The organism is Micromonospora sp. CPCC 206061, from assembly GCF_036906915.1.
In the GTDB taxonomy this organism is placed as follows: Bacteria; Actinomycetota; Actinomycetes; order Mycobacteriales; family Micromonosporaceae; genus Phytohabitans.
Map to the genome: position 1 here is coordinate 1 of NZ_JBAKHX010000037.1, position 57,137 is coordinate 57,137.

General features: G+C 72.3%; 52 protein-coding genes (1 of these 52 running past the window's edge). 20 read left to right on the forward strand and 32 right to left on the reverse strand.

Annotated features, from left to right (window positions below; translation table 11 throughout):
- A partial coding sequence (locus tag V6V89_RS23395) for a transglutaminase family protein (protein ID WP_334621405.1) occupies positions 1-1,966 on the forward strand: 1,966 nt, incomplete at its 5' end.
- Positions 1,967-2,016: 50 nt separating this feature from the next.
- Here the strand turns inward: V6V89_RS23395 and V6V89_RS23400 are convergent.
- Positions 2,017-4,584 carry a protein kinase domain-containing protein gene (locus V6V89_RS23400; protein WP_334621406.1) on the reverse strand — a complete coding sequence of 856 codons (2,568 nt, stop codon included), beginning with the start codon at positions 4,582-4,584 and terminating at the stop codon, positions 2,017-2,019.
- 227 nt (positions 4,585-4,811) lie between these two features.
- Here V6V89_RS23400 and V6V89_RS23405 point away from each other — a divergent pair, with 227 nt between their 5' ends.
- Together V6V89_RS23405 and V6V89_RS23410 are read left to right on the forward strand one after the other, a co-directional pair.
- Positions 4,812-5,357: a pyridoxamine 5'-phosphate oxidase family protein gene (locus V6V89_RS23405; RefSeq protein WP_334621407.1), complete on the forward strand. Its 546-nt coding sequence runs from the start codon at positions 4,812-4,814 to the stop codon at positions 5,355-5,357.
- A gap of 114 nt (positions 5,358-5,471) precedes the next feature.
- Positions 5,472-5,753: a hypothetical protein gene (locus V6V89_RS23410; RefSeq protein ID WP_334621408.1), complete on the forward strand. Its 282-nt coding sequence runs from the start codon at positions 5,472-5,474 to the stop codon at positions 5,751-5,753.
- Between the two features lie 63 nt (positions 5,754-5,816).
- Here V6V89_RS23410 and V6V89_RS23415 read toward each other — a convergent pair whose 3' ends face one another.
- Positions 5,817-7,532, reverse strand: coding sequence for an IlvD/Edd family dehydratase (locus V6V89_RS23415; RefSeq protein ID WP_334621409.1), 1,716 nt, complete (start codon positions 7,530-7,532; stop codon positions 5,817-5,819).
- 26 nt (positions 7,533-7,558) lie between these two features.
- Between V6V89_RS23415 and V6V89_RS23420 the strand changes: the two genes are divergently transcribed.
- The 5 genes from V6V89_RS23420 (at position 7,559) to V6V89_RS23440 (ending at position 11,982) form a co-directional block, all read left to right on the forward strand.
- Positions 7,559-8,572, forward strand: a complete 1,014-nt coding sequence (locus tag V6V89_RS23420; protein ID WP_334621410.1) for a zinc-dependent alcohol dehydrogenase — start codon at positions 7,559-7,561, stop codon at positions 8,570-8,572.
- A gap of 281 nt (positions 8,573-8,853) precedes the next feature.
- The gene (locus V6V89_RS23425) at positions 8,854-9,276 is read left to right on the forward strand and encodes an Hsp20/alpha crystallin family protein (protein WP_334621411.1); all 423 of its coding nucleotides are present in this window, start codon (positions 8,854-8,856) and stop codon (positions 9,274-9,276) included.
- A gap of 253 nt (positions 9,277-9,529) precedes the next feature.
- Positions 9,530-10,102 (forward strand): ArsR/SmtB family transcription factor, encoded by a 573-nt coding sequence (locus V6V89_RS23430; protein WP_334621412.1) that lies wholly within the window; start codon positions 9,530-9,532, stop codon positions 10,100-10,102.
- Entirely contained in the window at positions 10,099-11,370 is a 1,272-nt protein-coding gene (locus V6V89_RS23435) for an MFS transporter (RefSeq protein WP_334621414.1), read from the forward strand. Before V6V89_RS23430 ends, V6V89_RS23435 begins: the two co-directional genes overlap by 4 nt.
- 30 nt (positions 11,371-11,400) lie before the next feature.
- Positions 11,401-11,982, forward strand: coding sequence for a TetR/AcrR family transcriptional regulator (locus V6V89_RS23440; RefSeq protein WP_334621415.1), 582 nt, complete (start codon positions 11,401-11,403; stop codon positions 11,980-11,982).
- A 349-nt stretch (positions 11,983-12,331) separates the two neighbouring features.
- Here V6V89_RS23440 and V6V89_RS23445 read toward each other — a convergent pair whose 3' ends face one another.
- Positions 12,332-13,288, reverse strand: a complete 957-nt coding sequence (locus tag V6V89_RS23445) for a helix-turn-helix transcriptional regulator (RefSeq protein ID WP_334621416.1) — start codon at positions 13,286-13,288, stop codon at positions 12,332-12,334.
- Between the two features lie 63 nt (positions 13,289-13,351).
- Between V6V89_RS23445 and V6V89_RS23450 the strand changes: the two genes are divergently transcribed.
- From V6V89_RS23450 to V6V89_RS23460, 3 genes are all read left to right on the forward strand, one after another.
- Positions 13,352-13,813 carry a hypothetical protein gene (locus V6V89_RS23450; protein ID WP_334621417.1) on the forward strand — a complete coding sequence of 154 codons (462 nt, stop codon included), beginning with the start codon at positions 13,352-13,354 and terminating at the stop codon, positions 13,811-13,813.
- Between the two features lie 161 nt (positions 13,814-13,974).
- A complete protein-coding gene (locus V6V89_RS23455; RefSeq protein WP_334621418.1) occupies positions 13,975-15,852 on the forward strand; it encodes a diguanylate cyclase domain-containing protein in 1,878 nt (625 codons plus the stop codon).
- Between the two features lie 212 nt (positions 15,853-16,064).
- On the forward strand, positions 16,065-17,486 hold the full coding sequence (locus V6V89_RS23460; protein ID WP_334621419.1) for an endo-1,4-beta-xylanase: 1,422 nt from the start codon (positions 16,065-16,067) through the stop codon (positions 17,484-17,486).
- A gap of 55 nt (positions 17,487-17,541) precedes the next feature.
- Here V6V89_RS23460 and V6V89_RS23465 read toward each other — a convergent pair whose 3' ends face one another.
- Complete coding sequence (locus V6V89_RS23465; protein ID WP_334621420.1) at positions 17,542-17,706, reverse strand: hypothetical protein; 165 nt, start codon at positions 17,704-17,706, stop codon at positions 17,542-17,544.
- Entirely contained in the window at positions 17,703-17,930 is a 228-nt protein-coding gene (locus V6V89_RS23470) for a hypothetical protein (RefSeq protein ID WP_334621421.1), read from the reverse strand. Before V6V89_RS23470 ends, V6V89_RS23465 begins: the two co-directional genes overlap by 4 nt.
- A 221-nt stretch (positions 17,931-18,151) precedes the next feature.
- On the opposite strand from V6V89_RS23470, the gene V6V89_RS23475 reads away from it, so the two are divergent.
- Complete coding sequence (locus tag V6V89_RS23475) at positions 18,152-19,198, forward strand: LacI family DNA-binding transcriptional regulator (protein ID WP_334621422.1); 1,047 nt, start codon at positions 18,152-18,154, stop codon at positions 19,196-19,198.
- Between the two features lie 129 nt (positions 19,199-19,327).
- A complete protein-coding gene (locus V6V89_RS23480) occupies positions 19,328-20,236 on the forward strand; it encodes an AbfB domain-containing protein (protein WP_334621423.1) in 909 nt (302 codons plus the stop codon).
- Between the two features lie 51 nt (positions 20,237-20,287).
- On the opposite strand, the gene V6V89_RS23485 is transcribed toward V6V89_RS23480, so the two are convergent.
- The 13 genes from V6V89_RS23485 to V6V89_RS23545 are packed head-to-tail and all read right to left on the reverse strand — an operon-like array spanning position 20,288 to position 32,828.
- A complete protein-coding gene (locus V6V89_RS23485; protein ID WP_334621425.1) occupies positions 20,288-21,091 on the reverse strand; it encodes a MaoC/PaaZ C-terminal domain-containing protein in 804 nt (267 codons plus the stop codon).
- Positions 21,088-22,266: a thiolase family protein gene (locus tag V6V89_RS23490; protein WP_334621426.1), complete on the reverse strand. Its 1,179-nt coding sequence runs from the start codon at positions 22,264-22,266 to the stop codon at positions 21,088-21,090. The genes V6V89_RS23485 and V6V89_RS23490 overlap by 4 nt, the downstream gene beginning before the upstream one ends.
- Complete coding sequence (locus V6V89_RS23495) at positions 22,263-23,093, reverse strand: SDR family NAD(P)-dependent oxidoreductase (RefSeq protein WP_334621427.1); 831 nt, start codon at positions 23,091-23,093, stop codon at positions 22,263-22,265. The genes V6V89_RS23490 and V6V89_RS23495 overlap by 4 nt, the downstream gene beginning before the upstream one ends.
- Before the next feature lie 11 nt (positions 23,094-23,104).
- Complete coding sequence (locus V6V89_RS23500; protein ID WP_334621428.1) at positions 23,105-24,751, reverse strand: long-chain-fatty-acid--CoA ligase; 1,647 nt, start codon at positions 24,749-24,751, stop codon at positions 23,105-23,107.
- Between the two features lie 3 nt (positions 24,752-24,754).
- Positions 24,755-25,198 (reverse strand): acyl-CoA thioesterase, encoded by a 444-nt coding sequence (locus V6V89_RS23505; RefSeq protein ID WP_334621430.1) that lies wholly within the window; start codon positions 25,196-25,198, stop codon positions 24,755-24,757.
- Between the two features lie 8 nt (positions 25,199-25,206).
- Positions 25,207-26,418, reverse strand: a complete 1,212-nt coding sequence (locus tag V6V89_RS23510) for an FAD-dependent oxidoreductase (RefSeq protein WP_334621431.1) — start codon at positions 26,416-26,418, stop codon at positions 25,207-25,209.
- Complete coding sequence (locus V6V89_RS23515; protein WP_334621432.1) at positions 26,415-27,284, reverse strand: fumarylacetoacetate hydrolase family protein; 870 nt, start codon at positions 27,282-27,284, stop codon at positions 26,415-26,417. Before V6V89_RS23515 ends, V6V89_RS23510 begins: the two co-directional genes overlap by 4 nt.
- Complete coding sequence (locus V6V89_RS23520; RefSeq protein WP_334621433.1) at positions 27,281-28,306, reverse strand: cupin domain-containing protein; 1,026 nt, start codon at positions 28,304-28,306, stop codon at positions 27,281-27,283. The genes V6V89_RS23515 and V6V89_RS23520 overlap by 4 nt, the downstream gene beginning before the upstream one ends.
- 14 nt (positions 28,307-28,320) lie before the next feature.
- The gene (locus V6V89_RS23525; RefSeq protein ID WP_334621434.1) at positions 28,321-29,319 is read right to left on the reverse strand and encodes a branched-chain amino acid ABC transporter permease; all 999 of its coding nucleotides are present in this window, start codon (positions 29,317-29,319) and stop codon (positions 28,321-28,323) included.
- Positions 29,316-30,191 (reverse strand): branched-chain amino acid ABC transporter permease, encoded by an 876-nt coding sequence (locus V6V89_RS23530; RefSeq protein WP_334621435.1) that lies wholly within the window; start codon positions 30,189-30,191, stop codon positions 29,316-29,318. The genes V6V89_RS23525 and V6V89_RS23530 overlap by 4 nt, the downstream gene beginning before the upstream one ends.
- Positions 30,188-30,856, reverse strand: a complete 669-nt coding sequence (locus V6V89_RS23535) for an ABC transporter ATP-binding protein (RefSeq protein WP_334621436.1) — start codon at positions 30,854-30,856, stop codon at positions 30,188-30,190. Before V6V89_RS23535 ends, V6V89_RS23530 begins: the two co-directional genes overlap by 4 nt.
- On the reverse strand, positions 30,853-31,590 hold the full coding sequence (locus V6V89_RS23540; RefSeq protein ID WP_334621437.1) for an ABC transporter ATP-binding protein: 738 nt from the start codon (positions 31,588-31,590) through the stop codon (positions 30,853-30,855). Before V6V89_RS23540 ends, V6V89_RS23535 begins: the two co-directional genes overlap by 4 nt.
- Before the next feature lie 41 nt (positions 31,591-31,631).
- A complete protein-coding gene (locus V6V89_RS23545; RefSeq protein ID WP_334621438.1) occupies positions 31,632-32,828 on the reverse strand; it encodes an ABC transporter substrate-binding protein in 1,197 nt (398 codons plus the stop codon).
- 126 nt (positions 32,829-32,954) lie between these two features.
- Between V6V89_RS23545 and V6V89_RS23550 the strand changes: the two genes are divergently transcribed.
- Positions 32,955-33,875: a PaaX family transcriptional regulator gene (locus V6V89_RS23550; RefSeq protein ID WP_334621439.1), complete on the forward strand. Its 921-nt coding sequence runs from the start codon at positions 32,955-32,957 to the stop codon at positions 33,873-33,875.
- On the opposite strand, the gene V6V89_RS23555 is transcribed toward V6V89_RS23550, so the two are convergent.
- Positions 33,876-34,994, reverse strand: coding sequence for an NAD(P)-dependent alcohol dehydrogenase (locus V6V89_RS23555; RefSeq protein WP_334621441.1), 1,119 nt, complete (start codon positions 34,992-34,994; stop codon positions 33,876-33,878).
- A 107-nt stretch (positions 34,995-35,101) separates the two neighbouring features.
- On the opposite strand from V6V89_RS23555, the gene V6V89_RS23560 reads away from it, so the two are divergent.
- On the forward strand, positions 35,102-36,547 hold the full coding sequence (locus V6V89_RS23560) for an aldehyde dehydrogenase family protein (RefSeq protein WP_334621442.1): 1,446 nt from the start codon (positions 35,102-35,104) through the stop codon (positions 36,545-36,547).
- A gap of 14 nt (positions 36,548-36,561) precedes the next feature.
- Here V6V89_RS23560 and V6V89_RS23565 read toward each other — a convergent pair whose 3' ends face one another.
- Positions 36,562-37,059: a hypothetical protein gene (locus V6V89_RS23565; RefSeq protein ID WP_334621444.1), complete on the reverse strand. Its 498-nt coding sequence runs from the start codon at positions 37,057-37,059 to the stop codon at positions 36,562-36,564.
- A gap of 124 nt (positions 37,060-37,183) precedes the next feature.
- Between V6V89_RS23565 and V6V89_RS23570 the strand changes: the two genes are divergently transcribed.
- The gene (locus V6V89_RS23570) at positions 37,184-37,726 is read left to right on the forward strand and encodes a SigE family RNA polymerase sigma factor (RefSeq protein ID WP_334621446.1); all 543 of its coding nucleotides are present in this window, start codon (positions 37,184-37,186) and stop codon (positions 37,724-37,726) included.
- Positions 37,723-39,180 (forward strand): WD40 repeat domain-containing protein, encoded by a 1,458-nt coding sequence (locus V6V89_RS23575; protein ID WP_334621447.1) that lies wholly within the window; start codon positions 37,723-37,725, stop codon positions 39,178-39,180. Before V6V89_RS23570 ends, V6V89_RS23575 begins: the two co-directional genes overlap by 4 nt.
- Before the next feature lie 10 nt (positions 39,181-39,190).
- Here the strand turns inward: V6V89_RS23575 and V6V89_RS23580 are convergent, their stop codons facing one another.
- Entirely contained in the window at positions 39,191-40,660 is a 1,470-nt protein-coding gene (locus V6V89_RS23580) for a DEAD/DEAH box helicase (protein ID WP_334621449.1), read from the reverse strand.
- Positions 40,661-40,869: 209 nt separating this feature from the next.
- Here V6V89_RS23580 and V6V89_RS23585 point away from each other — a divergent pair, with 209 nt between their 5' ends.
- On the forward strand, positions 40,870-42,939 hold the full coding sequence (locus V6V89_RS23585; RefSeq protein WP_334621450.1) for a hypothetical protein: 2,070 nt from the start codon (positions 40,870-40,872) through the stop codon (positions 42,937-42,939).
- Between the two features lie 38 nt (positions 42,940-42,977).
- On the opposite strand, the gene V6V89_RS23590 is transcribed toward V6V89_RS23585, so the two are convergent.
- Together V6V89_RS23590 and V6V89_RS23595 are read right to left on the reverse strand one after the other, a co-directional pair.
- On the reverse strand, positions 42,978-43,268 hold the full coding sequence (locus tag V6V89_RS23590; protein ID WP_334621452.1) for a YciI family protein: 291 nt from the start codon (positions 43,266-43,268) through the stop codon (positions 42,978-42,980).
- Between the two features lie 79 nt (positions 43,269-43,347).
- Positions 43,348-44,340 carry a glycoside hydrolase family 11 protein gene (locus V6V89_RS23595; RefSeq protein ID WP_334621453.1) on the reverse strand — a complete coding sequence of 331 codons (993 nt, stop codon included), beginning with the start codon at positions 44,338-44,340 and terminating at the stop codon, positions 43,348-43,350.
- A 241-nt stretch (positions 44,341-44,581) separates the two neighbouring features.
- On the opposite strand from V6V89_RS23595, the gene V6V89_RS23600 reads away from it, so the two are divergent.
- Both V6V89_RS23600 and V6V89_RS23605 read left to right on the forward strand, forming a co-directional pair.
- Entirely contained in the window at positions 44,582-46,087 is a 1,506-nt protein-coding gene (locus V6V89_RS23600) for an ATP-binding protein (RefSeq protein WP_334621455.1), read from the forward strand.
- Between the two features lie 28 nt (positions 46,088-46,115).
- Positions 46,116-46,697, forward strand: a complete 582-nt coding sequence (locus V6V89_RS23605) for a hypothetical protein (protein WP_334621456.1) — start codon at positions 46,116-46,118, stop codon at positions 46,695-46,697.
- Here the strand turns inward: V6V89_RS23605 and V6V89_RS23610 are convergent.
- From V6V89_RS23610 to V6V89_RS23650, 9 genes are all read right to left on the reverse strand, one after another.
- Positions 46,618-47,865 (reverse strand): ROK family transcriptional regulator, encoded by a 1,248-nt coding sequence (locus tag V6V89_RS23610; protein WP_334621458.1) that lies wholly within the window; start codon positions 47,863-47,865, stop codon positions 46,618-46,620. The genes V6V89_RS23605 and V6V89_RS23610 overlap by 80 nt on opposite strands.
- Positions 47,862-48,749: a PmoA family protein gene (locus V6V89_RS23615; RefSeq protein WP_334621459.1), complete on the reverse strand. Its 888-nt coding sequence runs from the start codon at positions 48,747-48,749 to the stop codon at positions 47,862-47,864. Before V6V89_RS23615 ends, V6V89_RS23610 begins: the two co-directional genes overlap by 4 nt.
- A 20-nt stretch (positions 48,750-48,769) precedes the next feature.
- Positions 48,770-49,645 carry a PmoA family protein gene (locus V6V89_RS23620; RefSeq protein WP_334621460.1) on the reverse strand — a complete coding sequence of 292 codons (876 nt, stop codon included), beginning with the start codon at positions 49,643-49,645 and terminating at the stop codon, positions 48,770-48,772.
- Positions 49,642-51,111 carry a glycoside hydrolase family 43 protein gene (locus V6V89_RS23625; RefSeq protein ID WP_334621461.1) on the reverse strand — a complete coding sequence of 490 codons (1,470 nt, stop codon included), beginning with the start codon at positions 51,109-51,111 and terminating at the stop codon, positions 49,642-49,644. Before V6V89_RS23625 ends, V6V89_RS23620 begins: the two co-directional genes overlap by 4 nt.
- 1 nt (position 51,112) lies before the next feature.
- Positions 51,113-52,477 (reverse strand): Gfo/Idh/MocA family oxidoreductase, encoded by a 1,365-nt coding sequence (locus tag V6V89_RS23630; RefSeq protein WP_334621462.1) that lies wholly within the window; start codon positions 52,475-52,477, stop codon positions 51,113-51,115.
- On the reverse strand, positions 52,474-53,301 hold the full coding sequence (locus tag V6V89_RS23635) for a carbohydrate ABC transporter permease (protein ID WP_334621463.1): 828 nt from the start codon (positions 53,299-53,301) through the stop codon (positions 52,474-52,476). Before V6V89_RS23635 ends, V6V89_RS23630 begins: the two co-directional genes overlap by 4 nt.
- A complete protein-coding gene (locus V6V89_RS23640; protein WP_334621464.1) occupies positions 53,291-54,238 on the reverse strand; it encodes a carbohydrate ABC transporter permease in 948 nt (315 codons plus the stop codon). The genes V6V89_RS23635 and V6V89_RS23640 overlap by 11 nt, the downstream gene beginning before the upstream one ends.
- On the reverse strand, positions 54,235-55,512 hold the full coding sequence (locus tag V6V89_RS23645) for an ABC transporter substrate-binding protein (RefSeq protein ID WP_334621465.1): 1,278 nt from the start codon (positions 55,510-55,512) through the stop codon (positions 54,235-54,237). The genes V6V89_RS23640 and V6V89_RS23645 overlap by 4 nt, the downstream gene beginning before the upstream one ends.
- Positions 55,513-55,852: 340 nt before the next feature.
- A protein-coding gene (locus V6V89_RS23650) for a serine/threonine protein kinase (RefSeq protein ID WP_334621467.1) crosses the window boundary here: on the reverse strand, positions 55,853-57,137 show its 3' portion. It continues 584 nt past the right edge of the window; only the last 1,285 of its 1,869 coding nucleotides appear in the window; its start codon lies beyond the right edge, outside the window; its stop codon occupies positions 55,853-55,855.

Genomic DNA, 57,137 nt, shown 5'->3' on the forward strand with positions numbered 1-57,137 from the left:
GGCCGGCGGCGCGGCCGTGGCGGGGGCGCTGCGGGCGGCCCGCCGCACCGCCTCCACGACGGTCGCCGGCGCCCTCGCCGTCCTCGCCGCCGCGCTGGCGGCGCTCGCCGCCTGGCTGCCGCGCCAGTCCGGGTCGGCCGTCGACGCGCTGCGCTTCTCCGGGGCGCGCATCCTCACCACGTCGGTGCCGGTGCCGGTCACCCTTGAGATGGTGGCGCTGCCGTTCTGTGGCACCTGGCTCGCCGCCGCCACCGCCGCCGCGCTCCTGCGTACCCGCCGGCCGGCGCTCGCCGTGCTGCCGCCCGTCGCGCTGCTCGCCGGGGCGGTCGCCGTGGTCGGCCCGGTCGGCGAGCCAGCCTACGGGTACGCCATCCTGCTCGTCGTCGCGCTGGCCGCGCTGCTGGCCCTCACCCAGCGCAGTGGACGCCTGCACGCCGCCGGCTTCGTCGCGCTGGCCGCGGCCGTCGCCGGGCTGGCGGGGCCGGCGCTGCTGTCCACAACCGACCGTCGCCCGCCCGACCTGCGCGCGCACGTGGACCCGCCGTACCAGAACCCGGAGCAGGTCAACCCGCTCAACCTGCTCGCCGGGTGGGCGGCCGAGCCGGACGAGACGCTGCTGGAGGTGCGCACCGACCGGCCGTCGCGGCTGCGGCTCGTGACACTCGCCGAGTTCACCGGCGTCACCTGGCTACCCGCGCGCACCTACCACGCCGCGGGCACCGTCCTGCCGGCCACGGTGGAGACCGCCGGACCCCCAGCGCACCAGGAGCTGACCGTCGCCGGGCTCGGCGGCGGCTGGCTGCCCGCACCGGACGGCGCCGAGGAGGTGACCGGGGTACGGGTCGCTGTCGACGCGCCGACGGCCACGCTGGTCGCACCGGACGGCCTGCGCGCCGGCCAGCGGTACACGGTGGACGCCCGGCCGCCCGACTGGAGCGCCGAACGCCTGGGCGGCGCGCGGCTGCCGACCAGTGACGAGTTCGACACCGAGCGAACGCTGCCGCCCGGCAGCCCCGGCCGGCTGTACGAGATCGCGCGCTTCGCGGCCGGCGCCGGCAGCCCGTACGAGCAGGCCACCCGGCTCGCCGACCACCTGCGCCACAACTACCGCTTCGACGCCAAGGCGCCCGGCGGCAACGGCTATCCCAGCCTCGACCGCTTCCTGCTGCGCCCCGCCGAGCAGGGCGGCCGCCGCGGCACCTCCGAGCAGTTCGCCACCGCGTTCGCGATCATGGCCCGGACGCTGGGGATGCCGTCCCGGGTGGTCGTCGGTTTCACCGTCGACGAATCGCTCGGCGGCACCGACCTGTACGTGGTGCGGGCCGGCGACGCGATCGCCTGGCCTGAGGTGTACCTCGACGGCGCCGGCTGGGTGCCGTTCGACCCGACACCGCCCGCGTCCACGGGGGACAGTCTCGGCCCGGCGCCGCTCGACCCGCTGCCCACGCTCCCGCAGATCGAGCCGACCCCGTCGGGCTCGTCCGACGAGGCGGAACAGCCGGCGGACGACCCCGCCAAGGCGGCCCCACCCGGTGCGGCGCCGGCGTCGCCGCTCCACTGGCCCTGGTACGCGATGGCGGCGGCGTTCACCCTGTTGGTGGGGATACCCACGCTGCGCCTGTGGCGTGGCGGCGCCCGCCTCGGCCGGGGCGAGCCCGCCGCCCGCATCCTCGGCGCGTGGGCCGAGGTCCGCGACGGCCTGCGGCAGGCCGGACACCGCCCGACACAATCGTCCACGGTGGACGAGGTGGCCAGGCTGGCCGACGCGGCGCCCGGTCCCGGCGTCCACGCGCTCGGGGCCGCGGTCAACGGGTTGGCGTTCGGCGCCGCGATCCCACCCAGCGCCGAGATCGACCGCCTGGTGACGAGCGCCCGCGCCCACCGCCGAGCCCTGCGCCGCAACGCCGGCCGCCTACGCCGCCTAACCTGGTGGCTCGACCCCCGCCCCCTGTGGTGGCGCCACTAGCAGCTCCCACCACGCCGCAGCGTTTCCCGACGCGCCCACCAGCGGCCGCCTCAGCTCGGGCCGGGCGTCGCCCCGAACCGCGCCGTGCACGACTCATCCGAGGTGGCGACCTCGTCCACGGAGAACGCCGCCACCAGCCGGAAGCAGTAGTCCACCTCCGGGTTGACGCCGACGACCCGCACCGACGTGGCACCCCGGGCGGCGCTGGCCATCGTGCTCGGCGTCTTGCCGCGAGGGCCGCCCACCACGTACACGATCGCGCTGCCCTCGCTCACGTCGCGCCACGACAGCGTGACCGCGAAGCGCTCGTCTGCCAGCTGAACGTTCTCCGGCGCACCCGGCACGATCCGCGCCTGCTCCGGCCCCTTTTCGAAGAGCGAACGGTAGGCGAGCGTGCCAACCAGGGCCGCGCTCAGGCCGATGACCACCGCCGCCACGCCAATGGCCACCTTGGACACCCCGCGCCGCCGGTCCGGCGGGGGCGCGTCGTCCAGCTCCGGCTCGTCAGCATGGAAGATCAACCCGCCCACGTCGGACGCGGCGTAGCCGGGGGCCGCGTCCTCCGCGGCATAGCCCGCGATCTGGTACGCCGGCAGCGCCTCCGCCTCGGCCTGGTGTCCCGCGTAGCCTGGGGCGGCCGTCGCGGTTCGCACGGCGGCGGTGGGCTCACCGTGGGGCATGGCGTCGACCGAGCTGCCTGACGCCTGCGGGTGGGCTTCGGCCCGCTGCCAAGCGGGCCCCGCGCTGGCGCCAGGCACCGGCACGAAGTCCGTCCTATCCGCTGGGGACGGCGAAGCCACGGCTGGCGGCGGATCCAGCGCCAGGGCCGGGAGGTCCTCCTCCAGGGCGGTCGGTTCGTCCACCACCGCCGGTCGGTCAGCCGCCAGTGCCGACGACTCCTCCGCCGGGGCGCGCGCCGCCTCCGGGCGCCGCTCCGGCGCCACATATCCTCCGCTGGCCGCACCACCGCGCGGCCCGTCCATGCTCAAAGCCGACCCGGCACGGCCACCCGCCGCGCCCGCGGCGCCACTGCGCGCGGACGCCTCTGCCGACGCGGACCCGCGTGGCGCCGCCTCCTGACGCCGATCCGTGGAGCCACCGGCCGCACCCGCGTCGGCCGCGGTGGAGTCGCTGGCCACCGCCGCTTCCCCACCATTGGCGGAGTCGTTCGCGGCGGACTTGACATCCGCTGTGGACCGTCCACTCGCAGCGGACTCGCGCGAGGTCGCTCGCCCAGCGCCGCTGGCGGGCGATGTCTTCGAACGCGCCGACTGCGCCCCGACACCGCCCGCGCGAACTGGCCCCGCGCCAGCGGGCGAGTCACCATCGCGCACCCGCTCGGAGCCGGCCGTGCCAGCCGCACGTCCCGCGCGCCCTGGCGCGGTGCCGGCCGCGGAGCCAGCCTTACCCCCGCCACCGCCAGTCTCGGGACCGCCCGCCCGTGCGGCGGCGTCCGCGGCCGATCCAGCCGCCGCGCCCGTCTTTGCCCTGCCAGCACCCGTCGCGGGGTCGCCCTCTCGCGCAGCGGGCCCGGCAGCCCTCGCGACCGGAGCCGCGGAGCCCGCCCCGGAGACCGGGTCCGGCACAGCGACGGCGGCGCCCGATACGGCAGAGGTCGCGGCGGAGCCGGCCGTGCTTGGGCGAGCGGCGATGGGTGACGTCTCCCGCACGGCCGCCGAGCCTCGTCCGCTGACCTCGACGGGGGCGGGCGGGGCGGGCATGGTGTGGCCGGTGGGTGCGCTGCCGGGCGCGGGGACCTGGATCACCGGAGCGGATTCCGATGTGGACGGTGCTTCGTCGGGAGCGCGTCGGTCGCGCAGCGCCGCGGCGAAAGCGGCGGCGTCCGGGTACCGGTCCGCGGGTGCCTTGGCCATCGCCAGCCGCAGCACCTCCTGCAACCACGGTGGCACGTCTTCGCGCGGCACCGGCGGCAGCGGGCGGTGCAGGGCGTTCTCGCGGTACTCGAAGGGGTCGGGCGACGACTGGTCGGGCGCGGCGAACGGCGGGTGGCCGGTGAGAAGCGTCCACACGGTGGACGCCAGACCGTACACGTCGGACCGGGCGTCCTGGGCCTGCCGCAGCAGCGCCTCGGGCGCGGCGTGGTGCGGGGTGAGCCGGTCGAGCGCGACGGTGCCGCTCAGCTCCTCGGGTAGGGCGGCGATGCCGAAGTCGGTCAGCAGCGGGCCGTCGGCGCCGCGCAGGATGTTGGCGGGCGTCACGTCGCGGTGCAGCAGGCCGACGCCGTGCACGGCGTCGAGGGCCTCGGCCACCGCACGCCCCACCCGGATGGCTTCCTCGACCGGGACGGGCCCGGAACGGGCCAGCAGGTCGGCGTACGAGCCTTCGGGGTGGTACTCCATCGCGAAGAACGGGAAGCCGTGCACCGTGCGCCCGGTGCCGAGGATGCGCACGAGGTTCGGGTGGCGGGGCAGGCGCCGCAGGTTGGCCGCCTCCTCGTCGATCGGGTACGCCTCGGACAGCAGCACCTTCAGCGCGACCTCGGTTTCGTCCTCGTCGCGGACGGCGCGATAGACCGCCGAGTCGGGCCCGCGGCGCAAGCGGCCCAGGACCCGGTATCCGGCCGCGATGGCGCGCAGCGACTGGGCGTCTGTCGTCACGAGAATCACCTTCTGGGAAGAGGCGTTGCCGGCCGTCGTCACGACAGTCTCGCGAAGACCGCCTTATCCAGCAAGGCGAACACGCATCCGGGTCAGCGGCGGCCGAGCGCCCGCACCGGCTTGTTCGCCGAGTGTGTGCGGTCCCGCAGCCGCAGGGCGACCGCCGAGAGTGGGCCCCGGCCCAGGCTGAATGACCTACGACCGGCGACCGTGGTTACAGTGGCTCGATGCTCGAAACGCCAGCCGAACTCGAAGAGCTCCAAGCCCTGCTCGACGCGTCCCTGTCTCGCTCCACCTCACACCTTCGCTCCATCATCAGCACCGAGCGCACCCTGACCGCCGACCAGGTCACTCAGGTCCTCACCGGCATGTGCACCCTCGCCCTGTCGACCGTCACGGCGAAGGGCGAGCCGCGGATCAGCGGTCTGGACGGCCACTTCCTGCACGGCAAGTGGCATTTCGGCACGGCACGCGACGCCGCCAAGGCCCGCCACCTCGCCGTCCGGCCCGCCGTCAGCGCGGCGCACATGCGCGGTGAGGACCTCGGCGTGTTCACGCACGGCAAGGTGGAGATTCTCAACCCTCTGGACGGCGAGCCGGCCGCGGACTGGCCCTACCTGCTCACGTACCTCAAGGACTTCTACGGCGAGGACCTCTTCGACTGGGACAACGACGTGGTCTACTACCGGCTGCATCCACACTGGATGGCCGTCTACGCCCCCGATTTCGCGAAGCTCACGGCGGCGCCCCCCAACCCTCATTCCACCATATGATTAGCGGAGCGATACTTAGCCGTCCTCTCCTCGTCAAGACGCCCGCGGTCCGCTCTGGGTAAAGGTCTTGTGGAGATCGCTCAGGAGGCCCGCCGGCGGCGATACGCTCCGTCCATGCAGACGCTGACGCGGGTACGTGTCTGGCTCGCGGTGTTCGTCATCGGGCTTGTCGCCAGCGGCGTCACCGCGTTTCCGCTCGAGAGCGAGACTCGCCTCCTGGCAAGACTGATACACGCCGACTGGTCACCCGCACCGGAGCACCTGCCCGGGCTGGTCGACTGGATCGACCGCGTGCACCAGGGCGTCGTCCAGACCAATCAGGACTACCCGTTCCTGGCCTACGGCACGGACTGGCTGGCCTTCGCGCCAGATCGAATCACGTGCGTTTGCCCTTGATCGACGAGAAGAGCGGCCGCTGATCGACGAGAAGAGCGGGCGCCGGCCGATCGGGCGGTCGTCTCAGTGGGACTCGCGGGGTACGTGGTCGCCGCTGGCGCCGACTAGGAAGTTCTGGTCGGCACCTGTGTCGGCGCCCATGACGGTGTCGACGTACAGGCGCTCCCAACCCCGTCGCGGCGCCGCCAGCGCCGCGCGCATCGCGGGCGACGGCGGTCGCGCGTCGAGTTCGTCCTGCGGAATGTCGACGTCGATGCGCCGCCCTTCGACGTCAAGGGTGATCCAGTCGCCGGTGCGCACGCGGTCGAGCGGACCGCCGGCCGCGGCCTCGGGCGCGACGTGCAGCACGACGGTGCCATACGCGGTGCCGCTCATGCGGCCGTCGCACACCCGGACCATGTCGCGCACGCCCTGGGCGAGCAGCTTCGCGGGTAGCGGCATGTTGGACACCTCGGGCATGCCCGGGTACCCGCGCGGGCCGCAGCCCCGCAGCACGAGCACCGAGTCGGCGTCGACGTCGAGGTCCGGGTCGTCGACGCGGGCATGGAAGTCTTCGACCGAGTCGAACACCAGCGCGCGGCCCCGGTGCCGCAGGAGGTGCGGCGAGGCGGCCGCCGGCTTGATGATCGCGCCCTTGGGAGCCAGGTTGCCGTACAGCACGGCGATGCCGGCATTGGGTCGCAGCGCCTGGTCGCGGGCGCGGATCACCTCGTGGTCCCAGATCTGGGCCTCGGCGAGCGTGTCGACCAGCGGCTGCCCGGTGACCGTGACGGCGTCCGGGTCGAGCAGGTCGGACACCTCGCGCAGCACGGCCGCGAGGCCGCCGGCCCGGTACAGGTCTTCCATCAGGAAGCGGCCGGCCGGCTGCAGGTCGACCAGCAGCGGCACCTCGGCGGCGATCCGGTCGAAGTCGTCGAGCGTGAGCGGCACGCCGAGCCGGCCGGCGATGGCGAGCAGGTGCACGACGGCGTTGGTGGAGCCGCCGATGGCGGCGAGGGCGACGATCGCGTTGCGGAACGAGCCGGTCGTGAAGACCCGGCTCGGCCGCCGCTCCTCGGCCACCATGTCGACGATCAGCTTGCCGGTCTCGTGGGCGCGGGCGAGCAGCCGGCTGTCGGGTGCCGGGATGCCGGCGGTGCCGGGCAGCGTCGCGCCGAGCGCCTCGGCGAGCAGCGCCATGGTGGAGGCGGTGCCCATCGTGTTGCAGTGCCCGCGGCTGCGGATCATCGACGACTCGGACTCCATGAACGCCCGCTCCGACAGCGTGCCGGCGCGCACCTCCTCGGAGAGCCGCCACACGTCGGTGCCGCAGCCGAGCGGCGCGCCGCGGAACGTGCCGGTGAGCATCGGGCCGCCGGGCACCACGACGGCCGGCAGGTCGACCGAGGCGGCGGCCATGAGCAGCGCGGGGATGGTCTTGTCGCAGCCGCCGAGCAGCACGACGCCGTCGACCGGGTTGGCGCGCAGCATCTCCTCGGTCGCCATCGCGGCCATGTTGCGCCACAGCATCGCGGTGGGGCGCACCTGCGTCTCGCCGAGCGACACCACGGGCAGGTTGTGCGGCACGCCACCTGCCTCCCACACGCCCCGCTTGACGTGCTCGGCGACCTCGTCGAGGTGGCTGTTGCACGGCGTCAGGTCGGAGGCGGTGTTGGCGATGACGATCTGGGGACGGCCATGGAAGGCCGAGGTGGGTAGGCCACGCCGCATCCACGCGCGGTGGATGTACGCGTTGCGGTCCTGACCCGAGTACCAGGCGGTGCTGCGTAATGCGGTCATCGACCTGCAATCTACAGTCCGTTAGCGTGCGTGCGTTCGTCATAACCGGCCCCCGCGAGGCCGAGGTGCTCCAGGTCGAGGAGCCCTCCCCGGGTCCCGGCGAGGTCGTGGTCGACGTCGAGCGGGCCGGCGTCTGCGGCACCGACATGGAGTTCTTCTCCGGCGAGATGGCGTACTTGCACAGCGGCGACGCCCGGTATCCGATCCGGATCGGCCACGAGTGGAGCGGCACGGTCAGCGCGGTCGGCGACGGCGTCGACGCGACGTGGCTGGGCCGGCGGGTCACCGGCGACACGATGCTGGGCTGCGGGCGGTGCCACCGGTGCCTGGCGGGGCGGCAGCACCTGTGTGCCGATCGGTACGAGATCGGCATCCGCGGCGGCTGGCCGGGCGCCCTCGCCGAGCGGCTGCCGGTGCCGGTACCCGCTCTGCAACCGCTGCCCGACGCCGTCGATCCGACGCTCGGTGCCCTGGTCGAACCCGGCGGGAACGCGCTGCGGGCGGTCCAGGGCGCGGCGCTCGCCGCCGGCGAGCGCCTGCTGGTGCTCGGGCCCGGCACGATCGGGCTGCTGGTCGCGCTGATCGCGGCCGCGCGGGGCGCGGAGGTGCACCTGCTCGGACTGCCCGGTCCGGGGCTGGACTTCGCGCGGACGCTGGGGTTCGCGCACGCTTGGAGCGCCGGTACGCTGCCGGGCCTGCGCTTCGACGCGGTGGTCGACGCTTCGAACGCCGCCGCGCTGCCCGCGCGGGCCCTCGACCTGGTCGAGCCGGGGCGGCGGGTCGTGTACATCGGGCTGGCCGGCGAGCCTAGCCTCGTCGACACCCGCCTGCTCGCGCTCAAGGACGTGACCGCCGTGGGTGTGCTCAGTGCGTCCGGCGGCCTGGCCGGCACGGTCGATCTGTACGCGTCCGGCGCCGTCGACCCGCGCCCCCTCGTCGCCGCCACGGTCGGCCTGGACGGCGCGGCCGCGGTCCTGGCCGGCGAGCGCCCCGGTGAGTGGGGCCCGGCTCCCAAGATCCACATCGACCCGCGCCGCTAGGGCCCCCATTTCCGGCAACTATCGCGATGTATCGCGTCTGCGTTACGATGTATCGCGATAGATCATCGATCACTCATCCGAAACGCGGGAAGCAACCTGCCCACGCCGTTACCGCTCCTGCCGTTTTGGCAGCGACTTCGTGCCGGGGTCCACTCGTTCTCTACAACCGCGACCCAAACCGCTTGACGCCGCCTCGTCTTCGTTGTAAAAGAGTAAGTGAGAGTTGAGTCCAGCCGACTCAAGTACACGGACCCTTGTGAAGGAGCATGAGGGAGGACACCATGCTTATGCGCACCGACCCGTTCCGGGAGTTCGACCGCCTCGCCGAGCAGTTCTTCGGCACTTCGACCCGTCCGGCCGTGATGCGCATGGACGCCTACCGCGACGGCGAGTGGTTCTACATCAACTTCGACCTGCCGGGCGTCGACCCCGACAGCATCGACCTGACCGTCGAGCGCAACGTGCTCACCGTCCGGGCCGAGCGACGCCAGCCCCAGGTAAAGGACGCTGAGCAGGTCATCGCCGAGCGCCCGATGGGAACGTTCAGCCGGGAGCTGTTCCTCGGCGAGAGCCTCGACACCGACAAGCTCGAAGCCAGCTACGACTCGGGCGTGCTCAACCTGCGCATCCCGGTCGCCGAGCACGCCAAGCCCCGCCGCATCTCGGTGACCGCCAACACGGGCCGCCGCGCCATCAACGCCTGACGGTCCGATATACGCCGCACCCACCAAGTACCGAGAGAGGGGTGACCGCGTTTGGAAATCCTGGTACCCGGCCGCTATCACCGGCGGCGCCGGCGGGCGCGGTGGTCCATCCCGCGCCGACCGCCGAACCGCCGCGGGTGAGTCGCGGTGAATCGGGGCGCGGCCGTCGCCGATGCGGGGCGGCCGCGCCCCGCTCTGTCGCCAAGCGTGCATAAAAGTTGTGCAGAGGTTTTGTGCAAGCTAGCCTGACGGTGTGAACGACCCGCAACCCGAGGTCCAGCTCAACAGCAGGCAGCTACGGATCCTGGCGCACCCGCTGCGCTCCCGGCTGCTCTCCGCGCTGCGCTTGGACGGCCCGTCCACCGCGACCAGGCTGGCGGAGGCGATGGCCACCAACACCGGGGCCACCAGCTACCACCTGCGCCAGCTCGCCGCGGTGGGCCTGGTCGCCGAGGAGCCCGGCCAGGGGCACGGCCGCGAGCGCTGGTGGCGCGCCGCGCACCACAGCCACGGCTGGCGACCCGGCACCTTCGCCTCCGACCCCGACGACCGCGCCGCCGCGAGCTGGCTGTCCGAGTACCAGGTCAGCGTGCTGACCGAGATGGTCGCCCGCTGGGCACGGGAGCAGTTCGATCACCCGCCCGCCTGGCGGGACGCCGCCGAGATCAGCGACTTCGGACTCCGGCTCACACCCGACCGGCTGCGCGCGCTCAACGACGAACTGCACGCGGTCGTCGACCGGTACCAGGAGGAGGCCAGCGACAGCGACGACGCCGAGCAGGTCATCGTGCTCCTGTCCGGCTTCCCCCGGCTGGGTACGCCATGAGCGCGCTCACCGCCGACCAGGTCCGCCGGCGCTACCTGTTGCTGCACGGCCTGCGCTGGCTCGCCACCGGCCTGCTCATCCCGATCTTCGTCCTCCTGCCGCTCGACCGCGGCCTCACGCTGACCCAGGTGGGTATCGCCGGCACGGCGCAGGGCCTGATCGTGCTGCTGCTGGAACTGCCCACCGGGGGCCTAGCCGACGCGCTCGGCCGCCGGCCCGTGCTGCTGGCCGCCGGGGCCGTCAACCTGGTTTCGTTCGCGCTGCTGGCAGCCGCAGACTCGGTCGCCCTGTTCCTGGCCGCGTTCGCGCTTCAGGGCGTGTACCGGGCGCTCGACAGCGGCCCGCTCGACGCCTGGTACGTCGACGCCGCGCTCGCCGCCGACCCAGGTGCCGACATCGAGAGCGGCCTGAGCCGCGGCGGCGTCGTCACCGGCCTGTCCATCGCCGGCGGCGCGCTCGCCGCTGGCGGCCTCATCGCGCTCGACCCGCTGCCCGCGGTGAACCCGCTCGCCGTGCCGGTACTGGCCGCGATCGCGATCCAGGCGGTCGGGCTGATCGCGATCGCACTGCTGCTGTCGGAGGTGCGGCCCACGAAAGGCCCGCGGGCGGTGGTCGCCTCGGTACGGCAGGTGCCCGGCACCATCGGTGCGGCGCTGGGGCTGCTGCGCCGATCCCGGGTGCTGCTCGCCCTCGTCACCGTGGAGCTGTTCTGGGGCTTCGGCATGGTGACGTTCGAGACGCTGCTGCCCGTGCGCCTGACCGAGGTGGTCGACGACGCCGACACCGCGGCGGCGCTGCTCGGCCCGGCCGGGTCGGCGGCCTGGATCGCGTCCGCGGCCGGCGCCGCGCTGGTGCCCCTGGCGAGCCGCCGGATCGGTGCGCCCTACACGGGCGCGGCGCTGCGGGTACTGCAAGGCGTGACCGTGGTCGGCATGGCGCTGCTGGCCGGGCCGGTGGGCGTGCTGGCCGCCTATCTACTGTGCTATGTCGTGCACGGCGCCGCGAACCCGGTGCACATGGGCCTGCTGCACCGGCAGGTCGACGGCCCGTACCGCACCACGGTGCTGTCGCTGAACTCGATGGTCGCCCAGCCCGCCGGCGCCCTCGGCCTGCTGACGCTCACAGTCCTCGCCGACGCGACGACGGTCAGCACCGCGATGCTTGTCGGCGCCGCGGTACTAGCGGCGGCCGCCCCCCTCTACCTGGTAGCCCGCCGCACCACTCCCCCAGCCGGGCTTTCCATCGAGCCCGCGATGACCGCCCACTGACCGCCCCGATCACCCGTCTAGGCTCGCGTCATGACCGGCCTCCGCGAGCGCAAGAAGGCGGCGACCCGCCAGGCCCTGCACGAGGCGGCCCTGCGGCTGGCCATCGAGCACGGCGTCGACCGGGTCACCGTCGAGGCCATCGCGGACGCGGCGACCGTCTCCCGGCGCACGTTCTCCAACTACTTCGCCAGCAAGGAGCAGGCGCTGCTGCACGGCGACCACGCCCGGCTGGCCCGCCTGCTTGAGCTGGTCGACGCCCGGCCGCGGGACGAGCCGGCGTGGGCCGCCCTGACCGCCGCCGTCGAGGAGATGGGCGCCGAGGAGTCCTTCGACGACCCGGAGCAGCTCGAACGGTACCGGCAGCTGCACCACCACCCGGCGATGCTCACGGAACTGGTCGCCACGTACGCCGCCGCGGAACGCGACCTGGCCGGGACGATCGCCCGGCGCCTGCCAGCTGACCCGGAGACGCCACTGCGCGCCCGGGTGCTCGCCGGGAGCTTCCTGACCGCCGCGCGGGTCGCCAACGAGTTGTGGCTCGAGGACCCCAGCCAGCCCTTGCCCGACCTGATCCGCCGCACCCTGACGCTGATCCGCGAACCCTTCGCCTGACCCGCACCCGATACGCCGACCCCGACGTGGCGCGGGGCGCTCGATCACCGCGATCGGACGGGGACCGCTCGGCGTTCGCTACCGTGCCGCGTCCGTCGTGTTGTGGCGCGGCGCTTAGCTGGCCGGCGTCGGTCGCGTTCGGCCTGGACGCGGCGGCCGGATCGCCGGCGCCTCAAGGCCGTCGATCAAGGGCATTCGCATCGATCAAGGGCAAATGCACGTGGAAATGAGATCGAACCACGTGCGTTTGCCCTTGATCGACGGACCGAGCGAGCGCGCCGTCGCACGCAGGGCGCGACCCAGCGCGGGGGGCGCGACCCAGCGCGGGGCGGGCGGGCTGCGGGGTGGGTTAGGGCGGCGGGTAGAGGGTGGACAAGGTGGAGATTGTTGCGGTCAGGCGGGCGCGTAGGGACTCGGGCTCCAGGACCTCCGCGCCGGCGCCCAGGCGGAGGAACTCGCGCTCGGCGTGGGTTTCGGTTTCTATCGGGACGCGTGCCAGTACCCAGCCATCCGGTTGTGGCTCGCCGGCCGCGGCCGCGTCGGCGACCGCGCGCCCCATCAGGTGGGGTAGTAGCTCTAGCGCGTCCGGCGACAGCCGGACGAGCGCTTCGCCCTTGTGCAGCCTGGTGCGGAACTCGGCGATGTGCTCCCGCCAGTGTGCGGCGAGGTCGAAACCCGAAGGCCACGCGAACGTCTCGGGCAGTACGGTCAGCTCGCGGATCTGGCTGACCCGGAAGGTGCGCACGCCCCGCCCCGCGTGCGCCACCAGGTACCACTTGCCGGCCTTGAGGACCAGGCCGTACGGCTCCAGGCGCCGGTCGACCTCGCGGGTCCAGCCCTCGTAGCGGACCGCCAGCACGTGCTGGCGCCACACCGCGTCGGCGACGGCTTCGAGGTGGTCGGAGCTGTCGCCGTCGTGGTACCAGCCGGGCGCGTCGAGGTGGAAGCGCTGCCGCATGCGGGTGGCCCGTTCGCGTAGCGCGTCGGGCAGGGCGGCGGCGAGTTTGAGCTGGGCGGCGGCGACGGCTTCGGCGAGCCCGAGGTCGGCGGCGGCGCCGGGGAGCCCGGTGAGCACCAGGCCGCGGGCCTCGTCGGCGGTGAGCCCGGTGAGGCGGGTCTGGTAGCTGTCGACGAGCTGGTAGCCGGACGCGTCGCCGTAGACGGGGATGCCGGCGGTGCCGAGGGCGACCATGTCGCGGTAGATGGTGCGCACCGAGACCTCGAGCTCGGTGGCGAGCTGGTGCGCGGTGAGGCGCCCGCGACTCTGCAACAGCAGGACGATGGAGAGCAGCCGGTCGGCGCGCATGTCCCAAGTCTGCCGACCACCCCTGACACAACATGTCAGGGGTAGGGCCATAGCGTCGCCGGCATGACGATCACCGACTTCGACTTCCTTCATGGGCAGTGGAACAGCCGCCAGCGCCGGCTGGTCAAGATCCTCGCCGGCAGCGAGGAGTGGTACGAGTTCGACGCGACCCTGGACTGCCAGGTACTGCTGGATGGCGCGGGCGTCTTCGACGTGATGCGGGCCCCGGAGCGTGACATGGAAGGCGTGACGCTGCGGCTGTACAGCCCGGAGGAGAAGGTCTGGCGGATCTGGTGGGCGTCGAAGACCAGCGGCGGCCACCTGGACGAGCCGGTCGTGGGGCGGTTCGAAGGCAACGTCGGCACGTTCGAGTGCGACGACACCTGGGAGGGCCGCCCGATCCGGGTCCGGTACCGCTGGTCCGGCGTCGACACCGAGCACCCTCGCTGGGAGCAGGCGTTCTCCCCCGACGGAGGCGAAACCTGGGAGGTCAACTGGATCGCGACCTTTACGAAGCGTCCATAATCGTCTGTTAAGAGCCGAACGACCGTTTCCAACCGGAGACTTACTGACCGAAGACGGTTCGGACAGTTTGGGGGCGAGGTCGCTGCCGTTACTGTCGAGATCCAGGAGGGTGCCCAGGGGGGCCGGGCGCCGAAGAGCTGGGGAAACGGCGAGGGGGGAGGGTGGTCGCACCGTCGATCTTGCGCGACCCGGTCCTGCGCGCGCTCATGGCTGGCGCTCTGCTCGCCACCGCGTGGGTCTTCGCCGGGCCGTGGCCGGATGCCGCGTCCTGGCTGGTCCAGGCCGCGCTCGACGGTGTGTTCATCTGGTTCTCCTGGCAGGTGGCGACCCGCCCCCGCATCGACCGCTCGGTACGCCGCTTCTGGCGGGGCACCACGCTGGGCGGCTGCTTCTTCCTGCTTGGCGACCTGTACCAGACCGTCGCCGCCGCCCGCGACCCGGCGCTGAACGCGGCAGCCGGGACGGTGCAGACCGTCCTGGTCGCCGTGGGCCTCGGGAGCATCGTGTGGGTGATGCTGACCCACCCGATCCGCGTTGTCGGTCGCGAGCGCACCCGGCTGTGGCTGGACGCGGCGACGGTGCTGTGCGGCGTGGCGGTGTTCGCGTGGTACTTCTCCCTCAGCGGCGAGTCCACACCGGACACCCCGGCGCAGATCGCGGTGGCGCTGGTCGGGTCCGGGCTGATGCTCGTGTCCGCGTTCGGGATGTGCAAGCTGTTGCTCAGCGGCGCCGCGCCGTTCACGTTCCGCGCCGGCATCGTCGGGGTGACCAGCGCCGCGCTGGTCGGCCTGGAGACCTCCCTGCACACGGTCGTCGCGGCGGCGTCCGAGCCCGGCGTACTGGCTGTCCGCCTGCTGCCGTGCTTCCTGCTGGCCGCGGCGCCGCGGATCCAGCAGCTCCAGATGCGGATCGAGCCCAGCGGCGTCACCGCGCGCAAGCGCCGCCCGTACAGCCGCCTGCCGTACATCGCTGTCGGCGCCACCCAGGCACTGCTGATCGTCGCCCTGCTCGACGGGGGCCTCAACCTGCGCGCGTGGGGCGTGGTGGCCGGCGTGGTCGCGATCACGGCGCTGGTGGTGGTGCGGCAGAGCGTGGCGTTCAGCGACAACGCCGAGCTCCTGATCAACCTGGACGCCAGCATGTTGCGGCTACGCCAGCAGGAGCGGCGGTTCCGGTCGCTGGTGCAGCACGCCTCCGACGTCACGCTGGTGATCGGCGGGCGCGGGCGGGTCACGTACGCGAGCCCGGCTCTGCAGCGCGTGCTCGGCCTCGGCCCGGAAGAGGCGCTCGGCCTCGACCCCCGTGACCTGGTGCACCCGGAGGACCGGCCGATCGCCGACCGGCTGCGGCAGCGTCTCGAAGGCAGCCCGCGCACGACGGTGACCGTCCAACTGCGGGCCGGCAGCGCCGACGGCGCGTGGCGGTGGCTACAGCTCGTGGCCACCAACCTGGTCGACGACCCGAGCGTCGAGGGCATCATCGTCAACGCCCGCGACGTCAGCGAGGAGCGCCAGCTCCAGGAGCGGCTGCGCTACGACGCCACCCACGACACGCTGACCAAGCTGGCCAACCGGGCGTTCTTCGACGAGCGGGTGCGGCTGTTCGCCAGCGAGGCGCCGCATGCCGAGACGACGATGGCGATCCTGGCCGTCGACCTTGACGACTTCAAGCCGGTCAACGACGCGCTTGGTCACCATGTCGGCGACGCGCTGCTGGTGGCGGTCGCCGAGCGGCTACGCCGGTGCGTGCTTCCCAGCGACACCGTGGCCCGGCTGGGCGGCGACGAGTTCGCGATCCTGCTGCCGGCCACCTCGTACACCGGGGCGACCGCCATCGCCGACCAGATTCTCGCCGCTTTCCAGGAGCCGGCGTACGTCGACGGGCACGAGGTGCCGATCCGGGCGAGCATCGGCATCGCGGTGGGCACCGGCGCCGACGTCGACACGCTGCTGCGGGACGCCGACGCCGCCATGTACGCGGTCAAGCACAACGGCAAGGGCCGTTACCTGTACGCGGATCACCGCGGACCATCCAGGTAAGCGCGTTCCGCAAAAGTACCGGAACTTTAAGCGCGCTTTTGAACAGCCGCTCAGCAGGTAGTGACGGGCATCCTGACGGGGATGGTCCCAATTGAGGGGCGTTGATGTTCCGGGAGAATTTCCGGTAGCATCCTGCCATCGAGGCTCATCGAAGCGATGGGCCCGCCTGGCGCCCCCACACACCACCCACGAAGGTCAGGAGAGCAACAACCATGAGCAGACCGAAAGCGAGGCCGGTGAAACGCATCGCGTTCGCAGTGGCCGGCGCCGGTGCCATCGCCGCGTGCGTGTCGATGGTGCTCGCGACCTCCGCCACCGCCGCGACCACGCTCGGCGCTTCGGCCGCCGAGAAGGGCCGGTACTTCGGTGCGGCGGTCGCCGCCAACAAGCTCAGCGACAGCGCGTACACCACGATCCTGAACCGCGAGTTCAACTCGGTCACGCCTGAGAACGAGATGAAGATCGACGCGACCGAGCCGAACCAGAACCAGTTCAACTACACCAACGCGGACCGGATCGTCAGCCACGCCCGCTCGCGCGGCATGCAGGTGCGCGGGCACACCCTGGCCTGGCACTCCCAGCAGCCCGGCTGGATGCAGAACATGAGCGGCACGGCCCTGCGCAACGCGATGCTCAACCACGTCACCCAGGTCGCCACCCACTTCCGGGGCCAGGTCGTCGCGTGGGACGTGGTCAACGAGGCGTTCGCGGACGGCAGCGGCGGCGGTCGGCGCGACTCCAACCTGCAGCGCACCGGCAACGACTGGATCGAGGCGGCCTTCCGCGCCGCGCGGGCGGCCGACCCCAACGCCAAGCTCTGCTACAACGACTACAACACCGACAACTGGACGCACGCCAAGACCCAGGCCGTCTACAACATGGTCCGCGACTTCAAGTCCCGTGGCGTGCCGATCGACTGCGTCGGCCTCCAGTCGCACTTCAACAGCGGCTCGCCCTACCCGAGCAACTACCGCACCACGCTGTCCAGCTTCGCCGCCCTGGGCGTCGACGTGCAGATCACCGAGCTCGACATCGAGGGCTCCGGCACCACCCAGGCCAACACGTACCGCAACGTGGTCAACGACTGCCTCGCCGTCGCCCGCTGCAACGGCATCACCGTGTGGGGCATCCGCGACACCGACTCGTGGCGCGCCAGCGGCACCCCGCTGCTGTTCGACGGCAACGGCAACAAGAAGCCCGCGTACGATGCGGTGCTCTCCGCGCTGAACAGCGGCACCAACCCGACCACTCCCCCGCCCTCGACGCCGGGCAACCCGACCACCCCGCCGCCCAGCACGCCGCCGCCCAGCACGCCGCCGCCCAGCACGCCGCCGCCGGGTGGCGCGGGCTGCTCGGCCACGGTGTCGGTCAACCAGTGGAACGGCGGTTTCGTAGCGACGGTACGGGTGACGGCCGGCTCGTCGGCGATCAACGGCTGGAACGTGTCGTTGACCCTGCCGGGTGGCGCCACGATCACCAACGCGTGGAACGTCAACCGCAGCGGCAACAGCGGCGCGGTCTCGTTCACCAATGTCGGCTACAACGGCCGGGTCGCCGCTGGGCAGTCGACGGAGTTCGGCTTCCAAGCCAACGGCACCGGGGCCGGGCTGACACCCACCTGCACCGCCAGTTGACGGTTCTCCTCGGTAGGTAGGTGAAGGCGCCCCCCACGAGGGGGCGCCTTCGTCTTCAGCAGGTGGGAGCGGGGATCGCGGCGGTCACCGTGGCGCCGCAGCCGCCGGGTCCGCTGTCGATGACGATCTCGGTCGTCAGGTTGCGGCAGATCCACATGCCGCGGCCGCCGTCGAGCCGGGTCGGGTCCGGCCGGGTCGCCCAGCCCATGTCGGCGGTCACCCGCAGCCCCCGGTACGCCTGCCGACCGGGGGCTCGACCTCCCGCGCCAGCACGTCGACCATCTTCGCCGCGCTCCCCTGGCCATTGCCGAGCAGCGAACCGTCCACCGGTGCGATCTGCAGCTGCCCACGGCGCAGCGCGGCGCCAGGCCGCACCGCCCGCTCCGCGAGCTGCCCCGCGAGGGTCTCGGGACGCACCGACTCGGTCCAGCACACGACCTTCATCCAGCTCCTGCCCGCTCGAAGGTCACCACCACGCTAGTCCACGCCCCAGGTAGTTTCTTGCCGGTGTCCCGCCTACGTAGCCTCTCCACCACCACCATCACGCTCGGCCTGATCGTGCTCTTCGTGGTCTTCATCGGCTTCAAGGACGACGCCGCGCTGCTGGTCGGCTGAGCCCGCTGTACTTCCTGAGCTACTGTATCGATTAAGAAAGGGGGTTGACTGTGAGGCCAACACTCCAGACCGTCGCGGACGCCGTCGGGGTGTCGCGCAGCACCGTCTCCAACGCGTACGGGCGGCCTGACCAGCTATCCCCCGAGCTCCGCGCGAAGATCCTCGAGGCGGCTCGGCGGCTCGGGTACTCCGGGCCCAACCCCACCGCCCGCTCGCTGCGCCGCGGCCGGGCCGGCGCGATCGGTGTGCTCTTCACACCCACCCTGTCCTACGCGTTCACCGACCCGTACGCCGTCGAGTTCCTGCGCGGCCTGGCCGAGACCGCCGAGAACCACCGCACCGGGCTGCTGCTGGTGCCGCTGGGCGCCGACGACGAGGGCGCGCTGACCGCGGTCCGCGAGGCGTCCGTCGACGGCTTCTGCGTGTACTGCGTGCCCGGCTGGTACCGCGCGATGGGCGCCGCCCTGGCCCGCGGCCTGCCCATGGTCAACTCCGAGTACCAGGGTGACCTGTACGTCGGTATCGACGAGACGGCCGCCACCCGCACCGTCGGCGAGCACCTGACCGGTCTCGGGCACCGGCGGTTCGCCGTGATCGGCAACTACCTCGGCACCGACCCGGCCACCGGGCCGACCACCGTGCCCGCCCCGGAAGACCTGCCCTCGTTCGTGAGCCGAGAACGGCTGCGCGGACTCCGGGACGCGTTCGCGGCGGCCGGCGTGCCCTGGTCCGACGTCGTCACGGTCAACGCGGCAACCAACACCCGCGAGGACGGGGCCGCCGCGGCGGCGTACGCCCTCGATCGCGATCCGCGTCCCACCGCGCTTCTGGCGATCACCGACGTGCTCGCGCTCGGCGCTTTGGCCGCGCTCGACGAGCGCGGCCTGCGCGCGGGCGCCGACGTGTCCGTGACCGGCTTCGACGACGTGCCCGCCGCGGCGGAGGCAGGGCTCACGACCGTGCGCCAGCCGGCGTACGAGCGCGGCCGGATCGCCGGCGAACTCCTCCTCGACCCGCCGGACGACCCTGCCAAGCGCCGCGTCACCCTCGACACCGAGCTGATGGTCCGCGCCTCCACCGGACCCGCTCCCGCGTGAGGCTGCGCGTCGGCGAGGCCACGGGCGCGCGGCGGCGGGCGCTGTACGTGTACGGGGCACCTGCTGTACGCGACGGCGGCCTGCCGTTATGGTGATCGCCTTGCCGTAGGGCCGGGATCAGGAGGACTCGTGTCCAATGAGGACATCACACGGCACCGTCTACGTGTCGGGGGTTGGCTGCCCTCGTTCGACGGTGACGGCCAGGCCCGGCCCGGGAACGTGGGCACCGACCTGGTGCGATACGTGCCGCCACCGGGAGTAGCGACCCACTCACGCGCGTTCCTGCGGCGGCGGTTGGCGATAGCCGGCGTGACGGTCGTGGTGTTCGTGGTCGCGGCGACCGTGGCCTCCTTTCAGCGCGGCGGCGTCGCCCCGGCGACATCCGTCTCCGCCGGGCCGGACTACCTCTGGCCGCAGGCGGAAGACCTCGACACCTCGGCCGGGCTCGGCACCGCGGAGGCTTCTCCACCGGGTGCCCCCACCACGGCCGCCGTCGACGGCACCGGCCGGCCGGCGGCGCCCGGGCGGACGACGGACGGCGGCGGTGGCGTCGCCACGCCGGCCACCCCTCCGCCCGCCGCGACACCGCCCACGGTGTCCCTGACCGTCGGCGCGAGCGTCGGGCTGGAGCCGGTCACCCATTCCGGGTACCGGGTGCGGCACAGGAACTTCGCCGGCCGGATCGACCCGATCGGGTCCGGCAGTAGCTCGGTGGACAAGGCGGACGCGACGTTCAGGGTGCGGCGCGGCCTGGCATCCAATCAGTGCTACTCACTGGAGTCGACAAACTACCCGGGCTACTACCTGCGGCACCAGAACTTCCGTGTCTACCTGCACCGCGCCGACGGAAGCCAGCTCTTCGCCGCCGACGCCACGTTCTGCGCCGCCACCGGACTCGCCGGGCAGCACACGTCGCTCCGCTCGCTCAACTACCCGGACCGGTACCTGAACCACCGCTCCTCGGAACTGCGCATCTCCACCGCGGACGACAGCAGCACGCGCCGCGCGGCCACATTCGTAATCCGCGCCCCCTTCTAGCGCCGCCCCGCGCCCTCACCCCGGCCGATTCTCAGGCGCGCAGGACAGGGCCTAAGCGCGGAGTTCGGCCACGCCGGCGCCCAGCACTGTCGCGCCCGACCCGTCGAGGCCGTCGAAGCGGTAGCCCGCCCCGTCCGCCCATACCCTCGTCGTCAGGGTGTCGCCGGGTGCGATCGGCCGGGTGAAGCGGCAGCTCAGCCGCGCCAGCCGCGCCTCTTCCGCGCCGGCCGCCGCGAGCACGGTACGCGCCGCGATGGCAAGGCTCGCCAGGCCGTGCACGATGACGCCTGGCAGGCCCGCCGCGCGGGCGACCTCGTCGTCGAGGTGGATCGGGTTGTGGTCGCCGGACGCGTCGGCGTACCGGCTCGGGAGGTCGTGCTGGAGATGGTGGGCGGCCTCGGCCGACGGCGGGCCCGCAGGCGGCTCGGAGGGCAGGCGGGGCGCGGCGACGCCTACGGACAGGTCGGTCGGGACGCCGCGGTAGAACTCCGTGACGTACTGCTCGTTGAGCGGGTCGCCGACCGCGTCGCGGGTGCGCACCAGGATCGTGGCGGTGGTGCCGCTGCGCTTGCCGTGCAGGCCGACCACGGCCGCGCGCACGGTCACCTTCTCACCCACCGGCAAGGGCTTGTGGAGCACCAGGTCCTGCTGTCCGTGTACGACGCGGGTGCGCAGGTCGGCGGGGGCGGCGGTCTCGGCGACCGCGAACACCAGGTCCATCGCCGGCACCACGGCGAAGACCGGGGACGGGCCGCCTACAGCGTCGGCGTACGCGTGGACGGCGTCGGGCGTGACGTCGAAGGTGCGCTCGTCACTCCAGCGGTCCACAACGGACAGATCGAAAGGGTGGGTCACTCGGTCACCTCCACGACGACGGCGCCGGCCGTGTCGCCGGCCGCGCATCCGGTGAACAGGCCACGCCCGCCGCCGCGGGCGCGCAGCGCCTCGATCAGCTCGGCGACGGCGCGCATGCCGGTCGGCCCCTGTGGGTGCCCGTAGACCAGGCTGCACCCGTACGGGTTCATCTTCTCGACCGGAAACCCGGTCTGCTTGGCGAAGTACACGTCGTTGACCGCGAACGGGTTGTGCGTGGTAACCACGTGCAGGTCGCCGATGTCGAGGCCGGCGTCGGCGAGGGCCCGCCGGGCCGCGGGCACCGGCGCCTTCGGCATCCGGGCCCGCTCGGCGCGGGCGAACCCGACGGCCAGAACCCGCGCGATGCCCGCGCCACCGCTGAGCTCGCGGGCGCGCTCCGGCGTGGAGAGCACCATTCCAGCGGTACCGTCACCGGGGTGAGTCTGCGACCCGTAGGTGACCACGCCACCGGGCCGCACCGCAGACAGCTTGGCCAGGCCCTCGGCGGTGGTGTCGTGCAGGCCGAAGTCGTCGACGACCACGGTCTCGGCGCGCCGGCCGGGCACGTGCACCGGCACCAGGTAGTCGCGCGGCCCGGCCGCCGCGATCCGGTACTGGTCGTACCGCAGCAGCGTGACCTCGTCGATCTCCTCTCTGGTGTATCCCTCGTCGGCGGCGACGCCCTCGGCGGTGTCCAGCATGGACCCGCCGGTGTTGGGGTCGAACTTCATCGGATCGAGCACCCAGTGCTCGGTGCGCGGCGCGGCGCCAGGGCTGCCCTGAGCCGACCACACCATCAGCGGCCCGTTGCTGGTGCGGTCGGTGGTGAGCGCCAGCACGGTGCCGTGCGCGCCCAGCTCGACCTGGGAGGCCGCCGACTGGATCACCGCGGCCGACGTGGCGCACGCCTGCGCGATGGTGGGGCCGGTGACCGCGTCGAGCCCGAGCCGGGGCGTGATCGTGGTGACGCCGTAGAACGAGGTTGCCTGCGGCACCGTGGTGCCGAACGAGACGTGGCTGACCTCGCCGGTGTGGAAGCCGCGCGCGGACAGCGCCCGGTTCGTCACGTCGACCGCGAGGTCCACACTGGACATCTCGGCGAGCGGCCCCTGCCACCGGCAGAACGGCGACGACCAGGCGAGGCCGAGTGGCACCGCAACGCGGGTCAGTTTCACGAGCTCATCCCCTCGGCCTGGCCACCGGCGACGGTGAGCACCTGGCCGTGTACGAAGTCCGACCACGGCGTGCAGAGCAGGAAGATGCCGCCGGCCGCCTCGGCGGGCGTGGCGGCCCGGCCGAGCGGGATGCCGGCCTTGGCGCGCTCGCGGACCTGCTCGGGGATGCCGAGCTGGATGCTGCGCTCGCCACGCTCGAACGTGCCCGCCTCGGCGGTCGCCGCCGTCAGCCGGGTCTCGACGAAGCCGAACGCGACCGCGTTGACGTTGATCTTCAGCGGGCCCCACTCCTTCGCGAGGGTCTTGGTCAGCCCGACCAGGCCCGCCTTGGCCGCCGAGTAGTTCGCCTGGCCGACGTTGCCCATGGTGCCGGCGATCGAGGTCACGTTGACGACCTTGCGGAACACCTCGCGCCCCTGCGCCGCGTCGCGCTTGGCCGCCTCGCGCAGCACCGGCGCGGCGGCGCGCAGCAGCCGGAACGGCACCGCCAGGTGGATCTCCAGCATGGCGGTGAGCTGCTCGTCGGTCATCTTGTGGAAGATGCCGTCCCAGGTGTAACCGGCGTTGTTGACCACGATGTCGAGCTGGCCGTACTCGGCGACCGCTCGCGCGACGACCTCGCCCGGCGCGGCCGGGTCGGTCAGGTCGGCCGCCACCGCGACGCCGTTGCCGCCGATCAGGTCGATGGTCTGCTTGAGCGCGTCGCCGTCCAGGTCGGCGCACACCACCTTGGCACCGTGCTCTGCCAGCAGCGCCGCGGTGGCCTGCCCGATGCCGCGCGCCGCGCCGGTGACCACAGCGACCCGTCCGTCCAACACTCCACTCATCGCCACTCCACTCAGGTCTGTCCATTGCTGCCAGCCAGCGTGAACCCGGCGGCCAGCGTCTGCTGCCACCGCGCCCGCGCGGTCCTCTTGTCGAATTTTCCGGTCGCCGTCGTCGGTAACGCGTCGACGAACTCCACGAGATCGGGCACCCACCAGCTCGCCACCCGGGCACGCACGTGCTCGCGCAGCTCGTCGGCGGTGGTCTCGGCGCCGGGCTGCCGCACGACCAGGGCCGCCGGCCGCTCACCCCACACCGGGTGCGGCACGGCGATCACCATCGCCTGCGCGACGCCGTCGTGGTCCATGAGGTGGTTCTCCAGCTCGATCGAGCTGATCCACTCGCCGCCCGACTTGATCAAATCCTTGGTGCGGTCGAGCAGGTGCAGGTATCCGTCGGCGTCCACGGTGCCGACGTCGCCGGTGCGCAGCCAGCCGTCGTGGAAGCGGGTGGTATTGGCGTCGTCGTCCGGTTCGTAGTACTCCGAGGTGACCCACGGGCCACGAACCTCGATCTCGCCGGTCGCGACACCGTCGTGCGGCAGCACCTCGCCGGTCGGGTCGACCACGCGCAGCTCGACGCCGGCGGTGGTGACGCCCTGGGTGGCGTGCAGCGCCAGCCGCTCGGCCTCCGGGCGGTCCTCCAGGTGCCCGCGCACCAGCGTGAGGTTGCCCGACGGGGACATCTCGGTCATCCCCCAGCCCTGCTGCATGCGCACGCCCCGGCGGTGGTACCGCTGGATCAGCTCCAGTGGGATCGCTGAGCCGCCGCACAGGATGCGGTCGAGGCTCGCCAGGTCATCGGCGGCCGGTTCGAGCTGGTCGACGGCCAGCCAGAACGTCGGCACCCCGGCGGCGACGGTGACCCGCTCCTCGCGCACCAGCCGCAGGATCGCCGGCGGGCTGGTGTCGGAGCCGGCGAGCACGAGGCCGGCGCCGGCGAGCCCGGCCGCGTACGGCAGGCCCCACGAGGTCGCGTGGAACAGCGGGGTAAGCGGCAGCACTACGTCGCGCTCGCGCACGGCGAACGAGTCGACGAACAGCCCGCTCATCGCGTGCAGCGTGATCGAGCGGTGCGAGTACGCGACGCCCTTGGGCCGGCCGGTGGTGCCGCCGGTATAGCAGAGGCAGGCCGCCGCCCACTCGTCGACCTCGGCGGGCTCGTCGTCGGCCACCCCCTCGATCAGCTCCTCGTACCCGACCGCGTCCGCGAAGTCCGGGTGCGGCTCGGTGCCGTCGGGCAGGACGACGTAGTGCTGGACGCCGCTGAGCTTGGGGCGGATCTCGGCGAGCCGCGCGGTGAGCGACGCCTCCACGAAGATCACCTTGTCGTCGGAGTGCTCGACGATCCAGGCGATCTGGTCGGCGTGCAGCCGCACGTTCAGCGGCTGGAGCACGGCGCCGGCGATCGGCACGCCGTAGAACAGCTCCAGGTGCCGCAGCCCGTTCCACGCGAACGTGCCGACCCGGTCGCCGGGGCGCACCCCCAGCGCGGGCAGCGCGGCGGCGAGCCGGCGGGCGCGGCTGGCGAACCCCGGCCAGGTCTGCCAGGACTTCTCGATAGGGGTTGCGGAGACCAGTCGAGCATGCGGTCCCATCGCGGCAGCCCGGCGCAGGATCATCCCGACCGACAGGGGCGTCGAGCCCATCGTGCTTCGCATCAGTCAGCCCTCCTCAGGCCCCGGCAGCGACCCCGACACCGGCCCGGACTCGGCGAACAGCGCGCGCAAGCGTTCCGGCCAGGGCGCGCTGCGCCCGGTCTCGGGTTCGAACCACGCCACCGTCATCGTCCCTCGCGCGAGGGCCTGCCCGTCCCGGCTTACCGTGAACGCGTACCGCATCGAGCTGCGCCCGACGTGCTCGACCGACAGGGCCGTCTCGGCGGTCTCGTCGTAGTGCAGCGCGCCGAGGAAGTCGACGTTCACGTTGAGCCGAGGCATCCGCCTGAACTCGTCGTGCCGGATGCCCAGCCGGTGGTGCAGGAGCGTCTCGGCGCTCTCCACGAACCGGAGCACCGCGGTGTAGTGCCACCGGTCCATCGGGTCGGTCTCCGACCATTCCAACCGCCGGCGCGTGACGATCGACGCGGGTGCGAGGGACACGGTCATGTGTCTCCTTAGTACTTGTAGATCGTATTGCCGGGCGGGAGCTCGCGCGGCCCGTACGGTGCGGTGTCGAGCCAGTGACCGAGGCTCTCGTCGCGCTCGGCGCCGAGGGCCGCGCTCTGCTGGGCCGCCCGCTCGGCCGGGCCGGGGCGCAGGTGGGCCAGCGCGGTGCCGGCGGCGTCCCGGTTGAACAGGGCCGCGCGGCGCCGGGAGAGCGCGAAGTCGTCCACGGCGGCCCGGGCCCGTGCCGGTACCGGCGTGGACAGTGCGATGTGGACGGCCGTGGCGGCGGCGTCGGCGTCCGGCACCCCGGAGTTCATGCCGCGCGCGCCGAACGGGGCGAACAGGTGTGCCGCCTCCCCGGCCAGCAGCACCCGCCGCGCCGGGTCGGCGAAGTCGGCGGCCACCACCTGCAGGAACCGGTACGTCGAGGCCCAGCCCACCCGCTCGGCGTACGCGGGCGGCATGACCGCGCGCAGCCAGCCGCGCAGCCCGTCGCCCGAGCTCAGCTCGTCGGGGTCGTCGCCGTCGTGCAGTTGCAGGTCGACGCGCCAGCCGCCGGCGAACGGCACCAGCAGCACGTTGCGCCCGCCCACGGCCGGGTGGGCGTAGTGGAAGACCCGCTCGACCGGCAGCGGGTCGCCGGGGCCCTCCTCCACGTCGACGACCACGTACCAGCCGTCGGAGCGGCTGCCCTCCATCGGTATCCCGAGGGCGGCGCGTACCGGCGAGCGGGCGCCGTCGGCGGCGATGACGTACTCGGCGGTCCAGCGCTCCCCTGATGCCGTGACCAGCGCGACACCATCCACAGTGGACTCCGCGCCGGTCACCTCGGCGTTCCAGACGAACTCGACGCCGGCCGCCTTGCACGCCTGGAGCAGGTACCGCTCGGTCTCCACCTGCGGGAGGCTGGTGAAGTGCGGCAGCGTTCCCGGCGCGGGCGGCGGGTAGGTGCGGGCGAAGACCTGCGTGCCGGCGTAGAAGGTGCGCTTGGTCTGCCAGATCAGGCCGTGCGCGGCCAGGTCGGCGGCGATTCCGGGGCTGGAACGCTCCAGCACCTCCAGCGTGGCCCGGTGCACGAAGATGGCGCGGCTGCCGGGTCGCAGCCGGTCTTCGGCGCCGGCTTCGAGGACGGCGGCGGGGCGCCCGAGGGCACGCAGCGACAGCGCCGCCGCCATGCCGACAGGCCCCGCGCCCACGACGATCACCTGACGGTGGTTCATGAGGCCACCGCCGCCCGTGCGCCGGGGCGGGTGGCGTACGGGCGGGCGTCCGCGCCGCTCACGCCCACTTCGAGGCGGCCGACGCGCTCGATCTCCATGACGACACGGTCGCCGTGGCGGATCGGCCCGACGCCCGCCGGGGTGCCGGTGGCGAGCACGTCGCCGGGCCACAGGGTCATCACCGAGCTGGCGTACGCGATCAGGCGCGGTACGCCGAAGATGAGGTCGGCCGTGCTGGCCGACTGCCGCGGCGTACCGCCGACCCAGCAGCGCAGGTCCAGGTCGCCGGGGTCGCCCACCTCGTCGGGTGTGGTCAGCCACGGGCCGATCGGGGTGAACGTGTCGAACGACTTGCGCGTCGACCGGTCCTCCGTGGACCGCACGGTGATGTCGAACAGGCAGGTGTATCCGGCCACGTGCGAAAGGGCGTCCGCCTCCGGCACGTCGCGGGCGGTGCGGCCGATGACGACGGCCAGCTCGGCCTCCTGGTCGGTGCGCAGGTCGGTGTACGGCAGCTTGACGGTGCCGCCAGGCCCGATGACCGACGAGGGCGCCTTGAGGAAGACGCCTAGTTCGGCGACCGTCAGCGGGGCCGCCATCTCGGCCTGGTGGTCGCGGTAGTTGACGGGTGCCGCCACGATCTTGCCTGGGCACGGCAACGGCGCGAGAAGGTCGACATCGGACAGTGACCGCCGCGGGCGGCCGTTGGGACGCAGCCGAGTCAGGTCGATCCCGTGCTCCAGGACGGCGTGCAGCGGCCCAGCCGCCCCGAAGGCGGGCGCGAGGTCCGTCACATCCACCACGTCGTCGCCATCCACGACGCCGAGCCGCGTGCCGGCGCCGTCCCGGTAGACGCAGACCCTCACCGCGACAGCTCCTCGCGGTAGAGACCCAGAGCGGTCACGGCGGGGGCGTCCGAGTACGAGAACAGGATCGCGTCGTCCGTGCGCGAGGTGTTCAGGTGCTCGTAGGTGGCCCAGCCGGGCACCGCGAACACGTCCTTATCGCCCCACTCCAGGCGTCGGCCGTCCACTATGGTCACTCCTTCGCCACGCACCACGTGGTAGATCGTGCTGGGGGTCTGCCGGCGCGGCACGCCGCGGAACCCGGGGCGCAGCCGCGCGACCCGGCAGCCGATGGTGGGCATGACCGGCCCGCCGTTCCACGGGTTCGTGTACTCCAGCACCACCCCGTCGACGTCGCTGCCCGTCGCGTCGTCGGCGATCGCGTCGAACGCCCGCGAGGTCTCCTCCCACGGGTAGTTGCCGATCGGCGAGTTGACGCTGGGGCGGGGGTCCCACGCCGGCGTGAGCCGCCCGTGGATGAACTGCCGCGAGGAGATGTCGTCGGGCACGGCGGCCTTCTGCGTGCGCTCGCCGTACAGCTCGAAGAACCCGACCTCCAGGGCGTTGACGAGCGGGTAGTCCAGCCCATCGAGCCACAGCATCGGGCCGTCGCCGGAGTGCGCGTGGTCGTGCCAGTGCCAGCCGGGGGTCAGCAGCAGGTCGCCGGGGCGCATGTGCACCCGCTCGCCGTTGACCGTGGTGTACGCGCCGCGCCCCTCGATGATGAACCGGAACGCGGCGGCCGTGTGCCGGTGCGCCTGCGCGGTCTCGCCGGGCAGGATCACCTGGATGCCCGCGTACAGGTTGGTGGTCGTGGCGGGCGGCTCGGTCAGGCCGGGGTTGACGAGCATGAGCACCCGGCGCTCGGCCTCTTCCAGGGAGAGCGCGTCCGCGAAGTGCAGCAGGTAGGGCCGCAGCGCGGAGTAGCTCCACAGGTGCGGCACCGCCCGGCTTTTCGGCTCGGCGGCGAAGAGGTTTCCGAAGTACCGCCACAGCGGCGCGGTGCCGAGCCGCGCGATGGCATCGTACGGGTCGCCGGTCATGGAACTAGCTTGACTCATCGCTTACCTACCGTCAAGACTTGTGTCATACGTCGTGACTGTGTCATACGTCGCTGGACAGCGGGCACGATCCCGTGCGGGAGGAAGAGCACCACGACCACCAGCAGCAGCCCGTAGACCGCGTACGAGAGCACGCTGGGCGCGTAGCTGGGCATCCCGGGCTGGGTGCCGACCGTGTTGAGCACCTGGATCAGCAGCACGATCGCGGTCGCACCGACGAGGGCACCCCACAGCGTGCCCAGACCGCCGACGACCGCCATGACGACGTACTCGATGGACAGCAGCACCGGGAACGAACCCGGCGCGATGTAGCCGAGATAGAACGCGTAGATCCCGCCCGCCAGGCCGGCGAAGGCGGCGGACAGCGCGAACACCGCCAGCCGGTACCCGCCGACCGGCACTCCGCTGGCCGCGGCGGCGGTCTCGCTGGTCGCCAGGGCGCGCAGGCCGCGCCCGGCTCTCGACGCGACCACGTTGTGCGCCACGACCAGGGTGAGCGCGACCGCGGCCCAGGTCAGGTACGCGTACGACAGGTCCTCGGCGAACTCGTAGCCGCCGACCGACAGCCGCGGGATGCCCTGCAGCCCGATCGCGCCCCCGGCCCAGTCGGCCTGCCCGACCAGCGACAGCAGGATCAGCTGCGTGGCGAGGGTCGCGAACGCGAGGTGGTGCCCGCGCAGGCGCAGCAGCGGCACGCCCACCAGCAGGGCGAACAGCGCCGCCGCGACCGGTGCGGCGAGCAGGCCCAGCAGCGGCGGGAAGCTGTGCACGCTCAGCAGGCCGGCCGTGTAGCCGCCGATCGCGTAGAACGACGCCTGCCCGAGCGAGACCTGCCCCGCGTACCCCATCAGCAGCGACAGCCCGATGGTGACCATGGCGGCGAGCCCGAGCAGGATGTACACGGAAAGGTGCCCGCTGCTCAGCAGCGGCGGCAGCGCGAGCGTCCCGGCGGCGACCACCACCCCCGGCAGCCAACGCAAGGGTCTGGCGCTCATGCTGCCTGGCCTTCCATTGATTCTTCCTGCGCGATGGGCTTGCGAGCGGCCTGCCAGATCATCACGGCGAGCATCAGCACCAGCGCGACCTCCATCTGGTACGCCGCGTTGCCGTACCCGGCGACCAGGGCCTGCGCGACGCCGAGCAGCAGCCCGCCGGCCAGGGTGAGCGCCGGGCGGACCAGACCGCCGAGGATGGCGGCGGCGAAGCCGCCGACGATGAGCGTGACGTCGTAGTCGAACGTGACCAGCTGGATCGGGGTGACCAGCACGCCGGCCAGCCCGCCGAGGGCGCCGCCGAGCGCGAACGAGACGAGGCCCATCCGGGTCACGCTGATCCCGACGACTTTCGCCGCGTACGGGTTGGAGGCGCACGCCGACAGCGCCCGGCCGACGTCGGTGCGGGTGAACAGCAGCCCCATCCCGGCGAACACCGCGAGGGTGGCGCCGATGATGAGCAGGTAGTGCGCCTGGAACCGGGCGCCGAACACCTCGACGGCGCCGGGCACGCCGGGGAACGAGCGCGGCTGGTCGCCCCAGATCAGCACCTCGACGGCGTACGCGAACACGCCGAGCCCGAGCGTGACGATGAGCGCCGCGCCGGGCGGTGTGCCGGGCTTGCCGATCGCGACCAGCCCGACGAGCAGCCCGGTGCCGGCGCCGACCGCGACGGCGAGCCCTTCGGCGAGGCCGTGCGGCAGGCCGGCGGCCAGCAGCGTCGACGCGGTGAGGGCGGCGATGACCGCGAACCCGCCCTGCGCGAAGTTGACCACCCGGGTGACCCGGTAGATGGCGACGAGCCCGCTGCCCACGAGGGCGAACGCACACCCGCCCCCGACACCGGTGATGAGGTACTGCACCAACTCGCTCATGCCGCCGCCCCCAGGTAGGCCGCGGCGACCTCGGGGCTCGCCGCCAGATCGGCGGACGCGCCGGACGTGGCGATCCGGCCGGCCTCCAGGACGTACGCGCGGGTGCACAGGTCGAGCGCGATCCGGGCGTTCTGCTCGATGAGCAGCACCGCCAGGCCGCGTTCGGTGTTGAGCTCGCGCAGGTGGCGGACGAGGTCGGCGACCACCAGCGGCGCCAGCCCGAGCGACAGCTCGTCGACCGCGAGCACGTCGGGCCGGCCCATCAGGGCCCGACCGACCGCCACCATCTGCTGCTGCCCGCCAGACAGCAGCCCGGCGCGGCGGCGGCGCAGCTTGGCCAGGTCGGGCAGCACCTCGTAGATCGGCCCGGTGTCGCGGTTGCGGATGCGCCAGCCGCCGAGCCTCAGGTTGTCGTCGACGGTGAGATCGGGGAACATCTGGCGGCCCTCGGGGACCTGGGCGAGCCGCCCGCCGAGCGTGACCCGGCCCGCCGCGGGGCGCAGGATGCCCGACAGCGCGTTGACCAATGTGGACTTTCCGGCGCCGTTGGGGCCGATGAGCGCCACCATCTCCCCCGCGCCCACGGTCAGGCTGACACCGTCGAGCGCCACGGCCGCGCCGTACCGGACGGTCAGGTCTTCGACGTCGATCATGCGACTCTTCATGCCGCCGTCCCCAGGTACGCCGACACGACCGCTGGATCGGCGCGGATCTCGGCCGGCGTGCCCTCGGCGATCACCCGGCCCAGATCGAGCACGGTGACGCGGTCGGCCAGCCGGGTCACGAACGCCACGTCGTGCTCAATCTTGATCATCGTGAGCCCGCCGGCCTTCAGCTCCTCGATAAGCTGTGCGAGGGCCTCCCGCTCGGCGGCGCGCAGGCCGGCGGCCGGCTCATCGAGCAGCAGCAGGCGCGGGCGCCCGCACAGCGCGCGGGCCACCTGCAACGCCCGCTGCTGACCTAACGGCAGCGCCTCGGCGGCCCGGTCCGCCCAGTCGGCGAGCCCGACCCGGCCCAGCGCCTCCCGCGCCCGGTGCCGGATCTCCCGCTCCTCCCGGTGGTGCGGGGGCAGCCGCAGCGTGCCGCGCAGGAACCCGGTGCGGGTGGTGGCGTGCGCGCCGACCATGACGTTCTCCAGGGCTGTCATGCCGCGAAAAAGGCGCGCGCCCTGGAAGACGATCGCGATGCCGAGGCGGGCCCGGCGGTGCGCCGGCAACCGGTCGAGCCGGTTGCCGGCGTACGTGATGGTGCCCCGGTCGGCGGCGAGCTGCCCGCCGATCAGGTTGAACAGCGTGGACTTGCCCGCGCCGTTCGGCCCGATGACGCCGCGCAGTTCGCCGGGCGCGACGGTCAGGTTTACCCCGCGCACGGCGAACACGCCGCCGAACGAGCGGTACACGCCCTCAAGGGTCAGAAGTGGCTCACACTGGCCCGCCACTGTCATTTGCCGGCCACCGTGGCGAGTTGACCCGCCGCCCACTCGGTGGGCACGAACGCGCCAGCCTTGACGGTGTTGATGGAGATGAAGTCGGCGGACAGGCCCGCGTGGTCCTCGGCGCTGTAGGTGTACGTGCCGTTCGGGGTGGTCAGCGACAGCCCTTCCAGGGCCTTCTGGACCTTTTCCGGATCGGTGCTGCCCGCTTTTTCGATCGCGGCGACGAGCAGCTTGACGCCGGTGTACCCGTCCTGGGCGAACTGCGGTGGCGCGTACCCGTACTTGCTCTGGAAGGGTCCGGCGAGCTCCTCGATGGCCTGCTTGAGCGCGCCGTCCGGGAGGGTGCTGCCGACCACGCCGACGGAACTGGCCACGGTGGCGCGCTCGGCTGCCGCGCCGACCGGCTCCAGCCACAGCCTGCTGGCCTGTGCCCCGGTGAACACCACCGGCGTGGTCAGCCCGGCGGTGGCGTACTGCTTGGCGAGGGCCACGCCCGGCGGGCCGGTCGCCCACACCAGCAGCGCGCCGGCACCGGACGAGCGGACCTGGTTGAAGACCGCGCTGAACTCGGTCGTGGTGGTCTGGAACTCGGGTGTGGCGACCAGCGTGATTCCGTACTCCCCCGCCTGTTCCTTGGTGCCGTTGAAGCCGGCCTTGGCGTAGGAACTCTTGCCGTCGTAGGCGACGGCGAGCTTGGTGACGCCCTGCGCCTTGAGGTAGGCGAGGATGCGGGCGGCGTACGTCGCCGAGGTGGCGGGCACCACGAAGACGTACGGATGGATGGGTTTGACCTGCTCGTCGGCCGGCGTGAGGGAGATGTACGGGATCTTCTCGCGGTCGACGAGCGGGATGGTGGCGAGCGCCGAGTTGGAGAACGGCGAACCGATCACCGCCGCGACGTCGCCCTTGATGTCGTTGAACGCCAGCACCGACTGGTCGGGCTGGCTCTTGTCGTCGCGGACGACGAGTTCGAGCTGCCGTCCGAGCACGCCGCCAGCGGCGTTGACCTGCTCGACGGCGAGCTTCACGGACTTCTCGTTTTCGGTGCCGAGTGGCGCGTAGTTGCCGGTCAGCGAGACGATCTGGCCGACCTTGATGGGGCCTTCGCCCCCAGAGTTCGAGCTGTCGGAGGAGTCGTCGCCGCAGCCGGCCGTCACGATGGCCAGAGCTAGCACGGCGAGGTAGAGGGTTGGACGTCGCACGGTTGTCCTCCCTATCGATGTGTTACGCCGAAGCTAGACATCTGTGAATCGCTGGTCAAGAGTTATGCCTAATGTTTTGCGCGACCGAGACCCAACCGTGCGACAGGGAATATGTACAGTAAGCGCATGTCAGCCATGCCGGCCGCGGCCACCGAGAACGAGCTCGACCTGCCCCGGATGCAGGCCGGGGGCAGCCCGCAGCACCTGCTGCTGACGCTGCTCGGCGACTACTGGTACGGCCAGCGCGCCGCGCTGCCCTCCGCAGCGCTCGTGGCGCTGCTCGGCGAGTTCGGCATCACCGAGGTCAGCGCTCGGGCCGCGCTGAGCCGGCTCGCGCGGCGGGGGCTGCTGGAGCAGTCCAAGGCCGGGCGGCGCACGTCGTACGCGCTCAGCGAGCGCGCCGCCGAGGTGCTGCGCGAGGGCAGCCGGCACATCATGTCGTTCGGCAGCGCGGAGTCGTCGTGGTCGGGCCGGTGGACGGTCGCCGCCTTCTCGGTACCGGAGGACCAGCGCGACCTGCGGCACGCGCTGCGCACGAGGCTGGGCTGGTACGGGTTCGCGCCGCTCTACGACGGGCTTTGGGTCTCGCCGCACGAGCGGGTGGCCCAGGTGACGGCGGTCCTCGCCGAGCTGGGCATCGACCGGGCGACGGTGTTCGCGTCCGAGCTCGCCGACGGCAGCCCGTCCGGCGGTCACCCGATCCACGCCTGGGACCTCGACGCGCTGCGCGCCCAGTACCAGCGGCTGCTGGAGGAGTACGAGCCGGTGCGCGTGAAGTGGGGCGAGGGCAAGGTGGGCACCGCCGAGGCGCTCGTCGCCCGCACGGCGCTGATGGACGACTGGCGCAACTTCCCGAACCTCGACCCGGAACTGCCGGCGGGCCTGCTGCCGCAGCGGTGGCCCCGGGAGCAGGCCCGCCGGCTGTTCATCGAGCTGTACGACGGGCTGGCGCAGCTGGCCGAGCAGCGCGTGGTGCAGGTGGTGGGCCAGTTCGACGCCGACCTGGCCCGTCTGGTCCGCAGCCACACCAGCGACTTCACCGGCTGATCAGTCGAAGGTCAGGACCGCCTTCACCACCTCGCCGCGCTCGGTCGCCAGCACCGCCTTCTCGATGTCGACGAAGGGGTAGTGCCGCACGAGCTTGTCCAGCGGGAACACGCCGCGCGCGACCAGGTCGGCCAGCAGCGGTAGGAACCGGCGCGGGTCGGCGTCGCCTTCGGTCACGCCCACGACCCGCTTGCCGCCGAGCAGCCCGTTGACGTCGACCGGCACGGTGGTGCCGAACGCGGGCGCGCCGACGATCGCGCAGGTGCCGCGCAGCGCGAGCGCGTCGATCGCCGCGGACAGCGCGCCGACGTTTCCGGACGCCTCGACGGTGTAGTCCACGCCGGCGCCGCCCGTCAGGTCGCGCAGCGCGGCGGCGACCTCACCGCCGCGGGCGTCGACCACGTCGGTGGCGCCGAGCTCGCGCGCCAGTTCCAGCCGCTCGGGTACCACGTCCACGGCCACGATCCGCGATGGCCCGCCGAGCGCGGCGGCCATGACCGCCGCGAGCCCGACCGCGCCGACGCCGAAGACGGCGAGCGTGCTGCCGATCTCGGGGCGCAGCACGTTGAGCACGGTGCCGGCGCCGGTCTGCATCCCGCAGCCGAGTGGCGCGAGCAGGTCCAGCGGCGCGTCCGGCGCCACCTTGACCAGGCAGCGCTCGTCGGCGAGGGCGTACGTGGCGAACGACGACTGCCCGAAGAAGTGCCCAGCGACCGGCCCGGTGACCGGCCCGCCGTCGCCGCTGAGGGTGCCGCTGCCATCGGCGCGGGCACCGCCGAAGTTCAGCGGCAGGAAGCCGGCGCAGTACGCGGGGTGCCCGGCCAGGCAGTTACCGCACGTGCCGCAGGAGGTGAACGAGAGCAGCACCTTGTCGCCGGGGGTCACGCTGGTGACCCGGTAGCCGACCTCCTCCACGAAGCCGGCGCCCTCGTGACCGAGCACGACCGGGAACGGCGAGGGCAGCTTGCCGGCGCGTACCGACAGGTCGGTGTGGCACAGGCCCGCGGCGACCAGGCGCACGACCACCTCGTCTGGGCGGGGCGCGTCGAGGGTGACGCCGGTGAGCGCGAACGGTGCGCCGATCTCGGGGACGACGGCGGCGGTGGCGGTGCGAGCCATGTCGAAGACCTCCTATGACACTTTCCCTTACGAGCGTCAGAGCATAGCTCGAATATGGTTCGCGCGGAATGTTGACATCTTGTTGTACGTGCGTCACGGTTGTTGGCATGACTGTGACGAGCGCCCCTGGACGGCTCTACATAGACGGCGCCTGGCACACCGGCCAGGGCGCCACGCGCGAGGTGATCAACCCGGCCACCGGCAAGGTGGTCACGACCGTGCCGGACGCCACCCCGGGCGAGGTCGACGCGGCGGTCGACGCCGCCCGGCGCGCCTTCGACTCCGGCGTCTGGTCGGGGCTGGCCGGGCGGGACCGCTCGCGCGTGCTCTACCGCGCCGCCGCGCTCATCGCAGAGCACGCCGAGGAGCTGGCGCTGCTGGAGACCACCGACACCGGCAAGCCGCTGCAGTTCAGCCGCATGGTCGACGTGGGCAACACCATCACACACTTCGAGTACTACGCCGGCCTGGCGTACTCGATCGACGGCGCGACCCGGCAGACCGCGATGCCCGCCCTGGCGTACACCGTGCGCGAGGCGATCGGCGTGGTCGCCGCCGTGACCCCGTTCAACTTCCCGATGATCCTGTCGACCTCGAAGATCGCCCCGGCGCTCGCGGCCGGCAACACGGTCGTGCACAAGCCCGCCGAGGACACCCCGCTCACGGCGCTGCGCATCGCCGAGCTGCTCACCGAGGCCGGCCTGCCACCCGGCGTGCTGAACGTGGTGACCGGCGCCGGGCCGGTCGGCGACTCGCTGGTCCGCCACCCCGGCGTCGACAAGGTCGCCTTCACCGGCTCCACGGCGGTCGGGCGGCGCATCGCCACCGCCGCCGCCGAGACCCTCAAGCCCGTCACCGTCGAGCTGGGCGGCAAGTCCGCGCACATCGTGTTCGCCGACGCCGACCTCGACGCCGCCGGGCAGGCCGCGGTCAGCGGGTTCGTCTTCAACACCGGCCAGTTCTGCATGGGCGGCGCCCGCCTGCTGGTCCAGCGCCCGGTCTACGACGAGATGCTGGCCCGGGTCGTCGGCGGTGCCACTCATGTGCCCGTCGGCGATCCGCTCGCACCGGAGACGGTCGTCGGCCCGATGGCCGGCCAGCGCCACCTCGACAAGGTCCGCGGGTACGTCGAGCTCGCCGCGTCCGAGGGCGCCACGGTGGTGGCCGGCGGCGACCGGATCGACACCCTCGACGGGTTCTACTTCGCGCCGACCGTCATCGCGGACGTCGACCAGGGCTCCCGCCTCGTACAGGAGGAGATCTTCGGCCCGGTCGTCACGGTCCAGCCGTTCGACACCGAGCAGGAGGCGGTCGCGATGGCCAACGGCACCTCCTTCGGCCTCGCGGCCGGCCTGCACACCCGCGACGTGGCCCGGGCACACCGGGTGGCCGGCGCGCTCAAGGCCGGCCTGGTGTGGGTCAACACGTGGGGCATGCTCGACGTCACGGTGCCGTTCGGCGGGTACAAGCAGTCCGGCTACGGCCGCGAGTACGGCCCCGAGGGGCTGCACGAGTACACCCAGACGAAGTCGGTGCTGCTGCCGCTCGCCTGAGGGCGCTGGCTGCCCTAACCCACCAGGGCCGGCGGGCGGCCCGCCACGGCCGGCGCGAAGCCACCCAGCAGTGTCCACAGTGCACCGCCCGCGTGGGTGGCCACCTGAGGGTCGGTGTGCCGCAGGAACGCCAGATGCCGGCAGGCGTGCGCCGCCACGTCGACCGGCCGCACGACCGCCGGGCTGGGCGCGAGCGGGTCGGCGCCGTGCACCGCCGGCAGGTCAGGGACCGGCTCGGCGGGCGCCGCCGGATCGGGGTCGGGCAGCGCGGCGTAGGTCAGGACGATGCCGCCCGCGGCGTACCGCCACGAGGTGGAGTGGAGCAGCCCCACTCCGGCACCGGCCAGGCTCCGCGCGTAGGCGTCCGGATGCTCACCGGTGCCGAGCCACCCCGTCACGGTGCGGAAGCACACGCCACCGCCCCGCGCGCTGAGCAGCACGACCTCGACCAGCACCCGGACGCCCGGGATCATCGCGGCGGAGCCCGGCGACGAGTCGCCGCCAGATTCCATCCCGACACCCTACCTTGCTGCCACTGATTGGCAACAACAACACGGCTACGACAGGCCGAGTGGCCGCGGACCCACCCCTGGGCGCTCGTGCGAGCGTGTTGAACGGTAGGGAGGTGTCCAGCGGTTGAGTCCAGAAGAGTCGTTCCGGGCGTACGTCGGCGGTCGCATCGCTGCGCTCTCGCGGGTGGCGTACCTGCTGACCGGTGACCGGCACAGCGCCGAGGACCTGGTGCAGGTGACGCTCGTGCGGGTCGCCCGGCACTGGGAGCGCCTGATCAGAAGCGGTGACCCCGACGGGTACGTGCACAAGACCATGTACAGCCAGCACGTCTCGCTCTGGCGCAGCCGCCGGCGCGACGCGCCACCGGTGCCGGCCTTGCCCGACCGCGCCGGGCCCGACAGCACCGCCAGCGTGGCCGACGCGCTCGTCATCCGGCAGGCGCTTGCCCGGCTCACGCCGAAGCAGCGGGCCGTGCTGGTCCTGCGGTACTTCGAGGACCGCACAGAGGTCGAGGCCGCCGCGGTGCTGGGCTGTTCGGTCTCCACGGTGAAGAGCACCACCCGCGACGCGCTGGCCCGGCTCCGCGCACTCGCCCCGGAACTCGCCGACCTCGCCGGTACGGCGAGCAACGTCAGCGCGGCACCCAACGAGGGAGGTGGCCGATGACCGCACGACTGGCGCGGGCACTGGCGGACCTGGCCGAGCAGATGCCTGCGGCGCCGGTCCAGGACGACCTGTGGCGGCGGGGGCGCCGGCAACGACGCCGGCACCACCTGGCCGTCGCCGCGTGCGTCGTGGTCGCCACCCTGGCGGTACTGCTCGCCGTGCCGGCCCTGCTGGCGCGGCCCGCGCCCATGGAGTTCGGCGACGGCACCGGCGCGGTGCCGAAGACCGTGTACCTGCCCTGGATGTGGCAGGCGACGGTACAGCAGGACCCGCGCGGCCCCGCCGCACTGCTGCTCAGCGGAGACAGCATCGGCCTGCGCGGCACGGACCTCATCGACCACGAGGGCAAGATCGCGGTGGTCGGCCGCGACGGCTCGTACCGGACGCTGCTGTACGGCGGCTCCGAGCGGGTGGCCGGCGAGGACACGGTGCTCTCACCGGACGGCCGGTACGTCGCGCAGGACTACCTGGCCGGCGAGTCCTACGGCCGTGTCCTGGTCACCGACCTGACCACGGGAAAGACCAAGCGGTACGACGGCCCGGACGGGGCAGACTGCTGCGCGGTGCCGGTCGCGTGGCGGCCCGACGGCGGCGCGCTGTTGCTGGCGCAGCTGCGCGCGGGCAGTCCCACCGAGGCCGACCCGGTCTCCGGCAACTACCTCCGGCCCGGCCGGCTGGTGCAGCTCGACCTGGCCACCGGTGCGGCGCTCTCGCTGGTGCCGTTCGACGACTTCGCCAAGGTGCGGACGGCCTCGCTCGCCGCGTACTCCCCCGACGGGCGCCGGATCGCGGTGGCCACCGGTGAGCGGCTGCGCCTGCTGGATGCCGGCACCGGCGCGACACTGTGGACGGCGGAGCTGGGCGAGCGCCGCTACCTTTCCGGGCCGGGCGCCTTCACCGCGGACGGGCAGCGGATCGCGACGGTGTCGCTCGACGGCTGCCTGGACCAGTGCGACTCGGCGCGGCTCGCGGCCCGGCAGTGGCGCGTCGACTACCTGGACGCCAACAGCGGTGCGGAGGCGACCGGGCCGGCCATGGGGCCGGTGACGGCGATGGCCGTGCGGGCCCTGGGCTGGCGCGACGGCACCGACCTGGTGGCCGTTACCTACCGGCCGGAGAACGGGGTGCGCAAGGACGCCTCGACCGGCTGGCGGGACACCGGTTTCTGGGAGGTCGGCGACGCCTCCCTGGTGGCGCTGCGGCCGGACGGCACCGTCGAGACGCTGCTCGACCCGCCGGACGCGGTGCTCTCCATCGACGTGGCCCGCGATCTGCTGGAGGCGGGGCGCTTCGGGGGCGAGGCGCAGAGGCCGGGCGTGTTCCCGGCGCGCTGGGTCATCGTCGTGCCGGTAGCCTTCTTCGGCGCGCCCGTGGTGCTCCTGGCCGGCGGTGTGGTGCTGGGGTGGTGGCTGTGGCGTCGCCGGCGACGCCACAGCCTGACAGTCCGGGCATAGTCCTCGGGTTTCAGCGGCCGCTCTTCGAGCCGGATTTGAGACCGCCTCGCACTCGGTTGCCTACCCGGGTGCTGGCGGAGAACGCGGCCGCTCCCGCCGTGCCGGCGGTTGACGGCGTCGCGGTGGTCCGGACAGCCTGTCCGGAGCCCCGCCGGGGGGACGACGCCGCGCGCGGCGCGGCGGAGACAGCCGGGTGCCGCCGTGAGCGGCCGCGTCGCGGCGAGTCGGGCGCGGCCTGGTCGGCGGCTGGTGCCGGCAGGAAGGTGCGCGGCCCGGGAGCGAGCTTGGTGAGCAGCGGATCACCGGGTTGCAGGCGGGTGGTCGCCGGCGTGATGCCAGCCGATCGGGCCAGATCGCGGACATCGTGGACCTGGTCGTCGGTCATGAGGGTGACGACAGTCCCGGAGGCACCGGCGCGTGCGGTCCGGCCGGATCGGTGCAGGTATGCCTTGTGCTCCTGCGGCGGATCAGCGTGGATCACCAAGGCTATGTCGTCGATGTGGATGCCACGGGCGGCGATGTCCGTCGCGACCAGGGTCGTCGCGCTGCCGCTGGAGAAGGCCAGCAGGTTGCGGCTGCGCGCCGCCTGCGCGAGATTCCCGTGCAGCTCCACCGCCGGCACGCCCGCGTCGACCAGCTTCCGGGTCAGCGTGCGGGCGCCGCGCTTCGTGCGGGCGAACACCAGCGTCCGCCCCGGCGCCGCCGTGAGATCGATCAGGACCGGGAGCCGGTCGTTGCGGCTGACGTGCAACAGGTGATGTGACATGGTCGCGACCGGCGACTGCGACGAGTCCACGCTGTGGGTGACCGGGTTGGTCAGGAACCGGCGGACGAGCACGTCGACTCCGGCGTCCAGCGTCGCGGAGAACAGCAACCGCTGGCCAGCTCGCGGGGTCTGGTCCAGCAGCCGTCGAACGACGGGGAGGAAGCCGAGGTCAGCCATGTGGTCGGCCTCGTCCAGCACGGTGATCTCGATCGCGTCAAGGCGTGCGTGTCCCGCTTCGATGTGGTCGGCGAGCCGGCCCGGGCAGGCCACCAGGACATCCACGCCCGCGCGCAGGGCGCGGATCTGTGGTGCCGGGCCCACTCCGCCGAAGACGGTGAGGGTACGCAACGACAGCGCCTGCGCCAGCGGGGCGATCGCCGCCTCGATCTGGGTGGCGAGCTCCCGCGTGGGCGCCAGGATCAGCGCGCGCGGACGACCCGGGCGTCGCGGCACGGCGCTGGCCGCCAGCCGGGCCAGCAAGGGCAGGGCGAACGCGTAGGTCTTGCCCGAACCGGTGCGGCCGCGGCCGAGAACGTCGCGGCCGGCCAGACTATCCGGAAGCGTCGCCGCCTGAATCGGAAACGGCGTGGTGACGCCACGGGCCGCGAGGGCCCGGGTCAGCGCGTCGGGTACGCCGAGGTCCGTGAACGTGGTGGGCGTGGTGGTTGGCGTGGAGGTGGACAGGGGGGTGGCGCGAGGGCGGCGTGCCGCCATGAAGTCTCCGAACGTAGAAGGGCCGCCCTACCCGCGCGGGCCATACAGGCCGCGGCACTTTTGGAGGTCGTCGTCGAACGCAACCGAGGCAGAACGCGTGAGCCGTGATCACCTAGCCTACCCCAACCGGCGGCCGGTGGTGTCGGGGACATCTTGACACCCGTCGAAGTGGCGAGCACCCTGTTCTGCACCCTACGTGAAAGGAATTCATGATCACCGCCTCGCGTCGACGGCCGGTCGCTCTCGGCCTGGCCGTCGTAGTGTCCGTCGCGGCCCTGGCGGTCGCCGCCGTCCCCGGTGCGTCCGCCGCCACGCGGATCACCGCCGCGGCCGACGCACTCGATGGCGTGTGCGCCACGCTGGAGATCTACAACGGGTCACGGTCGCTCGGCCACGTGGTGCGCGACGGCTCCGGGTACCGCTTCACATCCGCCGCCTCGTCGGCCACGCCGTTCCGGCTGGAGGCCACCCAACTGTCCCGGTACGAGCTGCTGGACCCGACCGGCGCGCCCGCCTACCAGAGCGTCGTCGGCTTCATCCTCGCCGGCGACCGGTACGGCGACCGGGCCGACTTCACGGTGACCGCGAGCGGCGACCGGTACCGCTTCGCCGCGACCGCCACCGGCCAGGTCATGGGCTCCTTCCTGTGGCGGCTCGGCGCGGGCGGGTCGGCCGACACCGTCGCGCTGGCCGCCTCGGCCGGCTGCCACACCCCGCCCGACATCGCCACCGGTGTCTCCGGCGCCGCGGCACCCGGCGTCGACAGCAGCGGCAAGATCGTGGGCACGATCGACGCACACGCGCACGTCACCGCCGGCGCCGCCTTCGGTGGCCGCCTGCGCTGCGGCGAGGCGTGGGCCTCCGGCGGGGTCGAGGTGGCGCTCGCCGGCTGCGCCTCGCACGCCAGCCTCAGCCTCGGCGCGCTGCTCGAAGCGATCATCGGCGGCACCGACCCGGTGAACTCGCGCGAGGACGGCTGGCCGACGTTCGGCGACTGGCCGCAACACAACTCGCTGCTACACGAACAGGCGTACTTCCGGGGCATCGAGCGCTCGTGGCGGGCCGGCCAGCGGGTACTGAACGCTCTGCTCGTGGCCAACCGCGTGATCTGCGACCTGTACCCGTCGCGGGACACCTCCTGCGACGAGATGGACCAGCTCCGCGTCCAGGCGCGATACCTGTACTCGATGCAGGACTACGTCGACGCGCAGAGCGGCGGCAGGGGCCTGGGTTGGTTCCGCGTCGCCACCACGCCGGCGCAGGTGCGCGCCATCGCCGCCCAGGGAAAGCTCGCCGTGGTCGTCGGCGTCGAGAACTCGGAGCTGTTCGGCTGCCGGGAGATCAGGGACGTGCCGCAGTGCACCCGGGCCGACATCGACGCCGGCCTCACCGAGCTGCGGGCGATGGGCGTCTCCGGCCTATATCCGGTGCACAAGTTCGACAACGCGTTCGGCGGCACCCGCTTCGACTCCGGCGTCACCGGCGCAGCGATCAACGTGGCGAACCTGCTCTCCACCGGCCACTGGTGGACGGCGACCAGCTGCACCGGCCCATCCGACAACGAGCAGCCGCTGGTCAGCGACGACTTCGCCGAACTGCTCAAACTCGGACCGCTGAACCTGCCGGCGGGCACGCTGCTGCCGGTCTATCCCAGCGGCAAGATCTGCAACACGCGCGGTCTCACCAGCCTCGGCCGGTACCTCGTCGAGCAGGCGATGGCGCGCGGCATGATCATCCACATCGACCACATGGGCGTGAAGACCGCGCAGGCCGTGCTCGACATGGCCGAGGCCGCCGGATACCCCGGCGTCACGTCGGTGCACACCTGGTCGGACCGGGCGATCGTGGACCGGATCCTCGCGCTCGGCGGGTTCGTCGCCTCGTACGCCTACGCGGCCCACGACGCGGGCAACGACCTGCCGGACTTCCTGGCCGAGTGGCGCGCCAACCGGGCCCTGCCGCACGGCGGCGCGATCACCGGGTACGGGTTCGGCAGCGACGTCAACGGCCTGGGGCCACAGGCGCCGCCGCGGGTCAACGCCGGCGCCAGCCCGCTGGCGTACCCGTTCACCGCACCCAACGGCACCACGGTGAGCAGGCAGGTCTTCGGCACGCGGACGTTCGACCTCAACCTCGACGGCGTGGCGCAGTACGGCCTCTACGCGGACTGGACCGCCGACCTGATCCAGCAGGCCGGCGGCGAGGGCGCCGCGCTGCGCGCCGACCTGATGAACGGCGCGGAGGCGTACACCGTGATGTGGGAGCGGGCCCTGCCCTAGCTGCCACCAACTGTTCTGGGCGACGAAAGGACCCTGGGTCAGCCGCCGACGGCGACGCCCATCGGGCGGACGGTCACGCCGACGATGAGGTTGGCGGCCGCGTACGGGTCGTCCAGCAGCATCCGGCGCACGGCCAGGACGTCCTCGCCCCGAACGACGAGGACCGCGGTGTCGACCGGGTCGAGCGTCGCGCCGGCCAGGACCATCCGGCCGGCGTCGGCCAGCTGCCGGAGCCAGTCCAGGTGCGCCGGCCGGTGCTCGGTGCGTCGCTGCTCCATGTCCGGGACGTACTGGTACATCACGAGGAACGTCGGCAAGGTCTCGGCCATACCCGCGATCATGCCGTACCGGCGACAGGTGTGGCGCGGTGGCCATTGGCCGCCGCGCCACCGGTGCCCTGTGCCCGTGTCAGCCTGTCGCGCAGCTCGCGGTGGGCGTGGTGTTGTTCCCGTTCTTGTAGAGCGTGATGCCGAAGCTGTTGCCGTTGCCGTTCGGCCGCGCAGTGAGGGTGCCGGTGCTGCCGCTGACCGACGCGTTCCAGCTGCTCTGCAGGCTCTGGCCGCCCTGGGCGTTGATGCTGACGACCCAGTTGCTGCTGCCACTGACCGAGAGGTTCACGTTGAACCGGTCGGTCCACTCCTGGCCACGGCTGACGCTCACCGTGCAGCCGCCGCCCGGGTTGGCAGTGGTGGGATTGGGGCCGGGCGTGGAGCCGCCCACCGTGATGTTGGAGCTGCCGCTGCTCTGGAACCCCTCGGTCGCCATGATCTGGTAATCGTGGCTGCCCAGGTTCATGCCCCTGCTGGCCCAGGCGTCGAAGTGAGTGCCGGCGTTGATGGTGCCGCCCACCCTCTTGGACTGCCGCACGCTCCAGTACTGGTAGAACGTTCGGGTGCCCTCGATGGAGGGCTGGTTGACGCGCTGCGTGCGGTAGATGTCGTAGGTGCCGCCGTCGCTGGTGACCGTGCCCATGTGGCCGGAGCCCGGTGGCCGCCAGCTGCCCCAACTGTCGACGATGTAGTACTCGATCAGCGGGTTCCTCGTCCACCCGTAGAGGGTCAGGTACGAGTTGCCGGACGGGTTGAAGGTGCCGGAGTAGGTCACCGTCCTGCGCGTGCCCGGGTTCCAGCCCTTGCCGGCGACGAAGTTGTTGACGTTGCTCCACTGGGTGCTGTACTGGCCGCCGTTACCCATGGTCATGGAGACGTTGCCGCTGTCTTTCCAGAACGAGTAGTAGTAGCCGTTGTGGGTGCCGGTCGAGTTCGTGGTCACGGTCTGTGCGTGAGCGATACCGGGCAGGATGGCCGCGACCACGACCAGCGCCACGGCGCAGGCGCCACCGACGAACATCCTGGTGCGGCCGCGTCTGCGGCTCCTGGGGTGGACCGGAGCGTCGTTCATCTGCGCGTTTCCTCCTCGTGAGCGCTGGCGGTCCCGTGGGGGTGATTCCGATCGACAGTGATTGATGCCTGCCGATGGCACAGTATTGATTTGATCTGTCCGTGTTGTCAACGATTTCCGGAAGGATTGCGGAACTCAACTTGAAACTTCCGGAGCGGAGCGCGGGCTCGCACGAGTGGCCGGCGGGTGGCCGGGATGTCACACTTCGGGCAGGTGCGAGCCGTCACGATGAGGTGGGACGATGCCGCGACCCGAGCACGGCCTGCGACCAGCGGCCGAGACGTTCGAATACGCCGGCTGCCAGGTCAGCGTGGTGGGCTTCGACGAGATCGTGGCCGCCGCGGCCGACCAGCCCGTCGATCTGCTGCACGACGCCGCACTGCCATCCGTGATAGCAAACGCCCGGCTGTCGATCTCCGCCGCGGCACGCGACGGTCAACCGGCCTACCTCCTGGATACGTCGATGCGCATCGGCCGCGAGCCCCAGCCGGCCTTCGGCGTGCTGGGGCGAGACCCTGTCGGGGTACTGCTGGCGCGCCGCGCGGCGGCCGGCGACGACTGGGCGATCCGGGTCGTGGACGGCGTCGGTGCGGCGGTCTCCGAGGTGTCTCGCTGGCTGGGCCGGGACCGGCCCGGTTCTACGTCGACGGCTCGCGAGGATGAGCCGGTGCGGTCCGTGGTGCGGACGGATCCGGCGACCGGCCTCCGCGCCACCGTGACGTACCACCGGCCGCCCTCCCGGTTCGCCGGCGGTGGGCCGCTCGTCACGGCCCAGGCGGCGGTGCCGTCCGGGCAGCTGTCGCCGAAGCACCTGGTCGCGATGCTGGGCGTCGTGCTGGACGTCGCCGGACGGGCCGCGGGAGGTGAGCGACCCCACGGCGAGTACGTGCTGTCCCGGTACCCGATGGGCCCGTCATCCGCCGCGGACGCCGCGGAACGCGTGACGCTGGACCAGGTCGGCGGCCTCGACGCCGTGGTGGCGCAGTTCCGGCAGATCGCGGTGTCGTTCCGGCATCCGCAGGTCATGGCCCGATGGGGAGCGCGCCGCCCGCAGGGCATCCTGCTGTACGGGCCGCCAGGCACCGGCAAGACGATGCTCGCCCGCGCGCTCGCCGCCGAGATCGGCGCGACGTTCCGCGAGATCCGGACGCCGGAGATCCTCGACAAGTGGCTCGGCGGGTCCGAGCGCAACATCAAGCGGATCTTCCGGGACGCCCGCCGCTACCGCGAACCGACCGTGATGCTCTTCGACGAGTTCGACAGCATCATCAGCTACACCGGCGCCGGCATGGACGCCGCCAGCCAGGCGATCAACGCCGTGGCCGGCATCTTCAAGCAGGAGATGAACGACCTCATCGAAGAGAACCCGAACGTGATCGTGGTCGCCACAACCAACTTTCCGGAACGCGTCGACGACTCGCTGGTCCGTTCCGGGCGCTTCGACATCAAGCTCGCCATCCCCCAGCCCGATCACACCGGCAGGGCTCAGATCATCGCCAAGATGATCCGGCAGCTGATGACGCGGCACGAGACGGCCGGCTTCCGGATGTTCGCCGACGACATCGACGTCGACGGCCTCGCCACGGCCAGCGCCGGCATGACCGGCGCCGACCTGAAGGAGGCGCTGCGCCGGGCACAACTGGCCAAAGCGATGCAGGAAGCCCGCACCGGGGTCGCGGCGACGCCCATTAACCAGCACGACATCGCGGACCGCATCGCCGAACTCCGCCACGCCACCACGCGATAGCGGCGACGACCCCTGGGACACTCGTTCGGTGACGACAGGCGAACGCGGTGCGCGGATCAGGGAGGTACGGCAGCGGCTGGCGGAGGAAGGGCCGCCGTGGACACGGCCGCACGAGCGGGACTTCGAGACGGTCTCGATGCCGGAGCGCGACTGTGACCCGGTACGCGACCTGCTGATCGCGGAGGGCGTCGAGACCGTCGTCGAGGTCGGGCTCGCGTACGGCAGCTCCGCGCTCGCCATCGGCGAGGCGCTCGTCGCGCTCGACCCACCCGATCCTCAGCACGTCGTCGTCGACCCGTTCCAGGAGACCGCGTACTCCAATGTGGGCTGGGACCTCATGCGCGACGCGGGACTGGACTCGATCGCGCCGCCGATCAAGGAAGTGTTCACAGATCAAGGGCAAACGCACGTGGAATGGAGATCAAAGCACGTGCGTTCGCCCTTGATCGACGGAGAGGGCGGCGGCGCGCGGACAGGGCCGGGCGAGCGGGGTGGGGCGGGCGGACAGGGCCGGGCGAGCGGAGGGGGTGCTAGGGGGGCGGGGGGCGGAGGAGCCATGCTGTCGGGTGTTGGCGGATCTGGTCTATCGCCGTCAAAGCGGCGCCTATGACCGCCGCGTCCGGGCCCAGCTGCGCCGGGCGGACCGTGATGGGGGCCCACGCGGCGGTGAGGACGCGCTGGTTGAGCTCGGTGCGGGCGGTCGCGGTCAGCCACGACGACAGCAGCGAGAACGCGCCGCCGAGCAGCACCGTGTCGATGTCGAGGATGTTGATCATGTCGGAGAGCGCGATGCCCAGGGCGGTGCCGGCGGTGTCGAGGGCGGCCAGCGTGCCCGGGTCGCCGGCGTCGGCACGGCTGGTCACGGCCGCGTCGGGGGTGCTGTGCGGCGGGACGGGCTCGTCGCTGAGGATGGCCGGCAGGCTCGCGTACGTCTGGAGGCAGCCGCGCGAGCCGCACGGGCAGGGCTTGCCGTCCGGGTACACGGTGACATGCCCGAGCTCGCCGCTCCAGCCGCGCACGCCGCGCAGCAGCTGTCCATCGAGGACGATGCCGGCGCCGATGCCCAGCCCACCGGAGACGTACACGAAGCTGCTCAGGGTGTTGTCGCTGGCGTAGAGCTCACCCAGCGCGGCCAGGTTCGCCTCGTTGTCGACACCGATGTTGTCGACGGAGATGGGCAGGTCGAGGTTCTGGGTGGCGCCGCGCAGGAGCGCGCCCGCGTCGACGTTGCGCCAGCCGAGGGCCGGCGCGGACCGCACCAGGCCGGCGTCGACCGGGCCGGGCACGGCGAGGGTGGCGGTGACGACGGTGAGCTCTTCGGCGGCGGTGGCCTCGATGGCGGTGCCGGCCATCCGGGCCAGCTCGGCGAGCACCGCCGGCGCGCCCTGATCGGTGTATGTGGACGGTGCGAAGGCCAGGTGCCGCACGGTACCCGTGAGGTCGACGACGCAGGCCGCGAGGCCGTCGGAGCGGATGTCGAGTCCGAGGCCGGCCGGGCCCTTGTCGGAGATGGTCAGGCCGACGCGCGGGCGGCCCGCGCGCCCGTCGTGGGTGAGGCCGGACTCGGTGATGAGCCGGCCGGCGAGCAGCTCCTCGACGATGCGGCTGATCGTGGGCCGGGTCAGGCCGGTGCCGGTGGCCAGCTCGGTACGCGAGATGGGCACCGACGCGGCGAGGATGTGCCGGAACACCAGTTCGAGGTTGAGGCTGCGCAGGCCTTCCTGCCGGACCGGCTCGGCGGGCTGGCGCGGGCTGCTGGGCCGGATGTGGGCCTTCATGGGGCCCGCCGGAGGGTCGCGGCCAGCTCGGCGGCCGCGCCCGCGGAGAGGACACCGTCGACGACGACGGCGACGACGCGGCGGGCGACGCTCTCGCCGGGCGCCAGCACCAGCGGCTCGTCCCAGGTGAGCGAGGAGCAGACGCCGATGTAGTCGCGGGCGCGCACGAACCACCTGTCGCGCGCGGTCGTCTCGTCTCCGGGCACGAAAAGCATGGTCCAGGCGTCGCCGCTGACCGCGACCCAGGCGGCGGTGGTGCCGTGTACCGATCGCACGTCAGCCCCGGCGGCGCTGAACACCCGCGCGGTGCCGGCGACGGCCGCCCCCCGCCAGAAGACGCCGCCGTAGCCGGCGCCGACGCGGCCGTGCGCGGCGGGGCTGCGGATCGGCAGCGGCCGGTCGAGCGCGTTGGTGAGCTCGGTGCGCACGGCGAGGGCCCACGCGGTGTCGGCGACCGGCCAGCAGCTTATCGACCGCTCCTCGCGCAGCAGCGGAGCGTGGTGAGCGCTGGTCCACTGTAGAGTGTGCGTCAGCTCGGTGTCGGTGCGGCGCAGCCACCGCTGGTGCGCCTGGGTGCCGTGGTTGTCGAGCCAGGCCGGCCCGTGGCCGGCGATGAACGTGCGCCCACCCCAGAAGTTCTGCCCGTCGACGTCGGGTGCGGCGACGCTGATGCCGAACTGGTGCGGGTGCGAGTCGGGTGCGGCATCGGTGACCGTGGTGCCGGCGAACGTGCGCACCGGGTGCAGATACGGCCGCGGCGAGCTGCCGGGCGGCACCTCCGGCTGCCACACGTACCGCGCGATGTCGTGCCCACGCAGGCGCAGCATGGCGGTGCCGCGTGGCTGCTCGACGACCACGGACCGCGGTGCGCCGGGACCTGCCATCGTTGCCTCGCCGCCTCTCATCACCCGGCCTCCGTACCCGCCAGGACCGCGCCAGCGAGCTCGGCGGCTTGTCCGGAGCGTAGCCTGCCGTCCGCGACGACGGTGACGATCCGGCGGTGGACGCGCCCACCGGCTGCCACGACCAGTGGTTGGTCCCAGGCCAGCGACGAGCCGACGCCGGCGTAGTCGCGGCTGCGCACGAACCACATATCGCCGCGGTGCGCTGACGCGACGGCCACGAAGACCAGGGTCCAGGGGTCGGTGCTGCTGCCGGTCAGCGCCAGCCACGGCGACCGCCGGCCGTGCAGGTGCCGCTCCCCCGTGCGGCTGGGGCCTAGGACGTGGATGCGCTGGTGGCCGCGGCGGGCCCGCCAGAAGAACCCGCCGTAGCCGGCGCCCGAGCGCCCGTTGGTGGCCGGGCTGGCGAACGTGAGCGGCCCGGCGGTCACGTTGGTGAGCGCGAACTCGAAGTCCAGTGCCCACGCCTGCGCGCCGACCGCCCGCGCGGCGATGCTGCGGCGCTCGCGCAGCAGGTCGTTGCCCTCCGGGCCGATCCAGCGCAGCTCATGGGTGAGGTCGCCGCTGGTGCGGTTGGTCCAATCGTGGTGCCGCTGGACGCCGTGGTTGGGCAGGTGCACCGAGCCGCGGCCGCGCACGAACGTGCGCCCGCCCCAGAAGTTCGCACCGTCCACGTCGGCGACAGCCACGCTGACGCCCAGGTGGTGCAGGTGGTCGTCGGGCATGAGCTCGGTGACCTCGGTGCCGCCCAGCGTCCGCACCGGGTGCAGGTAGGGGCGCGGCGAGACCTCCGCGGGCAGTTGCGGGCGCCAGACGTACTCGGCGACCGCACGCCCGTCGAGGCGCAGGCTCAGCGTGCCGGGCAGGGTACGGGTCATGCGGTGACCCGCGGGTCCGAGAAGTCGGCCGTACCGCCGTCGCCCGTGGCGAAGATGCCGAGGGTGGCGCCGACCCACCTCCCGCCCGTCGCGGGAAACGGCGGCCCCACCGGCTCGTCGCCGGCGCGGAACCGGCAGGTCCCGTCCGGGTGCACGTCGACGCCGAGCGTGACCGGCGTGTCCACAGGGGTCGCCGGCGCGGCGTCCACTTCTGCTGCGCCCTCATCCGCCACCCGGTGCACCAGCCGGTCGCCGTCCACCGTGCGGACGACACCGATCCAGGCATAGGTGGCGCCGAGCACGGTGAACCCGGCCCGCGCGCCGGCTGAGGCGCCGGTCAGGCCCAGCGTGACGGTCGCGCGGAACCGGTCGGCGGGCAGCCGCCGGCCGAGCACGTTCGGCAGCGCGCGCAGGTCGTCGCCGCCCGGCACGCAGGCCATCCGAAACCCGCCGCCGGGCAGCGGCGTCGCCCACCCCAGCTCCGGGTTGGCCGACCACGTCCACTGTAGATCGGAGATCTCCGCGGTACGCGCGGTCCCTGGGCCGGCATCGGCGACCGCGGGTTTCGCGTGACCTGGTACGGGTTTCCCGGCCGCGCCGATCTCTGGCCAACCCTCAGCACCCCATCGCATGGGTTGCAGGTGGACGATCCGCCCGAACGGGCCACGTTCCTGGAAGTGCAGGAACCAGTCCTCGCCCTTCGAGGTGGTCACCCACGCGCCCTGGTGCGGCCCGTTGACGTCGGTGTCGCCCTGTGCGAGCACGATCCGATCCTCGTACGGCCCGAACACGTGCCGGGACCGGAACACCGACTGCCACCCGGTGGCGACCCCGCCCGCGGGGGCGAAGATCCAGTACCAGCCGTCGCGCCTGTACCACTTGGGACCTTCGAGCGTGCGGTACCCCGGCAGGGCGTCGCCGTCGACGACGACCCGGCCCTCGTCGAGCAGCTCGGTGGCGTCGGGGCTCATGCGGTGGGCGGTGAGCTTGTTGTTGATGCCTGCGCGGCTCTTGGCCCAGCCGTGCACCAGATACGCGGAGCCGTCGTCGTCCCACAGTGGACACGGGTCGATGAGGCCGCGCCCACCCTTGAGCAGCCAGGGCCGGCTCCACGGGCCGGCCGGGTCGGTGGCGGTCACCACGAAGATGCCCCGGTCGGGGTCGGGGTAGACGATCCAGAACAGCCCGTCGTGGTGCCGGAGGGCGGGCGCCCACACCCCGCAGCCCCACTGCGGCGTGCGGAACTCCTCCACCGGCTCCAGTCGCGGCAGCGCGTGGCCGATCACCGACCAGGTGACCAGGTCGCGGCTGTGCAGGACAGGCAGCCCGGGTACCCGATGGAAGCTGGACGCGGTCATGTAGAAGTCGTCGCCGACGCGGACCGCGTCGGGGTCGGACCAGTCGGCGTACAGGATCGGGTTGCGGTACGTGCCGTCACCGTTGTCCGCGATCCACGGCGCTGCCATCTCAAACCTCCCCCGTCGTCAGCGGCGGCAACCCGAGGTCCGCCACGTACACTGCCTGCCCGGTGCGCAGCGACTCGTTGCCCGCCACGCCGACCAGCACGCTGGCGGCACCGTCCACATAGCCTGCCTGCCGCCGCAACGGGTCACAGATGTCGGGCCCGCGAAACACGTCGTCGAGCAGCATCGCGTCGCCGCCGCCGTGGCTGCCGGTCCCGCTCGGAATCGGTACCTCCTCGGCCGGCTCCCAATGGCGTTGCAGCAGAAGGCGGGCGCCGCGCGGCCGCGGACCGCCGCCGTTGGGGTGTGCCACGGCGGCGCTGGGGTCGACCACGGCGGTGGCGGCGCCGATGGCGGCCCGGGCCGTGGCGGGGACGACGTGGCCGCGCTCGACGACGTCGAGCTCGATGCGCCCGGCGGTGCCGTTGACCGCGACCCGGTACCCCTCCCAGGGGCTGTGCGCGTGCAGGGTGTACGCCATCGAGGCGCCCCGCCGGTAGCCGACGACGACGCTGAGGTTGTCTTCGATGGTGATACCGCCGGAGAACACGTCCCGGTCCCGGATGTACCCGTCCAGGTGCTCGCCCGCGTGGTACAGCTCGCGCAGCTTGTCGTCGGCGGTGATGTCCAGTCCGAACGGGTCGCCGGGGTCGGCGGCGTCGCGGCTGCGGTCCGGGCGCGCACCGAGCCCGCGTCGGCGGGCGTTGTCGTCGCCGTAGAAGCGCAGCCCGCCGCGCGCGAAGGCCACCTCGGGCAGGTCGGCGAGCCACCAGTTGACGAGGTCGAAGTGGTGGCTGGCCTTGTGCACCAGCAGCCCGCCGGATGTGGCCTTGTCGCGGTGCCAGCGGCGGAAGTAGTCGGCGCCGTGCACGGTGTCGAGGCACCATTCGAACGCCACCGACGTGACCTCGCCGATCGTGCCGTCGGCGATGAGCCGCCGCACGAGCGTATTGCGCGGCGAGTACCGGTAGTTGAAGGTGACGGTGAGCCGCCCCGCGCCGGGTGCCGCGAGCGCGTCGCGGATCTGACGCAGCCCCGCGAGGTCGGTCGTCATGGGCTTCTCCACGACGACGTCGGCGCCGTGGCGCAGCGCCGCGCCGACGTACCCGGCGTGCGTGGCGTCCGGCGAGGTCACCACGACGACGTCCGGCCGCTCCCGCCCCAGCAGCGCGTCGAAGTCGCCGGCCGGGTAGTGCGGCACCCGCAGGTCGGGCCGGGCGTCGGCGACGACCCGGTCGTGGTATGCCATGCGCACCTCGTTGGTGTCGCAGAACGCCACCGGGTACCCGGCGCCGGCATGCGAGCCGAGCAGCGCGGCAAGGTACATCTGGACCCGCGAGCCGGTGCCGACGAACGCGTACCGCCTCATTTGAGCCCCGTCGTGGCGATGCCCTTGACCAGGTACTTCTGGCCGGCGATGAAGAACCCGATGACTGGCGCCAGGGACAGGAACGACATGGCGAACATCTGCCCCCACTGGGACTGCCCTTCCGAGTCGATGAACTGCCGCAGCGCCAGCGGCACCGTGTACAGCTCGGAGTCGGTCAGGTAGATGAGCGGGCCGAAAAACTCGTTCCACACCGAGATGAACGTGAAGATGGCGGTGGTGGCGAACGCCGGCAGGCACAGCGGCATGATGACGCTCCAGAACGTGCGGAACGGCCCGCAGCCGTCGATCCGGGCGGCGTCGTCGAGCTCGCGCGGCAGCGACCGCATGAACTGCACCATCAGGAAGATGTAGAACGCGTTGGTGGCGAGGAAGTTCGGCACCAGTAGTGGGTAGTACGTGTTGATCCAGTCGAGCTTGGCGAAGACGATGTACTGCGGCACGAGCAGCACGTGACCGGGCAGCATCATGGTGCCGAGCATCAGGACGAAGAAGAGCTTGCGGCCCGTGAAGTTGAGCCGGGCGAACCCGTACGCGGCAAGCGAGCACGAGACCAGGTTGCCGATGATGCTCAGCACGACGATGACCAGCGAGTTGACCATGTAGACGGTGAACGGCTGCTCCAGCGCCGTCCAGCCGTCCGGGTAGTTGCTGAAGTCCCAGTTGGAGGGCCACAGCGATAGGTCGGTGAAGATGTCGCGGCTGGGCTTGAGCGAGCTGGAGACCATCCACAGCAGCGGGTACATCATGACCGCGCCGACGAAGCAGAGCACGACGTGGCGGGCGAACCGCTTCCTAGTTGTCATAGAACACCCAATACTTGGCGGCCAGGAAGTTCAGGGCGGTGAACGCCGCGATGATGACCAGCAGCATCCAGGCCATCGCCGACGCGTATCCCATGTGGAACTGCGAGAAGCCCTGCTGGTACAGGTACAGGTTGTAGAACATCGTGGAGTCCGCCGGGCCGCCGGTGCCGCCGCTCATGATGAAGCCCTGCGTGAACGTCTGGAACGACGAGATCAGAGACTGGATGAGGTTGAAGAAGATGATGGGGCTCAGCAGCGGCAGCGTGATCGAGCGGAACTGCCGCCATCGCGAGGCCCCGTCGACGGCGGCGGCCTCGTAGTACATGGTGGGAATCTGGCGCAGCCCGGCCAGGAAGATGACCATCGGTGAGCCGAACGTCCAGACGTGCAGGATGATGAGCGTGGTGAGCGCGTAGTCCGGATCGGACGTCCACCCTGGACCTTCGATGCCCCACCAGCCCAGGAACGCGTTGACGATCCCGTTTAGGCCGAAGACGTACCGCCACAGCAGCACGATGGCCACGCTGCCGCCCAGCAGCGACGGCAGGTAGAACACCGCCCGGTACACCGGCAGGCCCCTGATGCCCTGGTTCAGCACCATCGCCACGCCCAGCGCCACGACAAGCGACAGCGGCACCGACACGAACGTGTAGATGAACGTGACCTTCAGCGACTGCCGCAACAGCGGGTCGTCGAGCATCTCCCGGAAGTTGCCCAACCCGATCCACTGTGGATGGTTCAGCAGGTTGTAGTCGGTGAAGGCCAGGTAGAGCGAGGCGAAGAACGGGACGACCGTGAAGAGCATCCCGATGAACCAGGGCAACAGGAAGAGGTACCCGGCCCGGTCCTTGCGCTTCGTGACCCGCCGCCGCGGCGCTGCCGGGACGTCACGTGTGACGGACCCGGCCGGCGCGTGCGTTGTCGTGCCCGACGTCACTTGCCGAGCGCCTTCCGGCCCGCGTCCAGGAACGCCTTCGCGGCCTGCTGCGGGGTCTGGCGCTTGAACTCGACCTCGGTGGCGATTGTCGCGAGGCTGGACGCGATCTTGGAGGAGCCGGGCGGGTAGGTGTACGAGCGCGGCAGGCTCTCCTTCTGAAGGCCGGCCAGGTACTCGGTGGCGAGCTGGTCGTCCTCCTGCAGCCCGGGCTTGATCTCCTCGGCGACCGTGGAGTTCGGCGGCACCCCGCGGGTGGTGCCGGTGGCCTTCGACGCCTCAACGTCGTTGACCAGGAAGTTGAGCAGCTTGAGCGCCTCGTCGCGGTGCTTGGACGCGGACGCGATCGACCACAGGTGCGGGCAGTCGACGGACTGGCCGCGCCGCGCCCCCTGGGTCTCCCCCGGTATCCGCAGCAGCTCCAGGTTGCCGCCGGCCGCCGCGTTGTACGACAGGAAGTTGTTGGTGGGGATGATCTGCGACGCGATCGCGCCCTTGGCCAGATACGACTGCTCGGCGGAGGCGCCCACGTTCTCGATGAAGCCGGGCGGCGGGAACCCGCCAGCGGCGCGCATGTTGTTGATCATCTCGAACCAGGCCACCACGGTGGCCTCGCTGATGCCCAGCCCGCCCTCGGCGTTGTAGAAGTCCTCGCCGCGCTGCCGCGTGAACACGATGATGTTGGCCAGCGTGGCCGGCTCGAACGCGGTCCCGTACACCTTCTTTCCGCTGGCCTGGGTGACCTGCTTCGCGAACGCGGCCAGGTCGGCCCAGCTCCACGTGTTGCCGTCGGGGATGGTCACGCCGAACTTGTCGGTCAGCGTCTTGTTGACAACGAAGCCGATCGCGTTGAGGCCGGCCGGTACGCCGTAGGTCTTGTCGCCGACCTCGGCGAGCGTCCGGGCGCTGTCGCTGAGGCCGCCCAGGTCGACGGCGCCGCCGTGCTGGCCGAGGTCGAGCAGCGCGCCGCGGTCGGCGTACTCGCGCAGGCTGTCCATGCGCATCGCCATGATGTCCGGCGGGTCGCCGGCGGCGAAGCGGGTGGCGAGCTTGTCCTTGTAGGGCCCGCTGTCCTGGTACTCGGTCTTGACGGTGATGCCGGGGTTCTTCGCCTGGAAGGCGGTCAGCGCGGCCTGGGTCTTCTCGGCACGCTTGGCGTCGCCCCACCAGACCATGTTGAGCTGGACGGCGCCGCCCTCCGGCTCGTCGTCGCCACCGCCGAAGCCGCGGCCGCACGCGGACAGCCCGAGGCCGGCGAGACCGGCGAGCCCGGCCACACGGATGACATCTCTGCGGTTAACGGATCTTGGGAGTCTATCGACCATGGGGGATGCGATCCCTTCGGAGAAAAGTGCCCGCTGTCGATGGGGGATTGGCGCCGGACACCGCTCCGCAGCAGGTTACGGCGGAGTTTCGGGTTACGTCAACCCATGAAACAAACCCGGAGAGTGATTACCGAAAGCCAATGGCCCTAATCTTTGCCGTCCCTACAGTGGTGCCCCAACACCCGGCCGCCGACGTGCCCGCGCTGCTGCGCACGTACGCCGGTCCCCAAGCCAGCATCGGCAACTAGGCCGTGCCGCCCGGCGGGTCTGCCACCGCCGGCCGGTGCCTCCGCTACCCGGTTATGGCCCGAACCTCCACATTGGTGAAGGCGACCTCGAACGGCGGCTGGTGCTCGGTGAGCTCGGGGTAGATGCCCAGCACGATGCGGCCCTGCGCGAACGTGGCGTCCGTCAGCTCGCCGATGCGGTAGCCGTCGCGGTCGAGCGCGATCGACGAGCCCCGCACGGTGATGGCGATCCGGGTCTTCGTGTCGAGCGCGATCGGGGTGATGAACGGCATCGTGCGCAGCACCGTCACCTCCGCCGCGTCGTTGACGCCGTGGGTCGCCACGTAGAAGCCCTCCGGGCAGATCCGCGCGAGGTACCCGGCGTTCTGCGCGAAGCGGAACCACATGCCCGCGCAGCTGCCCTCGGTGAGCAGCCGCACGTCGACGGAGAAGATGAAGTCCGTGTACTGGTCCATGGGACCGCGGCACCGGTACGGGCCCTGCTTGCCGCGCGTGACGACGAGACCGCCGTCGTAACCGCACGTGGCGAGTTGCACCGGCTCGTCCCGGGTCGGCCACAGGCTCGGCTCGGTCAGCGGGTCCAGCAGGACGACCTTGCTGGGCGGCGGGCTGACGACGGTCGGCGAGGCGGCCGGCGCGCTGGGTGCGGCGCTAGCCGTCGCTCCCGTCGCCGACGGGCTCGCACCGCCGGCCGATGGACCGCCGATCCGGCCCAGCGGAAGCACGCCGGTGGCCACACCGGCGACGGTCAGCGACGTGACGAGCACGGCGAGCGCCACCGCGAGCACGGCGATCCGCCCGCTCCGGCCGCCGCGCGTGGGGGCGACGGGCGGTGCGGCCGGTGCCGGTTCGCAGAAGCCGATCGCCGCGAGGGCCGGCGTCTCGTCGCCGGCCGCGGGCGCGACCCTCGCGGCGGGCTCGGTCTCGCCGGCCGCGACATCCGCCAGGTACGCCGGCGCGGCCGCGGCAGTGAGGTGGCGCGACGCGTGCGGCTCGGTGGCCGCCTGCGCCTCTTCGGCGGCGACCCGCAGCGCGGGCTGCCGATCGAGCGCCGCCGCCAGCTCCGGCGAACGGTCGGACGTGGCGCCGAGCAGCAGGTCGAGCAGCTCCCGGGCGGTGGGCCGCTCTGTGGGCGTCTTGGAAAGGGCGCGCTCGACCAGGTCGCGGATCGGCGGCACCAGGCCGGTCAGGTTGGGCGGCTGGGTCAGGATGCGGGCCGCGATCACGGGCGGCGAGTCGGCGGCGAACGGGGTGCGGCCGGTGCCGGCGTACGCGACGACCGCGCCCCACGCGAAGACGTCCGCCGCCTGCGTGATCTCCGTGCCGGCG

Bases quoted from the DNA above. Each gene is read 5' to 3' on its own strand.
- V6V89_RS23405 (WP_334621407.1), top strand. From the start codon at position 4,812: ATGCTCGAAACGCCAGCCGAACTCGAAGAGCTCCAAGCCCTGCTCGAC.
- V6V89_RS23410 (WP_334621408.1), top strand. From the start codon at position 5,472: ATGCAGACGCTGACGCGGGTACGTGTCTGGCTCGCGGTGTTCGTCATC.
- V6V89_RS23415 (WP_334621409.1), bottom strand. From the start codon at position 7,532: ATGACCGCATTACGCAGCACCGCCTGGTACTCGGGTCAGGACCGCAAC.
- V6V89_RS23425 (WP_334621411.1), top strand. From the start codon at position 8,854: ATGCTTATGCGCACCGACCCGTTCCGGGAGTTCGACCGCCTCGCCGAG.
- V6V89_RS23435 (WP_334621414.1), top strand. From the start codon at position 10,099: ATGAGCGCGCTCACCGCCGACCAGGTCCGCCGGCGCTACCTGTTGCTG.
- V6V89_RS23440 (WP_334621415.1), top strand. From the start codon at position 11,401: ATGACCGGCCTCCGCGAGCGCAAGAAGGCGGCGACCCGCCAGGCCCTG.
- V6V89_RS23445 (WP_334621416.1), bottom strand. From the start codon at position 13,288: ATGCGCGCCGACCGGCTGCTCTCCATCGTCCTGCTGTTGCAGAGTCGC.
- V6V89_RS23450 (WP_334621417.1), top strand. From the start codon at position 13,352: ATGACGATCACCGACTTCGACTTCCTTCATGGGCAGTGGAACAGCCGC.
- V6V89_RS23460 (WP_334621419.1), top strand. From the start codon at position 16,065: ATGAGCAGACCGAAAGCGAGGCCGGTGAAACGCATCGCGTTCGCAGTG.
- V6V89_RS23470 (WP_334621421.1), bottom strand. From the start codon at position 17,930: ATGAAGGTCGTGTGCTGGACCGAGTCGGTGCGTCCCGAGACCCTCGCG.
- V6V89_RS23495 (WP_334621427.1), bottom strand. From the start codon at position 23,093: ATGAGTGGAGTGTTGGACGGACGGGTCGCTGTGGTCACCGGCGCGGCG.
- V6V89_RS23500 (WP_334621428.1), bottom strand. From the start codon at position 24,751: ATGCGAAGCACGATGGGCTCGACGCCCCTGTCGGTCGGGATGATCCTG.
- V6V89_RS23505 (WP_334621430.1), bottom strand. From the start codon at position 25,198: ATGACCGTGTCCCTCGCACCCGCGTCGATCGTCACGCGCCGGCGGTTG.
- V6V89_RS23510 (WP_334621431.1), bottom strand. From the start codon at position 26,418: ATGAACCACCGTCAGGTGATCGTCGTGGGCGCGGGGCCTGTCGGCATG.
- V6V89_RS23520 (WP_334621433.1), bottom strand. From the start codon at position 28,306: ATGACCGGCGACCCGTACGATGCCATCGCGCGGCTCGGCACCGCGCCG.
- V6V89_RS23525 (WP_334621434.1), bottom strand. From the start codon at position 29,319: ATGAGCGCCAGACCCTTGCGTTGGCTGCCGGGGGTGGTGGTCGCCGCC.
- V6V89_RS23530 (WP_334621435.1), bottom strand. From the start codon at position 30,191: ATGAGCGAGTTGGTGCAGTACCTCATCACCGGTGTCGGGGGCGGGTGT.
- V6V89_RS23535 (WP_334621436.1), bottom strand. From the start codon at position 30,856: ATGAAGAGTCGCATGATCGACGTCGAAGACCTGACCGTCCGGTACGGC.
- V6V89_RS23550 (WP_334621439.1), top strand. From the start codon at position 32,955: ATGTCAGCCATGCCGGCCGCGGCCACCGAGAACGAGCTCGACCTGCCC.
- V6V89_RS23555 (WP_334621441.1), bottom strand. From the start codon at position 34,994: ATGGCTCGCACCGCCACCGCCGCCGTCGTCCCCGAGATCGGCGCACCG.
- V6V89_RS23560 (WP_334621442.1), top strand. From the start codon at position 35,102: ATGACTGTGACGAGCGCCCCTGGACGGCTCTACATAGACGGCGCCTGG.
- V6V89_RS23565 (WP_334621444.1), bottom strand. From the start codon at position 37,059: ATGGAATCTGGCGGCGACTCGTCGCCGGGCTCCGCCGCGATGATCCCG.
- V6V89_RS23575 (WP_334621447.1), top strand. From the start codon at position 37,723: ATGACCGCACGACTGGCGCGGGCACTGGCGGACCTGGCCGAGCAGATG.
- V6V89_RS23580 (WP_334621449.1), bottom strand. From the start codon at position 40,660: ATGGCGGCACGCCGCCCTCGCGCCACCCCCCTGTCCACCTCCACGCCA.
- V6V89_RS23585 (WP_334621450.1), top strand. From the start codon at position 40,870: ATGATCACCGCCTCGCGTCGACGGCCGGTCGCTCTCGGCCTGGCCGTC.
- V6V89_RS23590 (WP_334621452.1), bottom strand. From the start codon at position 43,268: ATGGCCGAGACCTTGCCGACGTTCCTCGTGATGTACCAGTACGTCCCG.
- V6V89_RS23595 (WP_334621453.1), bottom strand. From the start codon at position 44,340: ATGAACGACGCTCCGGTCCACCCCAGGAGCCGCAGACGCGGCCGCACC.
- V6V89_RS23600 (WP_334621455.1), top strand. From the start codon at position 44,582: ATGCCGCGACCCGAGCACGGCCTGCGACCAGCGGCCGAGACGTTCGAA.
- V6V89_RS23610 (WP_334621458.1), bottom strand. From the start codon at position 47,865: ATGAAGGCCCACATCCGGCCCAGCAGCCCGCGCCAGCCCGCCGAGCCG.
- V6V89_RS23615 (WP_334621459.1), bottom strand. From the start codon at position 48,749: ATGGCAGGTCCCGGCGCACCGCGGTCCGTGGTCGTCGAGCAGCCACGC.
- V6V89_RS23620 (WP_334621460.1), bottom strand. From the start codon at position 49,645: ATGACCCGTACCCTGCCCGGCACGCTGAGCCTGCGCCTCGACGGGCGT.
- V6V89_RS23625 (WP_334621461.1), bottom strand. From the start codon at position 51,111: ATGGCAGCGCCGTGGATCGCGGACAACGGTGACGGCACGTACCGCAAC.
- V6V89_RS23630 (WP_334621462.1), bottom strand. From the start codon at position 52,477: ATGAGGCGGTACGCGTTCGTCGGCACCGGCTCGCGGGTCCAGATGTAC.
- V6V89_RS23635 (WP_334621463.1), bottom strand. From the start codon at position 53,301: ATGACAACTAGGAAGCGGTTCGCCCGCCACGTCGTGCTCTGCTTCGTC.